The 55,071-nt window shown below is 70.6% G+C and carries 58 protein-coding genes (2 of these 58 only partly in view); 35 read left to right on the forward strand and 23 right to left on the reverse strand.

Annotation, left to right across the window (positions count from 1 at the left end):
* Positions 1-747, forward strand: the 3' portion of a protein-coding gene (locus tag DEJ30_RS12745) for a triose-phosphate isomerase family protein (RefSeq protein ID WP_110861967.1). Its footprint begins 15 nt before the window's first position; 747 of the gene's 762 nt are visible here — the last part of the coding sequence; its start codon lies off the left edge, out of view; its stop codon occupies positions 745-747.
* Here the strand turns inward: DEJ30_RS12745 and DEJ30_RS12750 are convergent.
* On the reverse strand, positions 740-1,582 hold the full coding sequence (locus tag DEJ30_RS12750; protein WP_110861969.1) for an NAD(P)H-binding protein: 843 nt from the start codon (positions 1,580-1,582) through the stop codon (positions 740-742). The two genes, DEJ30_RS12745 and DEJ30_RS12750, sit on opposite strands and share 8 nt — an antisense overlap.
* Positions 1,583-1,661: 79 nt before the next feature.
* Here DEJ30_RS12750 and DEJ30_RS12755 point away from each other — a divergent pair, with 79 nt between their 5' ends.
* A complete protein-coding gene (locus DEJ30_RS12755) occupies positions 1,662-2,414 on the forward strand; it encodes a TetR/AcrR family transcriptional regulator (protein WP_258369921.1) in 753 nt (250 codons plus the stop codon).
* Here DEJ30_RS12755 and DEJ30_RS12760 read toward each other — a convergent pair.
* On the reverse strand, positions 2,411-3,082 hold the full coding sequence (locus DEJ30_RS12760) for a response regulator transcription factor (RefSeq protein WP_110861974.1): 672 nt from the start codon (positions 3,080-3,082) through the stop codon (positions 2,411-2,413). The two genes, DEJ30_RS12755 and DEJ30_RS12760, sit on opposite strands and share 4 nt — an antisense overlap.
* Positions 3,079-4,290: a sensor histidine kinase gene (locus DEJ30_RS12765; RefSeq protein ID WP_258369922.1), complete on the reverse strand. Its 1,212-nt coding sequence runs from the start codon at positions 4,288-4,290 to the stop codon at positions 3,079-3,081. Before DEJ30_RS12765 ends, DEJ30_RS12760 begins: the two co-directional genes overlap by 4 nt.
* A gap of 344 nt (positions 4,291-4,634) precedes the next feature.
* Between DEJ30_RS12765 and DEJ30_RS12770 the strand changes: the two genes are divergently transcribed.
* Positions 4,635-5,516: a manganese catalase family protein gene (locus tag DEJ30_RS12770; RefSeq protein ID WP_071404423.1), complete on the forward strand. Its 882-nt coding sequence runs from the start codon at positions 4,635-4,637 to the stop codon at positions 5,514-5,516.
* Between the two features lie 82 nt (positions 5,517-5,598).
* Here DEJ30_RS12770 and DEJ30_RS12775 read toward each other — a convergent pair whose 3' ends face one another.
* From DEJ30_RS12775 to DEJ30_RS12785, 3 genes are all read right to left on the reverse strand, one after another.
* Positions 5,599-5,925 (reverse strand): hypothetical protein, encoded by a 327-nt coding sequence (locus DEJ30_RS12775; RefSeq protein WP_110861976.1) that lies wholly within the window; start codon positions 5,923-5,925, stop codon positions 5,599-5,601.
* A gap of 11 nt (positions 5,926-5,936) precedes the next feature.
* A complete protein-coding gene (locus DEJ30_RS12780; protein WP_027466972.1) occupies positions 5,937-6,380 on the reverse strand; it encodes an Hsp20/alpha crystallin family protein in 444 nt (147 codons plus the stop codon).
* Between the two features lie 109 nt (positions 6,381-6,489).
* A complete protein-coding gene (locus DEJ30_RS12785) occupies positions 6,490-7,233 on the reverse strand; it encodes an alpha/beta fold hydrolase (RefSeq protein WP_110861978.1) in 744 nt (247 codons plus the stop codon).
* A 50-nt stretch (positions 7,234-7,283) separates the two neighbouring features.
* Here DEJ30_RS12785 and DEJ30_RS12790 point away from each other — a divergent pair, with 50 nt between their 5' ends.
* From DEJ30_RS12790 to glgX, 5 genes are all read left to right on the forward strand, one after another.
* Positions 7,284-7,745, forward strand: a complete 462-nt coding sequence (locus DEJ30_RS12790) for a MarR family winged helix-turn-helix transcriptional regulator (protein ID WP_110861980.1) — start codon at positions 7,284-7,286, stop codon at positions 7,743-7,745.
* A gap of 70 nt (positions 7,746-7,815) precedes the next feature.
* The gene (locus tag DEJ30_RS12795; protein ID WP_071404431.1) at positions 7,816-7,998 is read left to right on the forward strand and encodes a hypothetical protein; all 183 of its coding nucleotides are present in this window, start codon (positions 7,816-7,818) and stop codon (positions 7,996-7,998) included.
* An 18-nt stretch (positions 7,999-8,016) separates the two neighbouring features.
* Positions 8,017-8,553: a MarR family winged helix-turn-helix transcriptional regulator gene (locus DEJ30_RS12800; RefSeq protein WP_110861982.1), complete on the forward strand. Its 537-nt coding sequence runs from the start codon at positions 8,017-8,019 to the stop codon at positions 8,551-8,553.
* Positions 8,554-8,688: 135 nt separating this feature from the next.
* Positions 8,689-9,303: a TetR/AcrR family transcriptional regulator gene (locus DEJ30_RS12805; protein ID WP_042538020.1), complete on the forward strand. Its 615-nt coding sequence runs from the start codon at positions 8,689-8,691 to the stop codon at positions 9,301-9,303.
* Between the two features lie 59 nt (positions 9,304-9,362).
* Positions 9,363-11,381 carry a glycogen debranching protein GlgX gene (gene glgX, locus DEJ30_RS12810; protein WP_110861984.1) on the forward strand — a complete coding sequence of 673 codons (2,019 nt, stop codon included), beginning with the start codon at positions 9,363-9,365 and terminating at the stop codon, positions 11,379-11,381.
* A gap of 159 nt (positions 11,382-11,540) precedes the next feature.
* Here glgX and ctaD read toward each other — a convergent pair whose 3' ends face one another.
* Positions 11,541-13,238 (reverse strand): cytochrome c oxidase subunit I, encoded by a 1,698-nt coding sequence (ctaD, locus tag DEJ30_RS12815; RefSeq protein ID WP_258369935.1) that lies wholly within the window; start codon positions 13,236-13,238, stop codon positions 11,541-11,543.
* Positions 13,239-13,424: 186 nt separating this feature from the next.
* On the opposite strand from ctaD, the gene DEJ30_RS12820 reads away from it, so the two are divergent.
* Entirely contained in the window at positions 13,425-13,715 is a 291-nt protein-coding gene (locus DEJ30_RS12820; RefSeq protein WP_181420131.1) for a hypothetical protein, read from the forward strand.
* Here the strand turns inward: DEJ30_RS12820 and DEJ30_RS12825 are convergent.
* The 3 genes from DEJ30_RS12825 to DEJ30_RS12835 form a co-directional block, all read right to left on the reverse strand.
* Complete coding sequence (locus DEJ30_RS12825) at positions 13,696-14,889, reverse strand: glutamate--cysteine ligase (protein ID WP_181420132.1); 1,194 nt, start codon at positions 14,887-14,889, stop codon at positions 13,696-13,698. The two genes, DEJ30_RS12820 and DEJ30_RS12825, sit on opposite strands and share 20 nt — an antisense overlap.
* 191 nt (positions 14,890-15,080) lie before the next feature.
* On the reverse strand, positions 15,081-16,196 hold the full coding sequence (locus tag DEJ30_RS12830) for a Gfo/Idh/MocA family protein (protein ID WP_110861990.1): 1,116 nt from the start codon (positions 16,194-16,196) through the stop codon (positions 15,081-15,083).
* Positions 16,193-16,993: a sugar phosphate isomerase/epimerase gene (locus DEJ30_RS12835; RefSeq protein WP_181420133.1), complete on the reverse strand. Its 801-nt coding sequence runs from the start codon at positions 16,991-16,993 to the stop codon at positions 16,193-16,195. Before DEJ30_RS12835 ends, DEJ30_RS12830 begins: the two co-directional genes overlap by 4 nt.
* Before the next feature lie 250 nt (positions 16,994-17,243).
* Between DEJ30_RS12835 and DEJ30_RS12840 the strand changes: the two genes are divergently transcribed.
* Complete coding sequence (locus DEJ30_RS12840; protein ID WP_110861994.1) at positions 17,244-18,542, forward strand: MFS transporter; 1,299 nt, start codon at positions 17,244-17,246, stop codon at positions 18,540-18,542.
* Positions 18,543-18,620: 78 nt separating this feature from the next.
* On the opposite strand, the gene DEJ30_RS12845 is transcribed toward DEJ30_RS12840, so the two are convergent.
* Complete coding sequence (locus DEJ30_RS12845) at positions 18,621-19,133, reverse strand: MarR family winged helix-turn-helix transcriptional regulator (RefSeq protein WP_110861996.1); 513 nt, start codon at positions 19,131-19,133, stop codon at positions 18,621-18,623.
* 151 nt (positions 19,134-19,284) lie between these two features.
* On the opposite strand from DEJ30_RS12845, the gene DEJ30_RS12850 reads away from it, so the two are divergent.
* The 4 genes from DEJ30_RS12850 to DEJ30_RS12865 all read left to right on the forward strand — a co-directional run bounded on the left by DEJ30_RS12850 (position 19,285) and on the right by DEJ30_RS12865 (position 22,617).
* Positions 19,285-19,596, forward strand: coding sequence for a hypothetical protein (locus DEJ30_RS12850; protein ID WP_110863626.1), 312 nt, complete (start codon positions 19,285-19,287; stop codon positions 19,594-19,596).
* 115 nt (positions 19,597-19,711) lie between these two features.
* Positions 19,712-21,034, forward strand: a complete 1,323-nt coding sequence (locus DEJ30_RS12855; RefSeq protein ID WP_110862000.1) for a carboxylesterase family protein — start codon at positions 19,712-19,714, stop codon at positions 21,032-21,034.
* Between the two features lie 78 nt (positions 21,035-21,112).
* The gene (locus DEJ30_RS12860; RefSeq protein WP_110862002.1) at positions 21,113-21,703 is read left to right on the forward strand and encodes a TetR/AcrR family transcriptional regulator; all 591 of its coding nucleotides are present in this window, start codon (positions 21,113-21,115) and stop codon (positions 21,701-21,703) included.
* A 473-nt stretch (positions 21,704-22,176) separates the two neighbouring features.
* Complete coding sequence (locus DEJ30_RS12865) at positions 22,177-22,617, forward strand: NUDIX hydrolase (protein WP_027466986.1); 441 nt, start codon at positions 22,177-22,179, stop codon at positions 22,615-22,617.
* Between the two features lie 9 nt (positions 22,618-22,626).
* Here DEJ30_RS12865 and DEJ30_RS12870 read toward each other — a convergent pair whose 3' ends face one another.
* Positions 22,627-22,995: a VOC family protein gene (locus DEJ30_RS12870; RefSeq protein WP_110862004.1), complete on the reverse strand. Its 369-nt coding sequence runs from the start codon at positions 22,993-22,995 to the stop codon at positions 22,627-22,629.
* Positions 22,996-23,049: 54 nt separating this feature from the next.
* Here DEJ30_RS12870 and DEJ30_RS12875 point away from each other — a divergent pair, with 54 nt between their 5' ends.
* Complete coding sequence (locus DEJ30_RS12875; RefSeq protein WP_110862007.1) at positions 23,050-23,691, forward strand: nucleoside/nucleotide kinase family protein; 642 nt, start codon at positions 23,050-23,052, stop codon at positions 23,689-23,691.
* Positions 23,692-23,732: 41 nt separating this feature from the next.
* Complete coding sequence (locus tag DEJ30_RS12880) at positions 23,733-24,566, forward strand: SDR family oxidoreductase (protein ID WP_110862076.1); 834 nt, start codon at positions 23,733-23,735, stop codon at positions 24,564-24,566.
* A 109-nt stretch (positions 24,567-24,675) separates the two neighbouring features.
* Here DEJ30_RS12880 and DEJ30_RS12885 read toward each other — a convergent pair whose 3' ends face one another.
* From DEJ30_RS12885 to DEJ30_RS12900, 4 genes are all read right to left on the reverse strand, one after another.
* Positions 24,676-25,956, reverse strand: a complete 1,281-nt coding sequence (locus DEJ30_RS12885; RefSeq protein WP_110862009.1) for a CynX/NimT family MFS transporter — start codon at positions 25,954-25,956, stop codon at positions 24,676-24,678.
* Positions 25,953-26,627 carry an HAD hydrolase-like protein gene (locus DEJ30_RS12890; RefSeq protein WP_110862011.1) on the reverse strand — a complete coding sequence of 225 codons (675 nt, stop codon included), beginning with the start codon at positions 26,625-26,627 and terminating at the stop codon, positions 25,953-25,955. The genes DEJ30_RS12885 and DEJ30_RS12890 overlap by 4 nt, the downstream gene beginning before the upstream one ends.
* A 183-nt stretch (positions 26,628-26,810) precedes the next feature.
* Complete coding sequence (gene nucS / locus DEJ30_RS12895; RefSeq protein ID WP_027466993.1) at positions 26,811-27,506, reverse strand: endonuclease NucS; 696 nt, start codon at positions 27,504-27,506, stop codon at positions 26,811-26,813.
* Positions 27,507-27,515: 9 nt separating this feature from the next.
* Positions 27,516-28,913 (reverse strand): MFS transporter, encoded by a 1,398-nt coding sequence (locus DEJ30_RS12900; protein ID WP_258369923.1) that lies wholly within the window; start codon positions 28,911-28,913, stop codon positions 27,516-27,518.
* Between the two features lie 115 nt (positions 28,914-29,028).
* Between DEJ30_RS12900 and DEJ30_RS12905 the strand changes: the two genes are divergently transcribed.
* From DEJ30_RS12905 to DEJ30_RS12925, 5 genes are all read left to right on the forward strand, one after another.
* The gene (locus DEJ30_RS12905; RefSeq protein WP_110862014.1) at positions 29,029-30,153 is read left to right on the forward strand and encodes a substrate-binding domain-containing protein; all 1,125 of its coding nucleotides are present in this window, start codon (positions 29,029-29,031) and stop codon (positions 30,151-30,153) included.
* A gap of 449 nt (positions 30,154-30,602) precedes the next feature.
* Positions 30,603-31,487: an SIR2 family protein gene (locus tag DEJ30_RS12910; protein WP_181420134.1), complete on the forward strand. Its 885-nt coding sequence runs from the start codon at positions 30,603-30,605 to the stop codon at positions 31,485-31,487.
* Complete coding sequence (locus DEJ30_RS12915) at positions 31,484-33,232, forward strand: ATP-binding protein (protein ID WP_110862018.1); 1,749 nt, start codon at positions 31,484-31,486, stop codon at positions 33,230-33,232. The genes DEJ30_RS12910 and DEJ30_RS12915 overlap by 4 nt, the downstream gene beginning before the upstream one ends.
* Before the next feature lie 273 nt (positions 33,233-33,505).
* Positions 33,506-33,781 (forward strand): hypothetical protein, encoded by a 276-nt coding sequence (locus tag DEJ30_RS12920; RefSeq protein WP_146238587.1) that lies wholly within the window; start codon positions 33,506-33,508, stop codon positions 33,779-33,781.
* Between the two features lie 67 nt (positions 33,782-33,848).
* A complete protein-coding gene (locus DEJ30_RS12925) occupies positions 33,849-34,574 on the forward strand; it encodes a hypothetical protein (protein ID WP_146238588.1) in 726 nt (241 codons plus the stop codon).
* A 97-nt stretch (positions 34,575-34,671) separates the two neighbouring features.
* Here the strand turns inward: DEJ30_RS12925 and DEJ30_RS12930 are convergent, their stop codons facing one another.
* From DEJ30_RS12930 to DEJ30_RS12940, 3 genes are all read right to left on the reverse strand, one after another.
* Complete coding sequence (locus tag DEJ30_RS12930) at positions 34,672-35,898, reverse strand: lipopolysaccharide biosynthesis protein (RefSeq protein ID WP_146238589.1); 1,227 nt, start codon at positions 35,896-35,898, stop codon at positions 34,672-34,674.
* On the reverse strand, positions 35,895-37,205 hold the full coding sequence (locus DEJ30_RS12935; RefSeq protein ID WP_110862026.1) for an MATE family efflux transporter: 1,311 nt from the start codon (positions 37,203-37,205) through the stop codon (positions 35,895-35,897). Before DEJ30_RS12935 ends, DEJ30_RS12930 begins: the two co-directional genes overlap by 4 nt.
* A 182-nt stretch (positions 37,206-37,387) precedes the next feature.
* Positions 37,388-38,725: a uracil-xanthine permease family protein gene (locus tag DEJ30_RS12940; RefSeq protein ID WP_110862028.1), complete on the reverse strand. Its 1,338-nt coding sequence runs from the start codon at positions 38,723-38,725 to the stop codon at positions 37,388-37,390.
* A gap of 81 nt (positions 38,726-38,806) precedes the next feature.
* On the opposite strand from DEJ30_RS12940, the gene DEJ30_RS12945 reads away from it, so the two are divergent.
* The 3 genes from DEJ30_RS12945 (at position 38,807) to DEJ30_RS12955 (ending at position 42,181) form a co-directional block, all read left to right on the forward strand.
* A complete protein-coding gene (locus DEJ30_RS12945) occupies positions 38,807-40,771 on the forward strand; it encodes a M13 family metallopeptidase (RefSeq protein WP_110862078.1) in 1,965 nt (654 codons plus the stop codon).
* Entirely contained in the window at positions 40,771-41,709 is a 939-nt protein-coding gene (locus DEJ30_RS12950) for a serine hydrolase (RefSeq protein ID WP_110862031.1), read from the forward strand. The genes DEJ30_RS12945 and DEJ30_RS12950 overlap by 1 nt, the downstream gene beginning before the upstream one ends.
* A 196-nt stretch (positions 41,710-41,905) precedes the next feature.
* Positions 41,906-42,181: a hypothetical protein gene (locus DEJ30_RS12955; protein WP_110862033.1), complete on the forward strand. Its 276-nt coding sequence runs from the start codon at positions 41,906-41,908 to the stop codon at positions 42,179-42,181.
* Between the two features lie 3 nt (positions 42,182-42,184).
* Here the strand turns inward: DEJ30_RS12955 and DEJ30_RS12960 are convergent, their stop codons facing one another.
* On the reverse strand, positions 42,185-42,583 hold the full coding sequence (locus DEJ30_RS12960) for an NUDIX domain-containing protein (RefSeq protein WP_110862035.1): 399 nt from the start codon (positions 42,581-42,583) through the stop codon (positions 42,185-42,187).
* A gap of 35 nt (positions 42,584-42,618) precedes the next feature.
* Complete coding sequence (locus tag DEJ30_RS12965) at positions 42,619-43,941, reverse strand: glutamyl-tRNA reductase (protein ID WP_027467024.1); 1,323 nt, start codon at positions 43,939-43,941, stop codon at positions 42,619-42,621.
* A 38-nt stretch (positions 43,942-43,979) separates the two neighbouring features.
* On the opposite strand from DEJ30_RS12965, the gene hemE reads away from it, so the two are divergent.
* The 11 genes from hemE to hemL all read left to right on the forward strand — a co-directional run bounded on the left by hemE (position 43,980) and on the right by hemL (position 53,821).
* Positions 43,980-45,116, forward strand: coding sequence for a uroporphyrinogen decarboxylase (gene hemE, locus DEJ30_RS12970; RefSeq protein WP_110862037.1), 1,137 nt, complete (start codon positions 43,980-43,982; stop codon positions 45,114-45,116).
* Positions 45,113-46,429, forward strand: coding sequence for an NAD(P)/FAD-dependent oxidoreductase (locus tag DEJ30_RS12975; RefSeq protein ID WP_258369926.1), 1,317 nt, complete (start codon positions 45,113-45,115; stop codon positions 46,427-46,429). The genes hemE and DEJ30_RS12975 overlap by 4 nt, the downstream gene beginning before the upstream one ends.
* Before the next feature lie 100 nt (positions 46,430-46,529).
* Positions 46,530-46,784 carry a hypothetical protein gene (locus DEJ30_RS12980; RefSeq protein ID WP_017887727.1) on the forward strand — a complete coding sequence of 85 codons (255 nt, stop codon included), beginning with the start codon at positions 46,530-46,532 and terminating at the stop codon, positions 46,782-46,784.
* Positions 46,781-47,239, forward strand: a complete 459-nt coding sequence (locus DEJ30_RS12985; RefSeq protein WP_110862040.1) for a phage holin family protein — start codon at positions 46,781-46,783, stop codon at positions 47,237-47,239. Before DEJ30_RS12980 ends, DEJ30_RS12985 begins: the two co-directional genes overlap by 4 nt.
* 32 nt (positions 47,240-47,271) lie before the next feature.
* Positions 47,272-47,502, forward strand: a complete 231-nt coding sequence (locus DEJ30_RS12990) for a DUF3618 domain-containing protein (RefSeq protein WP_027467026.1) — start codon at positions 47,272-47,274, stop codon at positions 47,500-47,502.
* Positions 47,503-47,570: 68 nt separating this feature from the next.
* Entirely contained in the window at positions 47,571-48,323 is a 753-nt protein-coding gene (hemQ, locus tag DEJ30_RS12995; protein ID WP_110862042.1) for a hydrogen peroxide-dependent heme synthase, read from the forward strand.
* Positions 48,320-49,552 (forward strand): ferrochelatase, encoded by a 1,233-nt coding sequence (locus tag DEJ30_RS13000; protein WP_110862044.1) that lies wholly within the window; start codon positions 48,320-48,322, stop codon positions 49,550-49,552. Before hemQ ends, DEJ30_RS13000 begins: the two co-directional genes overlap by 4 nt.
* Before the next feature lie 11 nt (positions 49,553-49,563).
* Positions 49,564-50,601: a hydroxymethylbilane synthase gene (gene hemC, locus DEJ30_RS13005; RefSeq protein ID WP_110862046.1), complete on the forward strand. Its 1,038-nt coding sequence runs from the start codon at positions 49,564-49,566 to the stop codon at positions 50,599-50,601.
* Between the two features lie 258 nt (positions 50,602-50,859).
* Entirely contained in the window at positions 50,860-51,441 is a 582-nt protein-coding gene (locus DEJ30_RS13010) for a uroporphyrinogen-III synthase (RefSeq protein WP_258369930.1), read from the forward strand.
* Complete coding sequence (gene hemB, locus DEJ30_RS13015) at positions 51,438-52,493, forward strand: porphobilinogen synthase (protein WP_258369932.1); 1,056 nt, start codon at positions 51,438-51,440, stop codon at positions 52,491-52,493. The genes DEJ30_RS13010 and hemB overlap by 4 nt, the downstream gene beginning before the upstream one ends.
* Positions 52,490-53,821, forward strand: a complete 1,332-nt coding sequence (hemL, locus tag DEJ30_RS13020) for a glutamate-1-semialdehyde 2,1-aminomutase (RefSeq protein WP_110862052.1) — start codon at positions 52,490-52,492, stop codon at positions 53,819-53,821. The genes hemB and hemL overlap by 4 nt, the downstream gene beginning before the upstream one ends.
* A 13-nt stretch (positions 53,822-53,834) precedes the next feature.
* Here the strand turns inward: hemL and DEJ30_RS18260 are convergent, their stop codons facing one another.
* Both DEJ30_RS18260 and DEJ30_RS13035 read right to left on the reverse strand, forming a co-directional pair.
* Positions 53,835-54,473: a hypothetical protein gene (locus DEJ30_RS18260; RefSeq protein ID WP_181420135.1), complete on the reverse strand. Its 639-nt coding sequence runs from the start codon at positions 54,471-54,473 to the stop codon at positions 53,835-53,837.
* Positions 54,474-54,572: 99 nt separating this feature from the next.
* A protein-coding gene (locus tag DEJ30_RS13035) for an ABC transporter ATP-binding protein (RefSeq protein ID WP_110862057.1) crosses the window boundary here: on the reverse strand, positions 54,573-55,071 show its 3' portion. It continues 299 nt past the right edge of the window; only the last 499 of its 798 coding nucleotides appear in the window; its start codon lies beyond the right edge, outside the window; its stop codon occupies positions 54,573-54,575.

Genomic DNA, 55,071 nt, shown 5'->3' on the forward strand with positions numbered 1-55,071 from the left:
GTGTCGCTGAAGACGTACTTCTCGCACGCCCGGACGCTGTCGTGGGCGGCTGAGGTCGCGGACATCGCCCGGCGACACCCCGCGGTGTGCTCGGGTGCTGCGTCGCTCTTCGTGGCGCCGACGTTCCCGGCGCTCGTCCCGGTGCGTGACCTGCTCGCCGGCACCGGTGTGCAGCTCGCCGCGCAGGACCTGTCGTGGGCCGATGCGGGCGCGTTCACCGGAGAAGTCTCCGGCGCCGAACTGCGGGAGATCGGTGTCGACCTGGTCGAGATCGGGCACGCCGAACGGCGCTCGCTGTTCCACGAGGACGACGCGACGATCGCGGGGAAGGTGCACGCGGCCTACCGCAACCACCTGCGTCCGCTGGTCTGCGTCGGGGAGCCGGACCGGGCCTCCGATCCGACGCAGGCCGTGGCGGCGGTGACCGCGCAGCTCGACCGGGCCGTCTCGACCGCCGTCGCGGACGGTCTCGCCCAACCCCTGACCGTCGCCTACGAACCGGTGTGGGCGATCGGCGCACCGGCACCCGCACCGGACGACCACATCGTCGCGGTGCTCGACGGGATCGAGCAGCACCTCGCCACCCGGCCCGAGCTGCACGGCAGCACCGTCCTCTACGGGGGCAGTGCCGGACCGGGCCTGCTCACCCGGGGGCAGGGCCGGATCGGCGGGCTGTTCCTCGGACGGTTCGCCCACGACCCCGCCGCGATCCGGGCGATCCTCGACGAGGTCGCGTCGCTCAGCTGAGCTGGTCGCGGACCGGGCGCGGGGCGCGACCGAGCAGCTCGCCGAGCAGCGGATCGGTGCCGGCGAACAGGCCCCGCTCGGCGGCCTGGTACATGCCGAGCAGGAACCCGACCATGTGCGGGTCCTGTCCCGCGGCCAGCGCACGGGCACGCCACTCGTCCTCGCCCAGGGCCTCGAACCCGATCGTCCGACCGGACACCTCGGACGCCTGCCGAGCCAGGTCGGCGAAGGTCGGCGCGTCCGGAGCGGTGAGCGTCACCGGCCCGTCGAACGGCTGGTCGGCGAGCAGGATCGCGGCGGCTGCCTCGGCGGCGTCCTCGCGGGCGGTCCACGACACCGGGCCGTCGACGGGGACGGACACCGTGCCGGTCTCCTGCCACGGGCCCGTCATCCAGGCGGCGCTGTGCGCGTAGAAGCCGTTCCGAAGGCTCGTCCACGGCAGCCCCGAGTCGCGGAGCAGGTCCTCGGTGGCGGCGTGGTGCGCTGCCGGTACGAAGGGCGAACCGTGCGCGGCGCCCTGGTGGCTCGTGTACAGGACCCGGCCGACGCCGGCGTCCACGGCTGCGTCGACGGCGGCACGGTGCAGCGCGACGGCGTCGGCGGCCGGGTCGCTCGACGAGACGAGCAGGAGCTGGTCGGCGCCCGCGAAGGCCGCCGGCAGGGTCTCCGGCTCGGCGTAGTCGCCTCGGCGGACCTCGACGCCACGGTCGGCGAACCGCTGGGCGCGGGCGGGGTCGCGGGCCACCACCGCCAGGTCGGACGGCGCGAGGTGCTCGAGCAGGTGGTCGGCGGTGGCGCCGTTGAGGGCTCCGGTGGCCCCGGTGATGACGATCATGACTTCTCCGTATCGGTGGAAACAGCATGTTGGTATCGCTGGTAACACAGTGATAGCACACATCCGTTATCGTTGTTCCGTGGTCGAGCAGGGAAGTCAGCGTGACGAGACGCGTTCGCGCATCGTCGAGGTCGCCGGCTCCATGCTGCGCGAACGCGGTGCCGCGGCGGTGACCACGCGGGCGGTCGCGGACGGCGCAGGCGTCCAGGCACCGACCATCTACCGGCTGTTCGGTGACAAGGACGGCCTGCTCGAAGCGGTCGCCGAGCACGCGATGGCGACGTTCTCGGCGATGAAGGCCGACGCCGTCCGAGCTGCTCGTGACGAGGCGACCGACCCCGTCGAGGACCTGCGCACCGGGTGGTCGATGACGATCGGCTTCGGGCTGGCGAACCCCGACCTGTTCGTGCTGTTGAGCGACCCGGAGCGCGGTCGTCGGTCGGCAGCCGCCCGCGCCGGCACCGCGCTGCTCGCCGAACGCATCCGGCGGGTGGCCGAGGCCGGACGACTGGCCGTGCCGGAGCGCCGCGCGGTCGAGCTCGTGCACGCGGCCGGTACCGGTGCGGTGCTCGCGATCCTGGCCGCTCCGGCGGACGAGCGGGACCCGTCACTCGCCGATGACGTCCTGGAGGCCGTGCTCGGGAGGATCCTCGTGCCGAGCGGGGCGACGACGGACGACGGCGGCGCGGCCCCGGTTGGTCAGGGCCGGGGGCGTGACGCCGTGACGAGCGCCGCGATCACACTCCGTGCCGCAGCGTCCCGGCTCGATCGACTGTCGGCAGCCGAGCGGACGATGCTCGCGGAGTGGCTCGACCGGATCGCCGCGGACTAGTCCTCGCGGGTGCCCGCCAGCCCGTGGTCGTGTGCGTAGACGACGAGCTGCACCCGGTCCCGCAGCGACAACTTGCCGAGGATGCTCGAGATCTGGGTCTTCACCGTCGACTCGGTGACGTACTCCTTGGTGGCGATCTCGGCGTTCGACAGGCCGCGGGACGCCCACCCGAACACGACGCGCTCCCGCTCGGTCAGGGTCGCGAACTCGGGCGGCTGCGGTGCCGGGGCCCGCGCGACGTCGGTGCCGAACAGCTGCGCGAGGTCGTTCGGTGCGATGACCGAGCTGCCCTCGTGCACGGCCCGCACCGCGGCGAACAGGAACGGCGGCGTGGTGTCCTTGAGCAGGAACCCGCTGGCGCCGAGCCGGATCGCGGTCGCCGCCGCCGGGTCGAGCCCGAAGGTGGTGAGCACGACGACGCGGGGCAGCGGGCCCGGGACGGCGCCGGAGTGGAGCTGCCGGACGGTCTCCACGCCGTCCATGCCGGCCATCCGCATGTCGAGCAGCACCACGTCGGGGCGCACCTCGGGGATGAGTGCGAGCGCTTCGGCGCCGTCGGAGGCCTCACCGACCACGCGCATGTCGTCCTGGGCGTCCAGCACCACCCGGAGTCCGGCGCGGAACAGCGCCTGGTCGTCGGTGAGCAGGATCCTGATCGGTTCGGTCATCGGACGGGTCCCCCTTGGACGTCGAACGGGATGCGGGCGCGTGCCGTGAACACGTCGTCCAGCACGGCGGCGTCGAACGACCCACCGAGGGCGCCGAGGCGCGAGTCCATGCCGTCGATCCCGCGGCCCGAGCCCGCGGTGCTGCCGTCGCCGGCGACGTTCTCGACCTCGAGCACCAGGTCGGCGTTCCGCCAGGTCTCCCGCACGACGACCGGGTTGCCGGGGGCACCGTGGCGCAGGGCGTTCGTGAGCATCTCCTGCAGCACACGGCGGGCGGCGGTGCCGGTGTCCGGGCGCAGGGCCAGCGGGACCCCGCGCACCGTGCGGTCGACGTCGACCCCGGCGTCGCGGATGCCCTGCACGATCTCCTCGAGTGAGCCCGGGCCGGTCGCCTCGGCAGAGCCGTCGATGTGCCCGAGGACCTGTCGGACCTCGACCAGGGAGCTCCGGGCGGTGCTCGCGATGGTGGCGCTGACCGCTCGGATGCGCGCCTCGTCGTCGAGGAACGGCACCGAGTCCGCCTGCGCGATGATGACCGCGAGCGAGTGGCCGACGACATCGTGCACGTCGCGGGCGATGTCGGCGCGGATGCGTTCGGACTCGGCGACGTCGATGGCGCGGGTGGCGGTGGCCTCGGCCTCGGTGGCGACGGCCTCGGCACGTGATGCTGCGGCCTCGGCGTCGGCACGGCGCTCCGACTCGCGGTCGCGGGAGCGGAAGGCCCGGACGGCGACCCCGCCCGCCCAGACCCCGAGCAGCGCGGTCACCGGGGCGGCCATCGCCAGGAAGGCCTGGTCGCGCGGGCCGTTGATGAGCACGAGGAACCGGAAGCCCGTCGACGCCAGGTAGACCGTCGCACCCGCTCCGGCGACGACCGCGAGCACGCCGGAGACGACGACCTCGGTGCGGGTGCCCACGACGGCGGCGGTGCCGATCACGACGAACAGCGCGAGGTCCACCAGCGACGGGCGCTCGCCGCCGCCGACCTGGATCACCCCGAGGACGACGACCATCGCCATCGCGGCGGACGGGGAGACGCGACGCAGGGCGATCGCCACCGAGGCCGACAGCACCGCGGCGAGGCTCGCGTGCTCGAGCTCGAGGTCGATGGGCAGCAGGAAGACGAACGCCGCCAGGACCGCCCAGGCCACGTCGATGACGATCGACCGGGTGGCGAGCGGCCGGAGGAACCTGCCCCGTTCGGTCACGAGAGCGATCCTCCCATGCCGCACCGCGGCGTCACGCGGGCGGGGTCATGGCCATGAGTGCGATGACGGTGGCGACCACGATCGCCGCGCAGAGCAGCAGGGTGGCGATCGTGTGCTTGGTCGAGGTCTGCATGTTCCCAGCCTGCGCAACCGGACGGCCGAGGGCATCGGGCGGTCGACCGAAGGGCCTCGTCCTGCCGGGTGAAGCCGGCGGTGGACCCGGAGCCGTGGAACCGGCCCATCCGGGACACCCTCTGCGTGATCCGGCCACCTTGGACGGCCGCTCAGTGCCCCCGGCGAACCATCGGCGGTGCAATCGCTCGATCGACACGAAGGAGCACGATTTGTACTTCCACAAGCAGGAACTCCAGTTCAAGGCAACGCCCGACAAGCCCGACGCGATCTACGCCCGCAAGCTGCAGGAGGTGCTCGGTGGCCAGTACGGAGAGATCTCCGTCGCCCTGCAGTACCAGTTCCAGGCGTGGAACATGCACATCCCCGGCAAGTACCGCGACATGGTGTTCGGCATCGGCGCCGAGGAGATGGGCCACGTCGAGATGCTCGCGACGATGATCGCCCAGCTGCTCGAGAAGTCCCCGCTCGGGATCACCGAGGACGCGCTGCAGGACGACCCGACGGTCGCCGCGATCGTCGGCGGCACGGACGTCCAGCACGCGATCGTCGCCGGTGCGGGCGCCCGTCCGGTGGACAGCAACGGCAACCCCTGGCAGGGCTCGTACATCACCGCCAGCGGCAACCTGCTGGCCGACTTCACGGCGAATGAGAACGCCGAGATGCAGGGTCGTGTGCAGGCCGCCCGGCTCTACCACATGACCGACGACCACGGCGTGCGGGACCTGCTGTCCTTCCTCATCGCCCGCGACACCATGCACCAGAACATGTGGGCGACCGCCGCGGCCGAGCTGCGCGAGAAGGGCGTCGAGGGCTTCCCCGTGCCGAGCAACTTCCCGCAGTCGAAGGAGAACCAGGAGGTCAACTACCAGTACCTCAACTTCTCCGACGGTGCCGAGGCGAAGAACGGCCCGTGGGCGAGCGGCCCCTCGTTCGACGGCAAGGGCGAGTACTCGTACCACGACGGCCCGACGACCTCGGTCCCGATGCCCCCGCCCACGCACCCCGACGTCCGGCTCTACGGCACCACCGAGCTGCCGAACGTCGTCGAGAAGACGGCCGGCCTGGTGCAGGACAAGCTGAACAAGGAGTAGTCCCGACGGTCGCCCACGCGACCGACGGAACGACGGGAGGCCCGGCGCACGACGTGCACCGGGCCTCCTGTCCGTCACATGGTCACCGCACCGACGGGGCGGACCCGCCCACGGTCATCAGTGCCCCCGTCTCGGGTTCTTCGTCGCGTGGTGCCTCGAAGATGCCCGAGTAGGAGCGGACCGCGCTCCACCCCGCGATCAGCAGGGCCGTGCCGAGGACCGCCGCGACCCACGGGGCCAGGAGCGACTGCTCGAAGAGCCGGGGCGCGGCGACCCAGGTCAGGAACGTGCCGGTCAGGCTGCCGGTGGCCCCGAGGAGCACCGCGGTGCGCCGGTCCAGGCTCGTCAGCGCGAGCGCCGCGGTGACGACGAGGACCGCGACCACAGCGTTCAGCAGGACGGACGTCATCGCTCAGCTCCTCACTCGGCGGCGGCGCCGGAACCGACCGCGAGCTGCTCGGACGCGCCACCGACGGTGACGGCGATCTTGCGCGGCTTCGCGGACTCCTTGACGGGGATCGTGACGCTCAGCACGCCGTTGTCGTACCCGGCGGTGATGCGCTCGGCGTCCAGGCCGTCGCCGAGCGTCAGCTGCCGGACGAACGTGCCGGGCTGGCGCTCACGCGTGAGCCACTGCGAGCCCTCGGGCGCGCCCAGGGTGCGCTCGGCGCGGATGGTCAGGACGGAGCCGTCCACGTCGATGTCGACGGAGCCCGGGTCGATGCCGGGCAGGTCGACGTCGAGGACGTAGTGGTCCCCGGTGCGGTACAGGTCCATCGGCATCGAGCGCGGGCCGGCGGCGGTGCCGAGGAGCGAACCCGCGAGGCGGTCGAGCTCGCGGAACGGGTCGAAGTTCATCGTCATCGAAATCAACTCCTTCGTGGTTCTCGTTGAGTCCCCTCGACTCAACTGCCACCGTTTTAGCACTCGACCCTGGTGAGTGCCAAAAGATCGCTCAGAGGACGCCGAGAACTCAGCCGAGCAGTGGCGCCAGGAACGGGTCGATGACCGCCCACGTCGCCCCGGGGGCCTCGAGATGGGGCAGGTGCCCGGCCGCCGGGACCTCGGCGAACACCGCACCCGGCACGGCCGCCGCCACCGCGCGACCGTACGCCGGGGTCACGACCGCGTCGCTCGCACCGAAGACCACGAGCGTCGGCACCCGTACGGCCCCGAGCCGCCGGAGCAGGGTCGGGTCGCTCATCGACAGGCCGGCGACGACCGCCATGGTCTGCCCGTTCGACCGCTGCACCGCCTGTTGTTCCTCGGTGACCGACGCCGGGTCCTGGTACCCCCGCTCGGGATCGTGCCAGGCGACCTCGGCCAGCCCGCGGGCATCGAGGGCGAAGAAGTCGGCGATCGGTTCGCCCTCGACCACCGCACCCACGCCGTCGATGTCGACGACGGCACCGACGACCCCGGCGAACCGGTCGTCGGCAGCTGCCTGCACGGCCATCTCGAGGGCGATCCAGCCGCCGATCGACGACCCCACGAGCACGACGTCCTGCTCCCCGGCGGCGAGGAGCTGCTCGAGGTACGCGGCCGCCAGGGCCGGGACGGAGTCGATCCCGTCCGGGCGCGGGGTGCCGTCCCACCCGGGGTGCGTGGGGGCGACGACGTGGAAGGCGGGCGCGAGGTGCGCGACGATCGGTGCGACGGTCCTGGGGCCACCGCCACCGTGCAGGACGAGCGCGGTGCGGGTGCGGGTGTCGGTCATGAATGCTCCGTATCAACATGTTTATGTACGAGTGTTGATACCGTAGCACCATGCCGACCGACCTCGAAGCCCTGGGCCACGCCGTCAAGCGGGCGCAGTACCGCAACCACCGCACGATGGACGCCGCCCTGCGCGACCTCGGCGTGACGCTCGTGCAGTGGGACGCCCTGCGCGCGATCGACCGGATGCCCCGCGCATCCGGGCACGACCTCGCCGTCGCGACGTTCCAGAGCGACCAGGCGTTCGGCACCCTCGCGAACCGCATGCTCGGCCGTGGGCTCATCACCCGGACCGCCGGCCGGGGCCGCCGGATCGAGCACACCGTCACCGAGGACGGTCGGCGGGTGCTCGAGGAGGGACACCGCATCGCCGAGGGGGTGCTCGACGGCCTGTTCGCACCGCTCGACGAGCCGCGACGGGCGGCACTCCTGCAGCTCCTGACGACCCTGACCGACGGTCCCGAACCGTTCGGCGCGCAAAACGTACACAGCGCGAATGGTTCGTTGAACTGACCGTTCACTTCGTGAAAGAGTTCAGGCGTCCGCAGGGGACACACGGCAAGCAAGAAGGGCGGGACAGGACATGCACAGCACGTACTCCGGGATGCCTCGGACGGCACGGATCGGTGGCAGCCACACGCGCGTCGGTCTCACCGACCCGGCGATCATCGACGCGTACGTCGAGCGTCGCATCCAGGACCCCTCGCTGCTCGCCGGTCGTTCCGAACCGTCCTACGCGGACTTCTTCACCACGCCTGCCGTTTAGCAAGGAGCGCATGACCCCATGCCGTTGACCGTCGTCCGTCGAGAGCACGTCCACCTCTACGCCCGCGAGCCCGAGTCCCGGGTCGCGAAGACCGCCGTCGACGCGCTGCTCCGTCTGCAGCACGCCGAGGACCAGCAGATCGAGTCCGCCCGCATCGAGAGCGGCCTGTCGAAGAACGAGTTCCTCGCCGTCCGGTACATGCTCCAGGCGCACCGGGACGGCCGGGCGATGGGCCCGAAGGACCTCGCCGTCATGCTCGCCGTCTCGAACGCCTCGGTCACCAAGATCGTCGACGGGCTCGTGCAGAAGGGGCTGCTGTCGCGCACGGCGCACCCCACGGACCGTCGTGCGCAGGTGCTCGCCCCGACCGACCAGGCCGCCGAGAAGATCGACGCCTCGTACGCGCGCTTCCACGCGGCCGTCGTCGAGGTGCTCGAGCAACTCCCCGACGCGGACAACGCCGTCCTCGCCGACTCGCTCACGAAGATCGTCGACGCGCTCGCCGCGGGCACGCCCGCGCCGGTCGACGAGTACACGGTCGACGACCAGGACTGACGCGAGCACGCCGGGCTGACGCGGCCCGGCGGGTGTGACGCGACCGGCGAGACCGACGGGAGGCCGGTGGTGCGCCCGCCACGGGCCTCCAGACCGGACGGTGGCGAGAAAACCTTCCAGCGGTAAGTTGGGTGCATGACCCACCCCGCGGACGACGCCGACGCGGCCCAGCCGCGCCGCGGCGGGTACCGCAAGGGCGCCGAGCGGCGCACGCAGATCCTCGACGAGATGATCCGCATGGTCGCGGAGCAGGGGGTCGACGCATCGTCGCTGCGCTCGGTGGCCGAGGCCCTCGGGATCACGCACGCGGCACTCCGCCACTACTTCCCGAGTCGCGACGAACTGCTGCTCGCCGTCTACCGGGAGCACGAGGTCCGCGAGCAGGGCGCGCCCGACCGGATGAAGTCGGCGATCGGCGACATGCGCGAGAGCGCGTCGCGCAACCGGGCCGTGCCGGGGCTGGTGCAGCTGTACACGACCCTCGCGGCCGACGCCGTGCAGGAGGGCCACCCGGCCACGCGCGACTTCATGCGCGAACGGTTCGCCCGCCTGCGGGCCGAACTCGCCGTACTGATCGAGGCGGACCAGGCGAGCGGCCGGATCCGCGCCGACCTGGACCCGGTCGACCTGGCGAGCCTGAGCATCGCGGCATCCGACGGGCTGCAGGTCCAGTGGCTGCTCGACCCGGACGCCGTCGACGGCGAGCGGGTGCTGCGGCTGCTCGAGCAGCTCGTCCCGCCGGTGCGCTGAGCGGCCAGGGGTACGCCCAGACCGCCGGTGGCACAGCGACCGGCCGGTAGAAGGGCAGCATGACCACTTCCACGCGCACCCCGCTCGGCGTCACGCTCGTCGACGGGGGCGCCAACGTCGCCCTGTTCTCGAGCACCGCCGAGCGGGTCGAGTTCTGCACCTTCGACGAGGACGGCACCGAGCACCGCACCGAGCTCCGCAACCGCACCGGCTACACCTTCCACGACGTCGTGCCCGGCGTGACCGTCGGCACCCGCTACGGCTTCCGCGTGCACGGTGCGTGGGACCCGGCGAACGGCCTGCGCCACAACGGCGCGAAGCTCCTGCTCGACCCCTACGCCACCGCCGTCGACGGCACCTACGAGTGGGGCCAGGCCCTGTTCGGCCACGACATGGAGGACCCCGAGCGTCTCGACGACACCGACTCGGCCAGCGCCATGCCGAAGTCGGTCGTCGCCGAGCGGTCCTTCGACTGGGACGGTGACGCCCTGCTGCGGACGCCGCTCGCCGACACCGTCGTGTACGAGGTGCACGTGAAGGGCTTCACGAAGCAGCACCCCGACGTCCCCGAGGAGATCCGCGGCACCTACGCCGGCATGGCCCACCCCGCGGCGATCAAGCACCTGACGGACCTGGGCGTCACCGCGGTCGAGCTGCTGCCGACGCACCAGTTCGTGCAGGACTCGACGCTCCTCGACAAGGGCCTCCGCAACTACTGGGGCTACAACAGCATCGGCTTCTTCGCGCCGCACGACGAGTACTCGTCCTCGGGCACCGGCGGGCAGCAGGTCGCCGAGTTCAAGGAGATGGTGAAGGCCCTGCACGCCGCGGGGCTCGAGGTCATCATGGACGTCGTCTACAACCACACCGCCGAGGGCAACCACATGGGCCCGACGCTGTCGTTCAAGGGGATCGACAACCAGTCGTACTACCGGCTGGTCGAGGGTGACGAGGCGAACTACTTCGACACCACCGGCACCGGCAACAGCCTGAACGTCGGGCACCCGGCGGCCCTCGGACTCATCATGGACTCGCTCCGCTACTGGGTCGAGGAGATGCACGTCGACGGCTTCCGGTTCGACCTGGCCACGACGCTCACCCGCCAGGACGGCGAGGCCGAGAAGCACTCCGCGTTCCTCGACATCATCCACCAGGACCCCGTGCTGCGCGAGGTCAAGATGATCGCCGAGCCGTGGGACACCGCCGGCTACCAGGTCGGCGGGTTCCCGGCCGACTGGTCCGAGTGGAACGGCAAGTACCGCGACGACCTGCGTGCCTTCTGGCGCGGCGACGAGGGCGCGCTCGGCGACGCCGTGCAGCGGGTCCTGGGCAGCCCCGACGTCTACGAGGGCTCACGGCGCTCCCCGCTGTGCTCGATCGACTTCGTGACCGCCCACGACGGTTTCACCCTGGCCGACCTGACGATGTACGCCGACAAGCACAACGAGGCGAACGGCGAGGACAACAACGACGGCGAGAGCGACAACACCTCGTTCAACGGCGGCATCGAGGGCCCGACCGACGACGGTGCGGTGAACGACTACCGCGACCGGCAGCGCCGCAACTTCCTCGGCACCCTGCTGCTCTCCGCCGGCGTGCCGATGATCCTGGGTGGCGACGAGCTCGCCCGGTCGCAGGGCGGCAACAACAACGCGTACTGCCAGGACGACGAGATCTCCTGGTTCGACTGGGCCGCCGCCGACCAGGACCTGCTCGCCTTCACGACGGCGGCCATCGCGTTCCGTCGGCAGCACCAGGCGCTGCGTCCGGAGTGGTTCCGCACCGCGCCGGGTGACTCGGAGTCGACGGTGACCGTGCTCCGTGCCGACGCCGCCGGGTTCGAGGACGGCGACTGGGCGGACGGCGGCAACCGGGCCGTGACGCTCGTGCTGCACCAGGGCGACGACACCGTGGCCGTGCTGTTGAACGCGTCGGACACCACGGTGGAGTTCACGCTGCCGGAGCGTCCGGGTGGGGGCAGCTGGGCCCTCGGGCTGTCGAGCGACCCCGACCAGGCCGTGGTGGGCGACGTGGCGACGCTGCTCGTGCGCGACGCGTCCTTCACCGCGCTGGTCTGACTCGCGCCGGGTTCGCGCGGCTCGCGGGGTTCGCGGGGCTCGCGCGGCTCGCGCGGGGGCTCCGCGTCCCGATGTTCGCGTCGTGATCCTCGCTTGATGAGCAGGAATGGTCGGGTCCCCGTTCGGGACCCGACCATTGCTGCTCAGCAAGTGCCGCCGTCAGAACTTCTGGTCGGTCTCCTTCGGGTGCCGGGTCTTGCCCGTCGCCTGGTCGTGGGTGGCCGCGTCCGGCGCGTCCATCGCCGGACCCACCCCGACCGGGACACCGGCCTCGGGGTGGTTCAGGTCGAACGCCGGCGACTCCGACCGGATCCGCGGTACCGACGTGAAGTTGTGCCGGGGCGGCGGGCAGCTGGTCGCCCACTCGAGTGACCGGCCGTAGCCCCACGGGTCGTTGACGAGCACCTTCTGGCCCTTCCGCATCGTCTGCACGATGTTCAGGAAGAACGGGATCATCGACGCCGCCGTCAGGACAGCACCGACCGTCGAGACCTGGTGCAGCCAGGTGATGTCGTCCTCCGGCAGGTAGCTCGCGTACCGGCGGGGCATGGCGATCACACCGAGCCAGTGCTGGATCAGGAACGTCATGTGGAACCCGATGAAGAGCATCCAGAACTGCACCTTGCCGAGTCGCTCGTCGAGCATCTTGCCGGTGAACTTCGGCCACCAGAAGAAGAACCCCGAGAACATCGCGAAGACGACGGTCCCGAAGACCACGTAGTGGAAGTGCGCCACGACGAAGTAGGTGTCGTGGACGTGGAAGTCGAGCGGCGGCGACGCCAGGATCACGCCGGTCAGCCCGCCGAACGTGAAGGTCACGAGGAACCCGATCGCCCACAGGATCGGCGTCTCGAAGGTCACCGACCCGCGCCACATCGTGCCCACCCAGTTGAAGATCTTCACGCCGGTGGGCACGGCGATCAGCATCGTCATGAGCGAGAACCACGGCAGCAGGACGCCACCCGTCGCGAACATGTGGTGCGCCCACACCGACACGGACAGCGCCGCGATCGAGATCGTGGCGTACACGAGCGTCTTGTAGCCGAAGATCGGCTTCCGGCTGAAGGCCGGGAACACCTCGGACACGATGCCGAAGAACGGCAGGGCGATCACGTAGACCTCGGGGTGGCCGAAGAACCAGAACAGGTGCTGCCACAGCAGGGGCCCACCGTTGGCCGGGTTGAAGATCTGCGCGTCGAAGACCCGGTCGAGCAGCAGGCCGAACAGCGCCACCGCCAGCACCGGGAACGCCATCAGCACGAGGATCGACGTGATCAGCACGTTCCACGTGAAGATCGGCATCCGGAACATCGTCATGCCCGGGGCACGCATGGTGATGACGGTCGTGATGAAGTTCACGGCGCCGAGGATCGTGCTGAAGCCGGTCATGCTCAGGCCGGCGACCCAGAGGTGCCCGCCGATGCCCGGTTCGAAGGTGGTGTCCGACAGCGGTGCGTAGGCCGTCCACCCGAACGCAGCGGCTCCGCCCGGTGTCAGGAACCCGCCCATCGTCACCAGGCTGCCCATCGCGTAGAGCCAGTACGAGAACGCGTTGAGCCGGGGGAACGCGACGTCGGGGGCACCGATCTGCAGCGGCATGATCGCGTTCGCGAAACCGGAGAACAGCGGGGTCGCGAACAGCAGCAGCATGACGGTGCCGTGCATCGTGAGCAGCTGGTTGTACTCCTCGCGGGTCTCGAGCACGTCGAGCGCCGGTGTGAAGAGCTCCGTCCGCATCACCACCGCCATCACCCCCGCCAGGCAGAAGTACCCGAACGACGTCACCAGGTACAGGTTGCCGATCGTCTTGTGGTCGGTGGTGGTGTGCCAGTGCACGAATCGCGCGCCGAGCTTCACCGGACGTCCGGGGCCGACGTCCGCCGGGTGTTCGCCGAGGACGGGCGGGTTCTCGAGGTCGGTCACGGGGTGCTCCCATCGGATCGTTCGGAAAGCGCGAGGCTGATCTGACCGTGAGGTGCGGTCGCGTTGATTCTGTCCATCGGGTGCGCAACGTGTCCGAAGGAACGGGTGGAAGGCAGCGAGATGTGGATACGGGTCGTGTTGCCCCGCGAGGTCCTGGCGCGGAGCCTGCCGGGTGTGCTGCGCCGGGCGTGGATCGCGGGCTTCTCCACCCGCGTCCTGCCGGTGCGTCCGGCAGGCTGTGACGACCCGGAGTGGACGCCTGTCGAGTTCCTGCTCGACGTCGAGTCCGCGAACACCGGCTGGGCCGAGGCGTTCGAGATCGAGTTCACGACCGCGATGACGCCCCGGTGTCGACGAGCGATCCGGGGGCACGGTTGCCACCTGGAGCCCATCAGCCGACCGCACCGCTGAGGCCCGTGCTCGCCGGGTGGCCCCCGATCACCGAACCGGTGTCCGCACCGGGCCACAGGCCGGCCGCGACGCGGCCGGTCCGTGCGTGGAGGTTCGTCATCGCGGCAGCGAGTGCGACCTGCCCGAGATCACCGGTCGCCGCGTAGGCCGCACGTTGCCTCGACGCGCCGGTGCCACGCGCGAACAGGTCGGCCAGGCCGCGTTCGACGAGCTGGTCGTCGCCGTTCGCGACGAGCGCCGGCAGCACGTGGGCGAGCAGGAGCGTGACGACCTCGCGTGCGGGTGCGGCGCGGCCCGTCAACGGGTCGACCAGTTCACCGTCCAGGCCCTCGAGCGCTGCGCGCCAGTTCGCGAGCCGGACGGTGCAGGCGGGGGTGTCGCGCTCGAGCGACCCCGAACGCCACTCCTCGGCAGCGGTGTCGACCATCGCCCGGACGAGTCCTGCGATCGTCACGGTCACCCCGGGGTCCAGGGGGACGTCGGCGACGCGGACCTCGACGGTCGGGTGTGCGCGGGACAGGCGCGCGTCGAGGTAGAGCATCCCCTCGTCGAGCAGGGCGCCGGTGCGGAGCATGCCCTCGGTGACGGCGCGGTAGCGCTCCTCGGAGCCGAACCGCTCCATCGGCCCGGCCGACGGCCACTGGCTCCAGGCGATCGATCGGAAACTCGCATGACCGGTGTCCACCCCGGCGTGGAAGGGGGAGTTCGCGCTCAGGGCGATGAGGACCGGCGTCCACGTCCGGATCCGGTCGAGCACCGCGACGCCCTCGGCGGGGGAGTCGATCGCGACGTGGACGTGCAGGCCGCAGGTCAGCCCCTGCCGGGGGATGGATCCGTAACGCTCGAGCATCCGGTGGTACCGGGCGCCGTCGCTCACGTGCGGGGTCACCGGAGTCGGTGACGTCGCGAGCGGGGCCGCGTGCGCACCGAAGCCGTTCGCGACCTGTTCGACGAGTGCCCGGTTGTCGAGCACCTGCCCGCCGAGCGCGGCGAGCGAGGTGTGCGGGCGGGTGGTGACCTCGATCATCTCGCGCTGCATCTCGCCCACGACGCCGCCGGGGTCCGGCACCCGCGTCGCCCTCGCACCGGCCAGCACACCGTCGGCGACCGGCACGGGCACGCCCGTCGATCGGTCGATGAGGAGCAGCTCCTCCTCCACACCCATGGTTCTCATCACCCGAGTGAAGAAGCCCCCGACTTCGGGCCGTTCCAGATGGCCGACGAGCGCGGATCCGTTGGCCGAACTGCGCGGTCCGGTCCACGGAGCGCAGGGTCGAGCGATCACACACCCTGGTGAGCAGCAATGGTCGGGTCCCCGTTCGGGACCCGACCATTGTTGTTCACGACGTGGTGCTCGCGGCGCTCCTAGGCGTTCGCGCCCGCGGTCAGCACGGCTGCCGCGGGGTCGAAGTCCTCGGGCAGCGGCGGGATCGCGTCCACGGCGGACGTGATGTCGACGGCGGAACCCGACTCGGCCGCGTCACGGATGCCGAGCAGCACGTCGAGCACGTGCAGCGCGACGGCGCCGGAGGCACGCTCGGGGCGGTCCTCGGCGATGGCGCGGGCGAGCTCGACGACACCGGTGCCACGACCCCAGGTGGAGCCGACCGCCTCGAGCGTCTCGGGCTCGTCCTGCCCGTAGCGCCAGAGCTGCGACGAGCCCTCGAAGGTGTTCGGGTCCGGCAGCGAGATCGTGCCGAGCGTGCCGTTGATCTCGACGAAGCCCATGCGCGGCAGGGCGTGCTGGAACGAGAACGTCGACTGGGCGGACTGCCCGCCGGCGAACTCGATCAGGGCCGCGTGGTGCGTCGGGACCTCGACCGGGAACGTCTCGCCGGCGCGGGGGCCGGACGCGATCGTGCGACGGTCGAGCGACTTCGACGAGACGGCCTGCACGCGCGATGCGGTGCCGAACGCGTGCACCAGGGTCGTCACGTAGTACGGGCCCATGTCGAACAGGGGTCCGGCACCGGTGGCGAACAGGAAGTCCGGGTTCGGGTGCCACGCCTCGGGTCCGGGGACGTGGAACAGCGTCGTCGCGGACAGCGGCTCGCCGATGTCACCGCGGGCGATGGCCCGGAGCGCCGTCTGGATGCCCGCGCCGAGCACGGTGTCCGGAGCGGTCGCGACGCGCAGGCCCTTGGCCTTCGCCGACTCGAGCACCGCGGCGGCCGACGCGTGGTCGGTCGCGATCGGCTTCTCGCTCCAGACGTGCTTGCCGGCGTCGATGATCTGCTGGTCGACCTCGGCGTGTGCGGCCGGGATCGTCAGGTTGATCACGATCGAGACGTCGTCACGGGCGAGGAGCTCCTCGACCGTGCCGGACGCGGCCACGCCGTAGGACGCCGCCTGCGCCGCAGCGCGGTCGAGCAGCACGTCGGCGACGAAGCGGACCTCGACATCGGCGAACTTGGTCAGGTTCTCCAGGTACTGGGTGGAGATGTTGCCGGCACCGATGATGCCGATCCCGACACGGCTCACTTGTCGTTGTCCTTGAGCCAGGTGAGGGACTCGGTGATGCCCTCGAAGACGTCGCCCGAGTAGGCGTCGAACTCGACGACGCGGATGGCCTGCGGCGCCGCGGCGAGGATGCCCGCCACGTCGACGTCGCCCTGGCCGGCCGGCGTCTGGTTCTCGAAGGCGCGCTGCAGTGCCTCCGGCACGATGAGGGCGCTCTCGGACGAGGGCAGCGCAGTGAGGATGTCACCGTCGACCTTGCCGTCCTTGACGTGGATCGCGACGACGCGGTCGCCCAGGCCCTTGAGGACGGCGGGGGCGTCGGCGCCACCGACGGTCGCCCAGAAGGTGTCGACCTCGAGGACGGTCTCCGGCGACAGCTGCGACACGAACAGGTCGTAGACGGTGCGGCCGTCGACCTTGTTCGTGAACTCCCACTGGTGGTTGTGGTACCCGAACTGCAGGCCGCGGCCGGCGGCCTCGGCGGTCAGCTCGTTGACGCGCTCGGCGATCTTCGCGACGTCGTCGGCGGTCTGCCAGCGGTCGGTCGGGATGAAGGGGTCGATGACGGTGCGGATGCCGAGGCGCTCGGCGGCGTCCCAGATCGGCGCGGTGTCCTCGGCGTCGATCACGGCGACGTGGCCGGACGGAGCCTTGAGGCCGGTGGCCGCGAACGCACGCTCGAGGTCGGTGGCGCGCTCGACGAACGCGTAGGGCTCGACGTTCTCGTACCCGATCTCGGCGACCCGGGCGATGGCCTTGTCGAGGTCTTCGGCGATGGCGTCGCGCAGTGAGTACAGCTGCACAGAAGTGGTGGGCATTGCAGAGGCTCCTTCGATCCTGTCTGGGTGTCGCGGCCCGTCGAGGAGCGATGCTCCGCGGCGAGATCGATGACGACGCTACCCCAAAAACCACCCGGTGTGTAGTTTTTGCTGCCCCGTGTGACGCGGCCCGTCCACCCCGCGCGGCGCCGACCGTGACGCCCCTGCTGTTGCAGACAACACGTGTCGATGTATGCTCGCGTCGGAAAAACCTTGTCAGGCAAGGTTTTCATCGACTCAAGGAGGCGTCATGAGCACCACCGAACCCGGCAGCCCGGCACTGCTCGACCCGGAAGAGGGCATCACCCAACCCGTCAGCACGGTGAAGGTGGGCATCGGCTACCAGATCGCCCTGTTCCTCGGGCAGTTCGGCCTCTTCGTCGCGCTCATGGCGCCCGTCTACGTGAGCATGCAGCTCAAGGCGCAGGCCCTGGTCGGCGACGACGCCGCGAACGTCATCGGCTCGGTGCTGCCGATCGGCGCGTTCGGTGCACTCATCATGAACCCCCTGGCGGGCGCCCTGTCCGACCGCACCCGCACGCGCTGGGGCCGTCGTCGCCCCTGGCTGCTCAGCGGTGTCGTGGTCTTCGCGATCGCCCTCGCCTGGATCGCCTACTCGCCCGACGTCCTCAACCTGACGCTGGCCTGGCTGCTCGCCCAGCTCGCCGCGAACGCCACGCTCGCCACGCTGCTCGCGAGCTTCGCCGACAACGTGCCGCAGCTGCAGCGCGGCCGGTCCTCGAGCATCATCGCGCTCGCGCAGAACATCGCCGTGCTCGCCGGCACCTACTTGTCGGTCTTCTTCGTCGCGAACCTGCCCGTGCTGTTCATCGCGCCGGGCATCCTGGCGATCATCCTGGTCGCCGTGTACGCCGTCGTGGCCCGTGACGACCTGCCGACCTACAAGCTCAAGAAGTTCACGTTCCTGAACCTCATCGCGTCGTTCTGGACGAACCCGGTCAAGAACCCGGACTTCGCGTTCGCGTGGTGGTCGCGCTTCCTCATCATCTTCGCGACCTTCATGTTCACGACGTACCGCCTGCTCTACATGGAGCAGCACCTCGGCATCGAGAGCGCGAAGGAGGCGACCGCCGCCGTCGCCTTCGGCGTGCTGCTCTACACGATCGCGCTGCTGGTCAGTGCGGCGCTGTCCGGCTGGGCCTCGGACAAGCTCGGTCGCCGCAAGGTGTTCGTCGGTGGTTCCACGGCGATGTTCGCGGTGGGACTCATCGTGCTGGCGCACGCCGACACGGTCAACGGCTTCTACGTCGCCGAGGTCATCATGGGCTTCGCGTACGGCATCTACTCCGCGATCGACACCGCACTCGTCGTCGACGTGCTGCCGAACGCGGACCGTCCCGGCAAGGACCTCGGCGTCATCAACATCGCCAACGCCCTGCCGCAGTCGCTCGCGCCGGCCGTCGCCCTGTTCTTCCTGAAGATCGGGTCCGGGGACGCCGCTGACAACTACACGCTCATGTGCTGGGCCGCCGGCGCGATCGCCATCATCGGCGCACTCGTCGTGATCCCCATCAAGCGGGTGCGGTAGTACACAGCGGACTGGAGGCCCGTGGCGACCCCGCCACGGGCCTCCAGTCCGTCGCAGGGACCGACCGCCGGGCCGGCGTCAGGGGGTGCCGGGGGAGGGCAGCTCCTGACGGAGCGCCTCGGCGAGGCGGGAGGCGAACCGGCGGACCGCCGTCGCCTCGTCGACGCTCAGCGCGTCGATGGTCTCGATCAGCGGAGCGTGGATGTGCCCGTACGCACGCGCGAGGTCCTGCTCGGCGGAGCCGGTCGCCGTGATGATGACGCCGCGGCGGTCCTCGGGGTTCGCCCGCCGTTCCGCACGCCCGTCACGCACCAGGCGGTCGATGAGCTTCGTCATCCCCGCGGTGGAGAGCCGCAACGCCCGGGCGAGCTGTGTGGGGTTGACCGTCCGTCCATCGCGGCGCGCGAGCACCAGGTGTCGCAGGGCGAGGGCATCGATGGGGAGCATCCCCAGGGTGCGGAGCGCCTGCTCGTCGGCCTCGTGGACGCTGTCGCTCAGGGCCTGCAGGCTCGCGATCGCGGCGGCGCCCTCGGCGGTGCGCGGCTGCCGGTCGAACAGATCGGATCCGCGCTGCTGGTCGTCTTCGCTCATGGTCGCCCCTGCGTCCTGTCGTTTGGTGGACAAACCCCATGTTCCCCGACTTCCCTGGGAACCCAAACTGGGGAAGTAATCAGCCAGGCGAGACAACTGTTGCGGTCATGACGCCATCGATGTCCGGTGGCGGAGATCAGAAGGAGTGACCATGTCGAACACGGCAGGAAATCCCGCACGACACGACTCGGTCGTCCGTGCCACCTGGAACGAGACCAAGTCCGCACTCAAGACCACCGAGTTCTACGCCTGGCTCGTCGTGTCCATCGCGATCCTCGTTGCGTCGGCCGTCGTGGACAACGCGGACGAGGGCCACACCGGCTTCGGTGCCGACCAGGCCTGGCTGTACGTCGCGATCGTGACGGCCGCCTACGTCGTCAGCCGCGGCATCGCGAAGTCCGGCGTGCGCAAGCCCGACTGGAACGACGACGACCGACGCGACGTCAACGGTCGTTCGAACTGACGCCGAGCACCACGTGCACCCGGCTCCCGAGCCGGAGTGAGGCCGTCCCGATCGCATCGGGGCGGCCTTTCGTCACGTCCGCTCGTGTCGTCGCCGCACCGATACCGTGAACCCCATGCTCGACGCCACGCCCGCCTCGTTCGACACCCCCGCCGGCCGCATCGTCGGGACGGTCGACGGCGACGTGGTGCGGGTGCTCGGGATCCCGTACGCGCAGGCCGAACGGTTCGCCCCGCCGCAGCCGATGCCACCGTTCGCGGGCGAGCTGCACGCGTCCACCCCGTCGCCGGTCGCACCGCAGCCGCACGAGGAGTTCGTCGACCTGCTGCTCAACCCGATCCAGGGCATCGAGGTCGACGAGCACTGCCAGCGGCTCTCGATCACGCTGCCCGCCGACGTCCGTCCGGGCGAACAGCTGCCGGTGATGGTCTGGATCCACGGCGGCTCGTACGTCATCGGCGGCGGGGACCTGCCGATCTACGACGCCCGCGACCTGGTGACCGAGCAGCGCGTGATCGTGGTGTCGGTCACGTTCCGGCTCGGCGTGCTCGGGTTCCTCGGTGACGGCGAGACGATCCCGGCCAACCTCGGGCTCCTCGACCTGGTCGAGTCGCTCCGCTGGGTGCGCGCGAACATCGCTTCGTTCGGCGGCGACCCCGACCTGGTCACCGTCTTCGGGCAGTCGGCCGGCGGGGACGCGGCCGCGCACCTGATGATCAGTGCCGGCGCCGGAGGACTCTTCCGCCGCGCGATCATCCAGAGCGCTCCGCTCGGGCTGTCCCGCCGTCGGGCACGGATGAACCGCGCGATGGTCCGGGCGGTCGGCACCGTGCACGCCGACACCCCGCTCGAGGACCTGCTCGATCGTCAGGCGCTCGGTACCCGGGCCGCCGCGCCGTACGGACTCTCCGCCGGCATGCCGTTCGGCACCCAGTACGGGTTCGCGCCGCTGCCCGCCGAGCGTGACCTCGACGCCGCGTGGAGCCGGGTCGCGCCCGACGTCGACGTCCTGATCGGGTCCGGTTCGGACGAGGCGGGCATGTACGTGCCGCTCGTGCCCGGCCTGCGTCGGGTCACCCGGTCGCGGGTGCTGCGGTCGGCCCTGCGGTGGTGGGTCGTCCGTCCGCTGTCCGACGTCATCTACGGCCGCGATGCCCGACGGTTCACCGAACGGCACCGACGCGCCGGCGGGCGCGCGACCTCGTACCGACTGCACCGCGGTGTCACGAGCGCCCCGACCGGAGCCGTGCACATGAGTGACCTGCCGCTGCTGCTGGGTGGGCGCGAGGCCTGGGCCGGCACCCGGTTCGTCCCCGAACGCGACTGGCCAGAGGTCGAGCGCCGCGGCCGGGCCTTCCGCGCGATCTGGGCCGACTTCGCCCGCACCGGCGAGGTCCGGGCGCCCGACGACGAGACCCTGACGTTCGACCGCGGCTGACCCCGGAGCCGGCGATGGTGGCCGCGCCCCCTGAACTGGCGGTCGCGGGCTGCTGACCGGCCCCGCACAATCGTCAGCATGCCCACGACCGACGTCGACCTCCGCGCACGCATCGTCGCCGGGGCGATCAGTGCCTACCGAGCCGGGGACTTCCACCGCGTCGGGCCCGACGAGGTCGCCGAGCACGCCGGGGTCACGGCCGACGAGTTCCGTCGGGCGTACCCGATGTGGGAACTCCTGGTGGTCGCGGTCATGGACAAGTGGAACAACGGCAGCCGGCGCCAGCTCTGGCCCATCGCGGAGCGGGACGGCACGGTCGCCTACCTGCGAGCCCGGCTCGCTGCGGGCGTCGAGGACCCGGCCCTCGTGCGACTCCGGGTCGCCGTGCTCAGCGCCGCCTCGAACCCCGACCATCCCGCAGCCGGATGGTTCCGCAACCAGTACACGCGGGCGTTCGAGGACGTCACGCTCGCCCTGGTCCGTGACGTCGTCGCCGGCCGGGAGCCCCGCGGCGCATCGCCCCGGCACGCAGCCGAGCAGCTCATGGCGCTGTACGAGGGGCTCCAGCTCCAGTCCGTGATCCGCGACGACGGGGAACCGCTCAGCGCCTTCGACCGGGCGGTCGCCCGGATGCGCGTTGGCTGGGCAGCGGCACGCGTCGACGCCTGATCCGGGTCGGGCGAGCACGGCGGGTCCGTTGGCACCATGCGGGTCCGGGGCCTTGAGCGGCGAGCGGTCACGACTCCCCGCGCGTGCAGCGTCGCGCGGTCGCGTTGCGGCGTCTGGCGGTGCCGCAAGCAACGGTTTGTGGCCGCTCGGCGGGCAGCCATCGGGGTGTCCTGACCGCGCGCCGGCGTGGACGTCCCGACGGCACGCCGGACGGCCGGGGAGGCCCGTGGCGGCGGCGACTCGCGCCTCCCGGCCCGCGGGGTGGTCGCGACACACCGCACGGGCTGCGTCGCGTGGTCACGTTCCGTTGTTTGCGGGCGGCGGGGCCGACTGTCCGTGACCGCTCGGCGTGCGGGCCGCGGGGGGTCGTGACCGGTCGGCGGGCTGGTGAGCGTCCGCACCACCCCGGTCCACGGCCTGGAGGCCCGGCGCGGCTGGCAGACGTCGGTGCACCCACCTGGCATGGTCGGCCCATGGAGTACACGGACTACGACACCCGGCTCGCCGCCTACGGCGTGATCACGGACGGTGACCGCGTGCTCCTGGCGAAGCTGCGCCACCCCGACGCGGGCACGTGGACGCTGCCGGGCGGCGGGGTCGAGTTCGACGAGACCGTCGAGCAGGCCGTCGTGCGCGAGATCCGTGAGGAGACCGGGTACGAGGCCCAGGCCGGTGCTCTGCTCGGGGTCCGGCACCACATCGTCCCCGCGGAACGCCGCATCCACGCCAACGGCCGGCCGATGAAGGCCGTGCAGGTGGTGTTCCGGGCGACCATCACCGGGGGAGCACTGCGTCACGAGCTCGACGGCTCGACCGACGAGTCGCGGTGGATCCCCGTCGCCGAGCTCCCGCACCACCGCCACGGCCTGCTCGTGCCGATCGCCCTCGGCTGGGCGGGTGCCCTGTCCCGCTGACCGCTGGCGTCACTCCTCGATGACGCTGAGGACGTTGCCCGACGGGTCGGTGAACCAGGCGATGAGCGGCCCGCCCCTCCGGTTCACGCCCCGGTCGTCGGTCATCCCCTCGTACTGCAGGAACACGACGCCCTTCGCGGTGAGCTCGTCGACCGCGGCGTCGATGTCCGGCACCGGGAAGTTCAGCACGGTGAAGGCCGCGGGTTCGTGACCGGGGCCCTTCGGGTAGACGAGCACCTGGTGTCCGCCGCCGAGCTGCAGGAAGAGCATGCCGTGGTCCTCGGTGACCTCGACCCCCAGGACGTCCTCGTAGAACGCCTTCGCCTCGGGCACGTCACGCACCGAGAACCCGCTGAACGCCTTCGTCGCATCGACCATGCGGCAAGTGAACCACCGCGGTCCGGCGTCGGTGCGCTCTGCGAGGATGAAGTCGTGAGCGACTCCGGCACGACCGTCGACCAGGCCGTCGAGCGCGCCCTCGAACTGGCCAGCTCGAACCGCCGCACGGTGCTCGGGATCGCCGGAGCACCGGGTGCCGGCAAGTCCACGCTCGCCCGCCGCATCGTCACCGCAGTCGACGACCGCCTCGGTGCCGGTACGGCGGTGCAGGTCCCGATGGACGGCTTCCACCTGTCGAACGCGGCGCTCGACGCTCTCGGCCGGCACGACCGCAAGGGCGCGGCGGACACCTTCGACGCCGACGGGTACGTCGCGCTCGTCCGCCGACTCGTCACCGCCGACGAGGACGTGGTGTGGGCGCCGGACTTCGACCGTCGCGTGGACGAACCCGTCGCCGGCAGCATCGCGGTGCCCCGCGCAGCCCGACTCGTGGTGTCCGAGGGCAACTACCTGCTCGACGACACCGCACCGTGGTCGGCGCTGCCGGCGCTCTTCACCGAGACCTGGTTCTGCGCCGTCGCCGACGACGTGCGGCTCGACCGTCTGGTCGGCCGCCACATGCGGCACGGCCGCGACCACGACGCCGCCCGCACGTGGGCGGTGGAGGTGGACGGCGTGAACGCCGCGAGGGTCGCGCCCACGGTGAGCCGGGCCTCCAGGACGGTGTGGACGTGACCAACGACGACAACCACGCGACACCGAAACGAGGAGCGACCATGACCATCGCCATCACCGGCGCGACCGGCAACATCGGGGGCGCCGTGAGCGCGGCGCTCGCCGCGGACGCCGTGCCGTTCCGGATGCTCGTGCGCGACGCCTCGCGTGCGCCGGAGCTGCCCGGCACCGAGGTCGCCGTCGCGACCTTCGCCGATGCCGACGCGAGCCGGAACGCGCTGCAGGGCGTCGAGGTGCTGCTCATGGTCTCGGCGGCCGAGGCCCAGGACCGCCTCGACCAGCACCGGGCGTTCGTCGCCGCGGCGGCGGACGCGGGCGTGCGGCACGTCGTCTACACGTCGTTCCTCGGCGCGGCTCCCGACGCGACCTTCACGCTCGGACGCGACCACTGGGCGACGGAGCAGGCGATCCGCGAGAGCGGGATGGCGTTCACGTTCCTGCGCGACAGCTTCTACCTGGACTTCGTCGAGGACCTGGTCGGCGAGGACGGCGTGATCCGCGGCCCGGCCGGCGACGGTGCCATGGCCGCGGTGGCCCGTGCCGACGTCGCCCGCGTCGCGACCGCCGTGCTCCACGACCCGGACGCCCACCGCGACCAGACGTACGAGCTGACCGGCCCCGAGGCGATCACCCTCGCCCAGGCGGCGGCGATCGTGTCCGAGGTCCGCGGTCGCACGGTCAGCTACCACCCGGAGACCCTCGACGAGGCGTACGCATCACGTGCGCGGTGGAACCCGGAGCCGTGGCAGGCCGACGCCTGGGTGAGCACCTACACGGCCATCGCCGAGGGGGCGCTCGCGCACGTGTCCGGCGACGTCGAACGCATCACCGGGCGTGCGGCGATGTCCCTGCGCGAGGTGCTCGCCGCGGGCTGAGCCGCACGCGCGTGGCCGGCGCCGTGCTTCGTGGGCAGAAGGTGTCGGGTCGGCCGTGGGCACCCGACCGTTCCTGCTCACGAAGCGGCGCACGTGTCGACGTCCTCGGTCAGGACACCCGTCGCGCGGCGAACGTCCCGACGACACCGAGGGTGAGCACCGCGACGAGCACGACGAGCAGCGGTGCCGTCCAGGTCCCCGTCGCACCGTGCAGCGCACCGGCGACGAGCGGCCCGGCCGAGCCGAGCAGGTACCCGCCGCCCTGCACGAACGCGGACATCCTGCGGGCGTCGGCATCGCTCGAGACGATCCGCACGATCACGATGAAGATCACGGTGATCCCGCCACCCTGGGCAGCGCCACCGAGCACCGACCACAGCAACCAGAGCTGCGGGGCGAACAGCAGCCCCAGCGGCATCGCCAGCCACAGGGTGCCGACCAGGGCGATGATCGCCGCCGGACGCCACCGGGTCGCGAGCAGCGGGACACCGAGCGCCCCGACGACTGCCAGGATCTGGAACACCGACGAGCTCGCGCCCGACGACGCCTTCGAGAAGCCGATCTCGTCGTGCAGCAGCGTCGGGATCCACGCGGTGAGGGCGTAGTACGAGAACGCCTGGCCGCCGAACGCGAGCGTCAGGCCCCAGGTGATGAGCCGTCGTGCCGGCCGGATGGGCTCGGCGGCGGCGACCCGTGCGGCCGCGGCGGCGCGGGCCGTCCGGATCGCCCCGGTGTCGAGCACCTGGTCGATCGGGCCGGTGACGGGCAGCGGCTCGTCCCGCTCGGACGGGAGCGGGCGGCGCCAGGCCGCGCGAGCACCGACCGCGTAGGTCCAGGCAGCGGCGGCGATGAGTGCGAAGACCGCCCAGATCGCGATGGCGACCGGCCAGCCCCACAGGGCTGCCAGGGGAGCGGTGCCGAGCGACGTGATCATCGACCCGACGTTGAGCGCCGACGTGTAGACGCCGGTGACCAGGCCGACGCGCTCCGGCGAGGTGTCCCGCCGGATGACCACCGGGATCACCACGTTGCCGATCGTGATGCCGATGCCGATGACGGCGGTGCCGATCAGCAGCGCCGCCGACGAGGGCATCGAGCGCAGGACGGTGCCGGCGAGCACGATGACGAGCGACAGGGACACCGCGCGCTCGGGGTCGGCCTTCGCGATGACCCAGCTGGCGAACGGCGTCGCGAGGGCGAAGCACAGCACCGGGATCGTCGTCAGCAGCCCGGCGATCGTCGCGGTCAGGCCGAGGTCGGCGCGGACGTCCCCGATGACCGGTGCGGTCGCGACGATCGGGCCGCGGAAGTTCAGTGCGATCAGGACGATGGCCGCCGGCAGCAGCCAGGCGGCACCGCGGAGCCCCCGCCGGACGACGTCGCCGCTCATACGGACGGCGTCGCGGACGGCAGCAGGATCGGCAGCAGGTCGAGCGGGGTGGCGGCGCGGGCGATGGTGCCCTCGGCCTCGTCGGGGGAGCCGTAGCCCCACTCCGCGAAGACGACCGGGACGCCGTGCGCGGTGGCGCCCTCGACGTCGTGCTTCCGGTCGCCGATCAGCACCGGGCGGGTGATGTCGAAGCCGTGGGCATCGAGTCGTCGCAGTGCCTCTTCGACGACGTCGGCCTTGCTCGACCGCACCTCGTCGTCGCTGGCACCCGTGATGATGTCGATGTCCCCGGTGAGCCCGTAGTGCTCGAGGATGTAGGTCGCCGGCGTCTCCGGCTTGCTCGTCGCCGTCGAGATCGGCAGCCCCGCCTGGTGCAGGGTGCGCAGCACGACGTCGATGTCCGGGAACATCTCGGAGTCGAGCGCCCCGTGCGAGAAGTAGTGCTCGCGGTAGACGGCGAGGGTGTGGTCGGCGAGCTCCTCGTCCATGCCCATCGCGACCCGGAACGTGTCCATGATCGGCGGACCGACGAACGACATCAGGGTGTCGTGGTCCGGCACCGGGACGCCGACGGTGCGGAAGGTGTGCGTCAGGCTCTCGAGGATGCCCGGCGCGGAGTCGCTGATGGTGCCGTCGAGGTCGAACAGGATGGCGGAGAACGGGCTGGTCATGTCCTGTCCACCCTAGCCGGGCCGGGGCGGCGACCATCCGGGATCCGTCGGCGGTGGGGCGGGGGTGCGCCGTGCCTCCAGGCCGGTCCTTCCGTTCGGAACCAGGTTCCGGACACAGAACCGTGGACAAGCGCGGTGTGGCGTCCGGAACCTGGTTCCGGGGGAGGGGGAGACGTGGTCCGCTCAGAACAGGCGGGTGTGCCCGCCCTCGATGCCGCGCATCGCGTCGTAGTCGAGCACGAGGACGCGGATGCCGCGGTCCTCGGCGAGGGTGCGCGCCTGTGGTGCCACGGTCTGCGCCGCCAGTACGCCCTGCACCGGACGCAGGTGCGGGTCGCGGTTCATGAGCTCGAGGTACCGGGTGAGCTGCTCGACCGCGTCGATGTTGGCGTTGCGCTTCATCTCGACGGCGACGCTCGCTCCCGCGTCGTCGCGGGCCAGGATGTCGACCGGCCCGATCGCCGTCATGTACTCGCGGCGCACCAGGGTGTGGCCGTCTCCGAGCAGCTCGATCTGCTCGGCCAGGAGTTGCTGCAGGTGCGCCTCGACGCCGTCCTTCACCAGGCCCGGGTCGACGCCCAGGTCGTGGGTCTCGTCGGACACGACCTCGTACAGCGAGACGATGAGCTTGTCCTGCGTCTTCTTCTGCGTGACCGTCCACACCTGCGTGATGCCGGCGCTCGACTGCTCGTCGTCCGGCTCGGTGATCTCGATCGAGCAGGGCGGGCTCATCCAGTTCAGCGGCTTGTAGCTGCCGCCGTCGGAGTGCACGAGCAGGGAGCCGTCCGCCTTGAGCATGAGCAGGCGGGTCGCGAGCGGCAGGTGGGCGGAGAGCCGGCCCGCGTAGTCGACGGAGCACCGGGCGATGACGAGACGCACCCCGGAAGCCTAACCGGCGTCGTGGCTCCGGGCCGACGGCACGTCGGTGCGGGCACCGCCACCGTCGACGTCGTCGCTGCTGTCGCGGGTGCTGGCAGCGTCGGTTGCGGTGGCAGCGCTGGCAGCGGTGGCAGCGCTGTCGGCCTGGAGGCGCGGCTCGCCTCCGCCGTCCACGTCGCCCGTGCTGCGGGCCGGGCGGGCGGCGGCGCCGGTCTCACGAGCGGCGCCCGACGCGAGTCCGGCCGCGATGATGAACACGAAGACGATCAGCAGCCCCTCGAGCAGGCCGATCTCCTCGCCGAGGAACCCGATCAGGGGCGGCCCGGCCAGGAACGCCACGTAGCCGATCGTCGCGACGGCGCTGACCCTGGCGGCGGCGGTGCGCGGGTCGTCGGCAGCGGCGGACATGCCCATCGGGAAACCGAGGCTGGCACCGAGACCCCAGAGCACGACGCCCACGATCGCGAGCGGCACGTTGTCGATGAAGATGAGCATGCCGAGGCCGACCACGGCGACGGCGGCGCTGATGCGCAGGATCGGCACGCGGCCGAACTTGTCGATCAGCGGGCTGCCGGCGACGCGACCGGCGGTCATCGCGGCGAGGAACACCGTCAGCACGGCAGCACCGCCCGCGTTGTCGAGCCCGTGCCCATCGATCATCGCGAGGGGCAGCCAGTCGTTCGCGGACCCCTCGGCCAGCGCCATGCCGAGCACGATCACGCCGATGAGCAGCGTCGAGGGCTGTGCCCAGACCTGCCAGCGGGTGAGCGGGGTCGCGATCGGGCTGGTGTCGGTCGACACCGGCTGCTCGAAGCGGTGCTCGTCCTGGAACTTCGTGACGGCGACGAGCATGGCGGCGCTCGTGATGACGACGAGCACGATGAAGTGCCACGAGACCGGGATCTCGAACCGCTCGGCCAGCGCACCGAGGCCCGCGCCGGCGAGCGTGCCGAGGCTGAACGCGGCGTGGAACAGCGGCATGATGGTGCGCCCGCCGGCCTTCTCGGCGGCGGCGCCGGAGACGTTCATCGACACGTCGCACAGTCCGTTGCCGAAGCCGAACGCGATGAGCGCGATCCAGATGGCGGCGAAGCCCCACCCGAGCGTGACCGCGACTCCCGCGAAGACCATGCCGACCGCCAGGCACGCCGCAGCCACCTGCACGCCCCGGCGAGCACCGAGCTTGGCGACGATGTGGCCGGCGAAGGTCAGACCGCCGATGGAGCCGACGGCCATGCCGAGCACGAGCAGACCCATCTCGAACGTGCTCGCCCCGAGGGAGTCGCGGACGCTCGGGATCCGGCCCAGCCACGTCGCGATGTCCAGCCCGGACAGGGTGAACACGACGAACACCGCGATGATCCAGGCCTTGGTGGTCGGGACGGTTCGGGTGGACGGCGTCGTCATGGTGGTTCCCATCGTGCTGCGGCGCGCTCGGTGCTGCGCGTTCTGGTGCGTGTCGGTGCTGGTCTTACGGCTGTCGAATCGATTCGACTGCTCGTTCCGGCTACGCTAACGGGCGATGGACGAACCGGCAACAGGACCCGGCGCGTCGCCTTCCCGTGGCGGCGTCACCCGCTCGTCGCGCCCGACGCTCGCGGCGGTCGCCCGTGCTGCCGGTGTCGCGCCGTCAACGGCGTCGCTCGCCTTCAGCGGTCTCGGCCCGGTGTCCGAGGATGCCAAGGCCCGCGTGCTCGCCGCCGCCGCCGACCTCGGTTACGGCGGCCCCGACCCCCGTGCCCGATCGCTGCGCCGCGGTCGTTCCGGCGTCATCGGCGTCGTGATGGACGAGCGCCTGAGCGACGCGTTCCGTGACCCGGTCAACGTCCTGACGCTGGACGGCATCGCCGAGGTCGCGGGTGCTGCAGGTGCCTCGCTGCTGCTCGTGCGGAGTCCGCTCGACGACGAGCAGGGCGCCGGCCCGCTGGTCGACGCCCCGATGGACGCCGTCGTGCTCGTCGGGTGCAACGTGCGGATCGACCCCGCCGTCGCGGTGCTGCGGCGTCGGCAGATCCCGGTCGTCGCGATCGAGGCGGACGAGATCGAGGGTGCCGTCCCCGTCCAGCTCGACAACCGCGATGCCTCACGCCGCGCTGCCGCCTACCTGCAGGACCTCGGGCACTCCGCCGTCACCGTCGTGACCCTGCCCCTCGACGCCGCACGCCGACGCGGCCCGATCGACGCTGCTCGCCAGGCCGAGGGCATCGCCTTCACCACGCTCGAACGACTGCGTGGTGTGCGAGAGATCTACCCGGACGCCGTCGCGATCGAGACCGCCGGGAGCTCGGTGGAAGAGGGGCGTCTCGCCGGCACCGAGCTCTTCGCCCCGGACGGCCCCCGCCCCACCGCCGTCATCGCGCAGAGTGACCTGATCGCCGTCGGGGTGATCTCGGCCGCACTCGACGCCGGACTCCGTGTCCCCGAGGGCGTCAGCGTCGTCGGCTTCGACGGCATCACTGTGGACGACAGCCTGCTCCACCGCACCCCGATCCGACAACTGACCACCCTGGTGCAGCCGTTCGTGCAGAAGGGCCAAGCCGCAGCCCGTGCCGCTCTGGCCATGCTCGAGGGGGCGGAGCCGCAGCCGGCGTCGTTCACGTCGGAGTTGCGGGTGGGGGACACGACGGGGCCGCCGCCTTCGGCCTGAACCGAGTTCAATCGCGTCACCGACGATCGGAATGGATTCGCTACTTTGACGACGCCAGATGCCGAGGTGCTGGTGCTGGTGCTGGTGCTTACACGCTCGCGCTGGCCGGGCGGGGTGATGAAGCAGTGCCCGAGGCAGAGATTGACTTGCTAGCCGCGCTGGCTTGTATCCACAGGGCGAATCAAAGCGCGCCGAGAAGAAACCAATCCCTACGCTGAGCTAAGGTCACAACACAGCGTCGTGTTGCAGCTCGCACCGCGGACTTGGCGGGCAGGGGAGATTCATTGACGACCACCGACGAAGATGACATCTATACGTACGTGCAAGATCTGTTTCGGCCCGGGCTAGTAATCGTTGTCGGGTCGGGTGCATCTAGCGCGTACGGACTGCCCGGGATGGGAGCATTGGCGGCGCACCTACGCGCGACGGTACCGGCTCCGGTGAGTAGGATGTCCGACGATTCAGAACGTGAATGGGAGCGGATTGCAGCGCGTCTCGAATCTGGCAGCGATCTCGAATCCGCCCTTGCAGGTGGGACCTTACCCGATGAATTAGTCGACCTGATTGCCGCTCAAATAGCCGACTGCATCGGGGCGAGCGAAGGGGCTGCTCTGGCACAGATATTGAACTCTAGCCGCGAATCTGCTTTCGGCCGTATGCTTAAATTTGCCTTGAGAGTGGAACCCGCGCTGAACGTCGTCACCACCAACTACGATCGACTTATCGAAGTGCACGCTGCGCGCAGTAACCTGCCTATAGACACAATGCACTACGGTCACACGGTGGGGCGGCTCGATCCAGAACGCAGTCAGGATGAGCTCCTGTATCGTCGAACCGTTGCCGGACGCGGGGTCAAGTCTATTACTAGCCTCCGTCCACACGTTCGACTGTCGAAGCCACACGGAAGCCTCGACTGGTTCAGTCAAGGGAACGAACATTTCCGCAGTGATCTGCGGCTTGAGGGGTCTCGGCGTATTATCGCGCCAGGAGGCAACAAATACCGTCTCGGCTATGACGCGCCGTTTGATAGCCAACGCGAGCGTGCTAACAGTGCAATCGACGCGGCAAAATCGCTTTTGTTTATTGGCTATGGTTTCAACGACGACCACTTGCAGACTCACCTGGCTCCTGTTCTTCCGCGCGTGCCTGTCGCAATAGTCAGTCGTGGCTTGACTCCCGCTGCTAGTAGGCACCTCAGTCTGACCTCGTCGGGTCTCGCGATTGAATCCGACGAACGAGGAGGGTGCAAGGTGACAAGAAGTGCGACGATGTCATATTTGGACGCTCCGCTTTGGAAGTTAGAAACTCTTGTAGAAAAGGTGCTCGGCCTATGACAAACGACTGGACTCTAGATTTTCTCGAAGACGAAGCGCTTGGGCGAGCATTTCGAATCGATACAGCAAGCGTTTGGGCCGAAGCTGTTGACCATGTGCGACTGACTCGGATTGCAGTAGGAAGCCTCATCGCCTTTCAGGGGCCGAGTGCTTCCGAGTTCTTGATCGGTGTCCTGGATCGAGTGACACGCGATCTCCAGGACGAAGCGCTCGTTGATGATGCTGACCAGGATGGGGTGATCCCAGTTGAGGTCCGGCAGCGCGATCTACTTCGGGTGGTTTTGCTCGGAACGTATCGAACCGTTGACGGGGCGAAGAAGAACACCTTCAAGCGTGGAGCTGACAGCTATCCAATGGTTGAATCGCTTTGCTGGGTCCTGGAGGGTGAGAATCTTCAGAAGCTCATGGGATTGCTCACGCAACAGTTGGAGCCGGAAAAGCAACTCCAACTTGGTACTTTTGTAGCGGATCGTTCCGCTAAGGCGGTCGCCGACGGGGATCGACTGTTCCAGCGGCATGCGGCACTTCTCGGTAGCACCGGATCTGGTAAGAGCTGGTCGGTCGCTCTGATTCTTGAGCGCGCGAATACTTTGCCCTTCCCGAACCTCATTGTCTTCGACATGCATGGCGAGTACGCACCGCTCACTGAAGGCGAGGAAGCGGTGGCGCTAGGGCTCCGGATCGCTGGCCCGGGTGATCTCGGTAAGGCAGGCGCGGAAGGTGACGGTGCATTGTTCTTGCCCTGGTGGCTGCTAAATCAGGAAGAGACTCAGGCTCTTTTGCTGGACAGATCTGAATTCAATGCTCCGAATCAGGCTGCAAGGTTGATTCACCACATTAGAGAACTTAAGCAGGAACGTCTAGTCGCCGCTAATAAGACTGAACTGGCTGCTCGCTTTACTGTTGACAGTCCTTTGCCCTTTTCGCTGGACGATCTCATCGATCGACTGGATCAAGACGACAAGGGTACGGTCCCAGGTGCCAATGCCAAGGACAAGGCGGGGCCCTTCAATGGGAAGCTTACTCGATTAGTGGAACGAATGCGGGCTCGCACCCAAGACCGCCGCTATGGGTTCATGTTTTCCCCTCCAGCCGAGGCGTCTGAATACGATTGGCTTAGCCAGCTGGCCAAAAAGCTTCTCGGTACCGGCCGTGGTATCAAGGTCATCGACTTCAGCGAGGTCCCGAGCGACGTGTTGCCGATCGTAGTAGGCGTTCTAGCACGGGTGCTGTATGAAATCCATTTCTGGACGGCTGAGGAAAAGCGGACTCCCGTAACCCTCGTTTGTGACGAAGCACACTTGTACTTGCCGGTTGGCCCTGCTGATATCGCTGCGCAACGAGCGCTGGATTCATTCGAGCGCATTGCGAAGGAGGGGTGCAAGTACGGAATATCACTCTTGGTTGTGAGTCAGCGACCATCAGATGTTAGTCACACCGTTCTCTCGCAGTGCAACAACTTCATCGTCTTGCGACTGACAAACGACCAGGACCAAGCTGTCATTCGCCGGTTGATGCCTGACAGCATGGAGGGGCTCACGGCGGCGCTTCCCCTCCTCGACGTCGGCGAGGCGCTCCTGCTCGGTGATGCGCTCGTGCTTCCTACGCGGATCAGGCTGGACCCGCCGAAGGTGAAGCCCATAAGTGCTACCAAAAACTTCTGGACAGATTGGGCGAACCTGGCAGTAGAAGATGATGACATTGAAGCGGCGGTGGAAGCGATGCGTAGACAGTCCCGTGGCTGATCAATCGGAGGGAGAATGCGGTGTTCGTGATCAGCTGTAGAGGCGAGGCGGACGTCACCTCTGATCTTTATCCGATTGCTTAGTCCGCGGTGCTTCGCTGATGCGCGTGCGCGAATGGGAACCGGCGACCGAATCCAGGGTGACCTGCCGCGAGCGTCCAGCGGCGAGCGGCGAGCGGCGAGCAGCGACGCCGCAGACACGAGTACGTGCTCCAACGCCTGGCCGAGCATCGATGCCAGCGTCGCCAGGGTGAAGGCGGCAGCGTGGACAGCGGTGTCGTGTTCCGATGACGTCACCTGCGCCGAGATCATCGATGTCGCCGGATCCGGCGCGATCGACGACGCGTTCCAGGGCGGCGCAGTCGGACACCCGCGGCACGGACACGTGCACGAACTCCACCTGACCGCTCCCGGATGTGCGGTGTTGATCGACGCGGAGGTCGTCATCGACGCCGTCGAGCAGGAGGTCACGCGCGTCCTCGGAACCGACGGAGCGCAGCAGCTGCGAAGCCAGCTCGAGCTGCTGACGCGCACCATCGGGACTCCGTGAGCTGACCGCCCAGGAGCATCAGGGCGGCCACCGGATCCTCGGAGTCGGAGCCACCTCGGTCCAGTACGTGAGCGCCTGCACGAGTACCTACACCGACGCCTCCAGGAGGATCGACAACGGGTTCTCCGGCGGCGGCACCGGAGTGCTCGGCCCTGTCAGTGCCTACGCACGCGACACACCTGCTGCTCGTGCGGATTACAAACTAGACGGTGATATACAGGAGGGCCTTGCTGCCCCGCGAACGGAGTTCTCCATGTCACGATTGCCCACCATCATCACCACCTCCACACTGACGGGTGCGTTGCTCGCAGGGGTGTTCGCCGGTCCAGCGCAGGCCGCTCCGGCCTCGCCGGACTGGACGGTTGACGGGATCACGATCACCGGGATTCCAGCCCTGTCCGCGAAGTCAGCGCCGACGAGGTCCGACGTGTTGGACTACGTCGCGACTCACCAGACTGCGGTCACCTCGGATGCCGAGTCGGGTGAGCTCATCGCAGTCGCACCCGTTGGCGCGGCGACCGGTCGCATCAGCGAACGCAACACGTGCAAGAGCGGGGATGCCTACTGGGCGGCTGCGGCGACCCCGTACACGAACAACTGCTTCTACGGTTCTGCCGGCAAGTGGACCTTCTCATCGAAGGGTACGAAGTCGTACCGCTTCCGGACCGGGAACTACTCTGCACGCGGCGCGTGGTTGATCGACGGAACGACGAAGTGGGGTGTCCGTCAGGCACCCGGGTCGGTGAACACCCTCACTGGTACCGCTTGGGTGAAGGGGGCTCAGATCTACTGAGCGCCAGTCGTTTCGCGGACGGCCCCGTTCCCCTGTCGGGGCTGGCGCCGCGTTGAACGAGGGGTGCGGTAGCGCTTGCGGACGACTCTTGAAGCTCTCAGCGCCGCCGCACCCCGATCCCCACCACAGCAACCAGGTTCACGGCACTCCCCACCAAGAATCCCGTGGTCCCGCCCGCGACACCGGCGACGGGCCCGAGCACCGCCATGAGCCCAGCCCCGACGACGAACCCGGCAACTGAGGCAAGGGCGACCTGACGTGAGCGTCCTGCGGCGAGCAGCAGCGCCGCCGGCACGAGTCCGACGGTGAACACCCACACCGCGACCACCAGGTACCGCAGGTCCGCGACGGCAGCTGCGCCCTCGGCGGGGTAGACGATCGGCAGGAACCACCCGGCGAGCAGGGCGACCAGACCGAAGACGACGGCGGAGGCAGCAGCGAACCCGACGACGAGCAGCAGGGCCCCGCGGGAGCGCAGCGATCCACCATCGGTCCGGTGCGCGAACGCCGGAACGAGTACCTGCCCCAACGCCTGCCCGAGCATCGACGCCGGCGTCGCCAAGGTGAACGCGGCCGCGTAGACACCGGCGTCGTGCGCCGACGACGTCACCTGCGCCGAGATCATCGTCAACTGCAGCAATCCGTTCGAGGTCACCACCGCCAGCACGTTCCACGCCGCGAACCCGAGCACCCCGGCGGCGGGTTCGTGCGAAGCCGGTGAGAAGCCGTTGCCCCGGGGCCAGCACGCGATCGCGAACACCGTGTACCCGATGGCCTGGGGCAGCAGCACGAAGGGCTCGAGCCGCGCGACACACGCCACCACGAGCAACCCGAGCGCCAGCACGCTCGTCACGGAGTCCCAGAGTGCGACCCGGGGTGCCCGGTCGTAGCCGAGCTGCGCGCCGCGGGCGTAGCAGTAGAGGCCGTAGCCGACGACGACCGCCGCACCGCCGAGCACCATCCCGGGCCCGTTGCCCCAGGCCAGCGCGATCGGCACGGTGACCGCCGCGAGCACCACGCTCGAGACCAGCATGGACACCCCGAGCAGCCGGTTCACCGCGGCGTCGGAGCGACGGCCCCGCAGCGCGATCGCCAGGAACCGTGACGCGGTGTTGCCCGCGGCGTTCGGCCAGAGCAGGGCGACGAACACCGAGAGCGACAGCAGCGCCGTGGTCTGCCCGAGGGTCTCCGTGCCGAACACCCGACCGACGACGACGGTCACGAGCAGCTTCGCGACGCCCTGCACTCCGATGCCGACCGTGGCGAGCACGGCCGACGAAGCCACCGAAGACGACGGAGCCGCAGAAGCAGCAGGCTCGCTCACCGCGCCAACGCCTGTTCCACCCAGCCGCGCCGGTGAGCCCGCACACCGAGCGTCACCGCCCGGACCCCGATGTACCCGAGGGCGAAGGCCGCCCACAACCCCGCGAGCGTCCCGCCGGCCCACCACAGCAGCGGCAGGTACACGACGAGGTTCAGGCCTCCGGCGATGGCCAGGTACCGTGCGTCCCCGGCGCCGATCAGCACCCCGTCGAGCACGAAGACGTACCCGGCGACGGGCATCCCGACGGCGATGAGCACCAGCACGACGGGCAGGGCGTCCCGCACCGCCTGGGAGTCCGAGAACACCGGCCCGAGCACTCCGCTCACGGCCAGGGTCAGCACCCCGAGCAGCACACCGCCGGCGATCCCGAGCAGCACGAGCCGTCGCGTCACCAGTCGCACCCGCTCCGGGTCCCGCCCGCCGAGCCCGTGCCCGACCAGTGCCTGCCCGGCGATCGCCAGGGCATCGAGCGCGAACGCCAGCGTCGAGAAGACGGTCAGCCCGACCTGCGTCGTCGCCAGCCCGGTGGTCCCCAGCCCGGCAGCGGCCCCGACGGTCGCGAGCATCGCGATCCGCAGCGACGCGGTCCGCAGGAACAGCCAGGCGCCCGACCGCAGTGCACGGGCGACGCCCGAGGCGCCGGGTCGCAGCGGCGCCCCCGACGACCGCGCGGCCCGCACCGCGATGCGCACGTACACGACGGCCATCGCCCACTGCACGATGACGGTGCCGGCGGCGGATCCCTCGACACCCCAGCCGGCGCCGTAGATCAGGACCGCGTTGAGCAGACCGTTCGCGACGAACCCGATGGTCGCGACGACGAGCGGGGTCTTCGTGTCCTGCAGCCCACGCAGCAGTCCGGTCGAGGCGGTCACGACCAGGATGCCGGGCAGCCCGATCAGCGAGATGGTCAGGTACGCGGTCGCCGCGGCCGACACCTCGGCCGAGGCGCCGAACAGGTCGACGAGCGGTCCGGCGAGCGGCCACCCGACCAGCGCCAGCAGCACCCCCAGCACGAGTGCGAGCCACATCCCGTCGATGCCAGCGTGCACGGCTCCGCGTCGGTCGCCACCACCGAGCGCGCGCGCCACGGCCGGGGTCGTCGAGTACGCCAGGAACACCAGCAGCCCGGTCACCGTCGACAGCACGGCGCTCGCGAGCCCGACGGCCGCCAGCGGCGTCGCACCGAGGTGCCCGACGAGCGCGGTGTCGGTCAGCAGGAACAGCGGCTCGACCACGAGTGCGCCGAGCGCCGGCACCGCCAGCCGCACGATGTCGCGGTCGACCGCGCGCCGCTCAGCGGTCACCGCAGGTCGCGTCGGTCGTTGCACCGACCCATTCTGTCGGCGATGCCGACCCGTCGTGGTCGCCAGGCGGGGTGGGCACGACCCCGTGACGGACTGGAGGCTCGTGACGGCGCCGCCACGGGCCTCCAGTCCGGTGGTCCCACGTCGTCAGGCCGGACGCGCGTTCCGGCCGACCACTTGCGTCAGTCGGCGCGCGGTTCCGCGGGGACGGCGCCGTTGGCGGCGTGCGCGGGGTCGGAGACCTCGGTCGACGGCTCGTCGGTGCCACGGGCCCGGCCGATGACGTCCATCACGTGGTAGACGACGATCGCTGCGATGGTGCCGACGATGATGCCGCCGAAGCTCGCCTGGCCGAAGCGGAACGTGAAGTCGGCGATGCCGATGATCAGGGCGATGCCGGCCGTCAGCTGGTTCTTCGGCTTCGAGAAGTCGACGCGGTTCTCGACCCAGATCCGGATGCCGATGACGCCGATCAGGCCGTAGAGCGCGGTGGTGGCGCCGCCGAGCACGCCGGCCGGAACCGAGGAGATGACCACGCCGATCTTCGGCGACAGGCCGAGCAGGACGGCCGCGATGGCGGCGACCCAGTAGGCGGCGGTGGAGAAGACGCGGGTGGCGGCCATCACGCCGATGTTCTCGCCGTAGGTGGTGGTGGCGGAGCCGCCGCCGACGCCCGCGAGCACGGTCGAGATGCCGTCGGCGAAGAGCGCGCGACCGGTGAGCGGCGTGAGGTCACGGCCGGTCAGCTGTCCGACGCCCTTGACGTGCCCGACGTTCTCGGCGACCAGCGCCAGGACGACCGGCACGAACGCCAGGTAGATCGCGAGCTGCGACGGGTCGAACGCGGGCGCGGTGAAGTCCGGCAGACCGATCCACTTCGCCTCACCGACCTTCGAGAAGTCGACCTGGCCGCCGATGAGCGCGGCCACGTACCCGACGAGCACACCGATGACGATCGACAGCCGGCCGATCAGGCCCTTGAACAGGACGGTGACCAGGATGATCGCCGCGAGGGTGATGAGTGCGATGACCGGGGACGCCGTGAAGTTGTCGCGGGCGGCCGGTGCCAGGTTGAAACCGATCAGGGCGACGATCGCGCCGGAGACCACCGGGGGCATCAGGCGGTCGATCCAGCCGGCGCCGGCCAGGTGCACGACGAGGCCGACGATCGCGAGCAGCGCGCCGACGACGATGATGCCGGACAGGGCGAGCGGGATGCCGCCGATCTCGGTGGCAGCGCCGATCGGGGCGATGAACGCGAACGACGACCCGAGGTAGCTCGGCAGGCGGTTGCCCGTGATGAGCAGGAACAGGATCGTGCCGATGCCGCTGAACAGCAGCGTCGTCGACGGCGGGAACCCGGTGATCAGCGGCACCAGGAACGTGGCGCCGAACATCGCGACGACGTGCTGCACGCCGAGGCCGATCGTCCGGGGCCAGGTGAGTCGTTCGTCCGGTGTCACGATCGTCGTCGCGGAGACGGTCTTGCCGTCCCCGTGCAGCTTCCACGGAAGTCCCATGCGATGACCGTACCGGCAGCCGTGCGCCGGTGACGACCCGGATCGGCCTGCCCCATGGGGACGGTGGCTATCGTGGACGACATGACCGACGTCGCACGTGCCTCCGGCATCCACACTGACGAACTCGACCCCGCGGTGCGCCCCCAGGACGACCTGTACCGCCACGTGAACGGGACCTGGATCGAGGCGACGCCGATCCCCGACGACAAGGCCCGGTACGGCTCGTTCACGGTGCTGGCCGAAGCCGCCGAGATCGCCGTGCGCGACATCATCGAGCGCTCGCAGCAGGCCGCCCCCGGCACCGAGGAGCGCAAGGTCGGCGACCTCTTCACCTCGTTCACCGACGAAGCGCGGCTCGAGGAGCTCGGCACCGCACCGATCGAGCACCTGCTCGCCGAGATCACCGAGATCCAGTCCGTGCGCGAGGTCATCGCCGCCGTCGGCCGCTTCGAGCGCCTCGGCCTGCCGAGCTTCCTGCAGCTCTTCGTCGACAACGACCCGGGCGACCCCGAGTCCTACGTCGTGTTCCTGGAGCAGTCCGGCCTCGGGCTGCCCGACGAGTCGTACTACCGCGAAGAGCGCTTCGCCGACATCCGCGAGAAGTACCGCGAGTTCGTCGCGGCGATGTTCCCACTCGCCGGCCTCGACGACGGCGGTGCCCGTACCGAGCACGTCATCGCGCTCGAGACGGCGCTCGCCGCCCAGCACTGGGACAACGTCACCACGCGTGACAGCCAGAAGACCTACAACAAGCTGCCCTGGGCCGAGGTCGCGGCGCTCGCGAAGGGCGTCGACCTGCAGATCTGGTGGCAGGCCATCGAGGCACCGGCCGGCGCCTTCGAGACCGTCGTGGTCCGTGAGCCCTCGTTCATCACCGGCCTGGCCGACCTGCTGAACGACCAGCCGCTCGAGGTCTGGAAGGACTGGCTGCGCTGGCAGGTCATCCGTGGCTCCGCCGCGTACCTGACGAGCGCGTTCTCGGCCACGAACTTCTCGTTCTACGGCACCGCACTCACCGGTGCGCCCAAGCAGCGCGAGCGCTGGAAGCGCGGCGTCTCGCTGGTCGAGGGCGCGATGGGCGAGGCCGTCGGCCGCATCTACGTGCAGGAGCACTTCGACGAGACCTCGAAGGCCGAGATGGACGACCTCGTCGCCAACCTGGTCGAGGCGTACCGGCAGAGCATCACCGCGCTCGACTGGATGACCGACGAGACCCGCGCCCGTGCGCTCGACAAGCTCGACAAGTTCACGCCGAAGATCGGATACCCGGTGAAGTGGCGCGACTACTCGGCGCTGCCCGTCCGTGCCGACGACCTGGTCGCGAACGTCCGCGCGGTCGCCTCGTTCCAGGTCGACCGCGAGCTCGGCAAGATCGGCAAGCCGATCGACCGCGACGAGTGGTTCATGACCCCGCAGACGATCAACGCGTACTACAACCCCGGCTTCAACGAGATCGTGTTCCCGGCCGCGATCCTGCAGTTCCCGTTCTTCGACGCGAACCGCGACGCCGCCGCGAACTACGGCGCGATCGGTGCCGTCATCGGGCACGAGATCGGCCACGGCTTCGACGACCAGGGCTCGCAGTACGACGGCGACGGCAAGCTCGAGAACTGGTGGACCGAGGCAGACCGTGCCGCGTTCGAGGAGCGCACGAAGGCCCTCATCGCCCAGTACGACGCCCTGGTGCCGACCGAGGTGCCCGACGGGCACGTGAACGGCGCCCTGACGATCGGCGAGAACATCGGTGACCTCGGTGGCCTGTCGATCGCGTGGAAGGCGTACCTGCTCTCGCTCGACGGCCAGGAGCCCCCGGTCGTCGACGGCCTCACCGGTGCCGAACGCTTCTTCCTGAGCTGGGCACAGGCCTGGCGCATGGCGATCCGCCCGGAAGAAGCGGCTCGTCTGCTGTCGATCGACCCGCACTCGCTAAACGAGTTCCGCTGCAACCAGGTCGTGCGGAACATCGACGTCTGGTACGACACCTTCGGCGTGACCGAGCAGGACGCGATGTACCTCGACCCCGCCGAGCGCGTCGCCATCTGGTGATGACGGAGCCGGACGCGGCCCGGTCGTCGCGCCGCCGGCGACCGGACGACCGCCCAGCAGGTGGCGGCCGCGGTCGCGGGCGGCACAGCGGCCGGTCCGACGACCGCTTCACCGCCACCACCGAGGCCCTCGGTGCCCTCGCGCTCGAGGGTGCCGGGGTCAGCGCCTCGGTGATCGACACCTCGAGCGGCAAGGCCCTGCTCGCGATCGACGACACCCTGGTGCAGCCGGTCGCGAGCCTGGGCCGTGTCCTGCTGCTCATCGAGGTCGCCGCCCAGCTCGAGGACGGCCGCCTGCACGGTGACCGCCTGCAGCGCATGGCCCGCGACACCGCGACCGGTGCCGGCCTGTGGCAGTTCCTGCAGGAGCCCACGATGCAGGTGCCCGACCTGGCGACGCTGGTCGGGGCCAACGCCGACGCCTGGGCCATGAACGCACTGCTGTCGACCGTGGGGATCGACGCCGTCCGTGAGCGCGCGGAGTCCCTGGGCATCGAGCGCACCGCGTTGATCGACCGCGTGCGGGACCGCCGCGGACCGGACGACGCCCCCGACGCCTCCGTCGCACCGACCGGGGAGCTGTCGTGGGTGATGCGCGGACTGGCGCTCGGCGAGGTCGTCGACGAAGCGGTGTCGAACCGGGTGCTCGGCTGGCTGTCCCTGGCGAGTGACCTGAACCTGGTCGCCGGCTCCTTCGGGCTCGACCCCCTGGCGCACCGGGCGCTCGACCACGGGCTGCAGGTCGTCGCGGTCACCGGGTCGAGCACCGGCGTGCGGGCCGAGGCGGGGATCCTGCGGGGGCCCGGGTCGTCGGTCAGCTACGCGGTGACGGTGACGTTCGACGACGCCTCGTTGCAGCGGCGGTTGGCCGTCGTCGAGGCGCTGCGGACCATGGGCACCGAGGTGCTCGAGGCCGTGCACGCCCCGGCTCGTCGCTGAGGGCGCTCGCCGCCGCCCGTGCCGAGTCTCGGCCCGGCGGACCGATCACTGGCGGAGCGACGGCGAAACTGTCCGCGGGGTCGAGACTCAGGGAGCGTGCTGCCCCTCCGGCACCGGACGCCGCATCCGGTTCGGTCGGCGTCCAGGGACCACGGGCACACTCCGAGACAAGCAACCCGAGCAGCGGAGGTCGGACATGACGGGCAAGCACGAACAGGCACGAGGCGACGAGGGTCGCGCGGACGGGGTCGAGCCCCGCGCCGGAGCCTTCACGGACAGCGAGATCCCGGGCGAGGAGCCCGTCGAGTCGACGGAGCCCGTCGGCGAGTTCGTCTCGAGCGACATCCCTGGCGAGACGCGTCCGACCGGAGCCGGACCCGACGGCGAGTACGTCGACTCGGAGATCCCCGGAGAGGCCGAGCCGGCCCAGAACGGCGAGGTCGGGGAGTACACCGACACCGACAAGGCCTGACGGTCAGTCGATGAGCTCCGCCGCCACCAGGCGGCGGAGCGTCTCCACGCCCGCAGGCGGGCAGCGGTCCGCGTCGGCCGAGGTGACCCACTCCACCTCGTCCACCTCGGCCGAGGCGACGGGCGTGGCGGAGTCCAGCGGGCCTCCCGGCCGGACCAGGAACAGCGTCATCGCGACCATGGTCCCCGGAGCCTGCCCGTGGGCGGGCTCGAGCACGACGCCGAACGGATCGACGTCGGCGGCGGTGAGCCGCAGGCCGGTCTCCTCGTACGCCTCGCGCACGGCGGCCTCGACGTCGGTCTCGTGCGGCTCCGCCTTGCCGCCGGGCAGGTAGAGCACGTCGCGCGCCCTGGCGCGCACCATCAGGACACGTCGGTCACGCACCAGCAGCAGCGCACTCACGCGCAGCGTGGGTGGTTGAGGAGCGGCCTGGAGGCTCAGCTCGCGTCCGCCTGGTCGTCGCGATCCGAGGCGGTCGGGTCCAGTGCCGTGCGGTCGGCGAGCGGGACGACGGGCGACGGCAGCTCCGGCTCGGCCGCGGGCCGGACGCCGTACAGGGAGTCGATCGCCCCGACGAACTCCTCGCCGCGACCGGCGCGACCGAGCTCACGGGCGCGGACCGAGGGACGGTGCAACAGGACGCCGACCAGGTGCCGGAGCGCCCGCTCGGTGTGCTCGACGGACTCGCCGTCGGCGTCCGCGCGGCGCTTGGCCCGCTCGATCTCGTCGTCGAGGATGTCGAACACGTGCTTGCGGAACGCCACGAGCGCCGGGGTCGTCGACTGCTCCATCGCCTGGGCGCGGAACCGGGACACGGCGTCGTCGACCATCGCGCGGGCCTCGGACTCGGCGTTCAGCTCGGAGATCGGGGCGTGGATGCTGATCGTCTCGAGGTCGAGCAGTTCGACCCCGTCGACTCCGGCGGCTGCGGGGTCGACGTTGCGGGGGAGCCCGAGGTCGATGACGATGCGACGGACCCCGTCGTCGAGGTCGGCCGGTGCGACGACCGGGACCTCGCTCGAGGTGCAGGTGATCAGGACGTCGCTCTCGCCGATGGCCTGGCGCAGGTCGCGGGCGGCGACGAGGTCGTGCTTGGCGGCGAACCAGGGCGCCCGGCCCGAGGGCGAGAACACCTGGATGTTCGTGGCGCCGCGGTCACGCAGGGCGGCGATGGTGGTGGCCGCGTAGCTGCCGGTACCGACGAGCAGCACGCGGGTGCGGGCCCAGTCGGTGACCCGCGACGAGGCGAGTTCGAGGCCGAGGCGCACGAGCGACCGTCCGGCGGCGCCGATGCGGGTGCGGGTCTTGACGCCACGAGAGGTGTGCGCGGCCTCTTGGAACAGGCGCTCGAGGTCCGAGGTGGTGGTGCCGTTCGACCGCGCGTCCTCGAGCGAGCGACGGACCTGGCCGGAGATCTCGGTCTCGCCGACGACGACGGACTCCAGTCCGCTCGACACGGCGAACAGGTGCTGCACGACGTCCTTGCCGTCCAGCACGTTGACGGAGTCGAGGACCTCGGTGGCGTCCAGGTCGCTCGCGGCGGCCACGGCCTGCACGGTGGCGGAGACGGCGGAGTCGCTCTCGTCGCCTGCGATGTCGAGGTACGCCTCGAAGCGGTTGCAGGTGGCGAGCACCACGGCACCGTCCAGGACGCCGGCATCCGTGACGAGTCGGCTGGCTGCCGCGGGTGCACCGATGCTCAGTCGCTCCAGGAGATCGAAGCTGGCGTTGCGATGCGACGCCGTGAGACAGATGAGCACGTAGTCAATGGTAACGCGCTCGATGGGAGAATCATCCGGTGACCGAAGCGACGACCACATCCCTCCCCGACTCCCACCCCCTGGCATCAGGGCGGACGAGTGGTTCCCGCCTGGTACGGGCCCTGCGGGGTGACCGTCCGGAGACGCTCCCGGTGTGGTTCATGCGCCAGGCCGGACGGTCCCTGCCGGAGTACCGGGAGCTCCGGGTCGGCACAGCCATGCTCGACGCGTGCCTCGACCCGGAGATGGCGTCGGAGATCACCCTGCAGCCGGTGCGCCGGCACGGGGTCGACGCGGGCATCTTCTTCAGCGACATCGTCGTGCCGATCAAGCTCGCCGGCGTGGACGTCGAGATCGTCCCCGGTCGTGGCCCGGTGCTCTCGTCGCCGATCCGCACCCCCGCCGACGTCGACGCCCTCGAGCAGCTCGACCCCGCGGCCCTCGCCCCCATCGAGCAGGCCGTCCGACGCACGGTCGAGCAGCTCGGTGACACCCCGCTGATCGGCTTCGCGGGGGCGCCGTTCACCCTCGCCGCCTACCTGGTCGAGGGTGGCCCGTCCAAGGACCACATCCGCGCCCGCACGCTCATGCACGCCGACCCCGAGACCTGGTCGCGGCTGCTCGCCTGGGCCGCCGAGGTGTCCGGGGTGTTCCTCCGGGCACAGGTGCTCGCCGGGGCCTCGGCCGCGCAGCTCTTCGACTCGTGGGTCGGGTCGCTCTCCCGCGCCGACTACGTCCGGTCCGTCGCACCGCACTCCGCCCAGGCGATGTCGCACGTCGCCGAGCTCGGGGTGCCGCGCATCCACTTCGGCGTCGGCAGCGGTGAGGTCCTGGCCGACATGACGACCTTCGGCACGGACTCCGTGGGCGTCGACGCGGTCGGGGTCGACTGGCGCCTGCCGCTCGACCAGGCCGTCCAGCGCGTCGGCACCGGGGTCAGCGTGCAGGGCAACATCGACCCGGCGATGCTCTCGGCGCCGTGGGGTGTCCTCGCAGCGCACGTCCGCGACGTCGTCCGTCGGGGCGGTGCCGCACGGGCCCACGTCGTGAACCTCGGCCACGGCGTCCCGCCCGAGACCGACCCGGACGTCCTGACCCGGGTGGTCGAGCTGGTCCACTCGCTCGGCGACGGCCGCGCGGACGGCGGCGCAGCGCAGGACGGAGCCGGCGCGTGACCGACGTCGTCGTGGTCGGCGGTGGGGTCGCCGGGCTCGTCACCGCCCGTGACCTCGCCAAGGGCGGCGCCCACGTGGTGCTCGTCGAGTCCTCGGGCGAGCTCGGCGGCATGATCCGTCGGCACACCGTCGGCGGGATCGACCTGGACATGGCGGCCGACTCGTTCGCCACCCGCACGGACGCCGTCGGCCGCCTGGCGATCGAGCTCGGGCTCGGCAACGACGTCGTCGCCCCCGACCCCCGCGGTGCCTGGCTGATGACCCGCGACGGCCGGACCTCCCCGATCCCGGCGACCGGGCTCCTCGGCATCCCGAGCACCCCGATGGCCGCGGACGTGCTGGCCGTGGTCGGGCAGAAGGGCGGCCTGCGCGCCCAGATGGACTCGCTGCTGCCGGCACCGGTGGGCGCCAAGGCCTCCTCGCTCGGCGAACTCGTCCGTCGGCGCATGGGGGAGCGGGTGCTCGACGACCTCGTGGTGCCGATCGCCGGTGGCGTGCACTCCACCCACCCCGACCAGCTCGACCCCGATCGGGTGGCTCCGGGCCTGCGCGCCGCACTGCTGCGCGAGGGCTCACTCGCCCGGGCTGTCCTGTCGCTGCGGGCACGCGCGGCCGCCGGCACCCCGGTGCAGGGGATCCGCGGTGGGACGGTGCGCCTGGTGGACGAGCTCGTCGCCGACATGGAGACCTACGGGGTGGACGTCCGGCTGCACACCCGGGCGACCCGCATCGAGGCGCACGCGGTCGAGATCGTCAGCGCCGACGGCACGACCGAACGGCTGCCCGCCCAGCACACCCTGTCCTCCGTCGCCGACCCGGAGCGCACCGCCACCCCCGATCGGACGGGCATCCAGCTCGTCACGCTCGTCGTCGACCAGCCGGAGCTCGACGCCGCCCCGCGTGGCACCGGGATGCTCGTGCACCCGGACGCCCAGGCGGTGTCGGCGAAGGCCCTCACGCACGCGACGGTGAAGTGGCCGTGGCTGGCCGACGCGGCGGACGGACGCCACGTCCTGCGGCTCAGCTACGCGACCACCGCGACGGACCCTGCGGGCGTCGCCACGAGCCTCCCGGTCGACCCGACCGACCCCGTCGGCAGCCGCGCGCTGCAGGACGCGTCCACGCTGCTCGGTGTGCCGATCACGGCCGATCGCGTCAGCGGCGCCGGACGCGTCGGCTGGTACGGGCCGGACCTGACCGCGGCCGGGCTGGCCGAGGGCGTCGTCGGGATCGGTGAGGCCTCCACCGGACGCGGCCTGGCGGGGATCATCGCCGCTGCTCGGAAGGCAGCCGACGAGATCCTCGGTTCCTGAGCGGACCGCGCAGCCCCTGAGGGCTACTGTTGGTCAGACCGCCGGACGTATTCCGTTCGGTGCATGACCACCGCACAACCAATGCACGGAGGAATCGCACATGCGCGGAAAGCTCCTGTTCGTCGCCGGCGCCGCACTCGGGTACGTCCTGGGATCGCGAGCCGGACGGGCGCGGTACGAGCAGATCAAGACCGTCAGCGGCAAGGTCTGGAACAGCAACGGCGTCCAGAAGGGCGTGCACGTCGCCGAGGACTTCATCGCCGACAAGACGCCGGACGTCGCCGAGTTCATCGGTGAGACGACCAAGAAGGCCGTCCGCAAGGTCGGCCAGAAGAAGGACACCACCACCTCATGACCGACACCCGCGATCGCAAGTCGCGTTCGCTGTTCGGCCTGGTCGGTGACGTCCCGAAGCTCGTCAAGGGCCTGGTCAAGGGCGAGATCGACCTGCTCAAGGCCGAGATGCTCGCGAAGGCGAAGATCTTCGGCCTCGCAGCCGGTCTGCTGGTCGGTGCCCTCGTCGTCGTGCTCTACGCGATCGGCGTCCTGCTGACCGCAGCCGTGATGGGCCTCGCGACCGTGATGCCGGCGTGGCTGGCCGCACTGGTGGTGGCCGTGGTGATGCTGATCATCGCCGCGATCCTCGGCCTGATCGGCTGGAAGCGGCTGAAGAAGGGCCTGCCGGTCACGCCGAAGCGCACGATCGCGAGCGTCAAGGACGACATCAACGCGGTCAAGGGCCTCGGCAAGAAGCCGACCCCGCCGACCCAGTACGGCAGCCGCACCCCGGACGTCGACGGCCGACCCTGAGGCCCGACATCCGCACCACCGACGGAGGAACCGTGACCGACCCGCACGACGATCTCGCTGCTCGCGTCGCCGCGACCCGCGCCCAGCTGTTCGACACCCTCGACGCGATCGAGGACAAGCTCAACGTCCCGAAGCAGATCGGGATCGCGGCGTCGAAGTTCAAGCGCGGCCTCGACGAGAAGCCGGTGCCCTACCTGGCCGGTCTCGCAGCCGGTGTGGCGGTGGTCGGGGGTATCGTCGTGATGGTGCTCCGACGGCGGTAGACCGCCCGAGCGCGGTCCACCGGATGCGGGGCGGCCAACACCCTGGCAACCGATAGGACAATGGATCCATGAGCTCCGACGCGCCCGCGCACGCGAACGACCACCCCCACACCGAACCCGCCGAGACCGGTCTCCCGGACTCCGGGATCGACCCGAACCTGCTGACGGCCTACGCCCTCTGGGCAGTGTTCCGCCGGCCCCTCGGTCCGGTCCACCGCGTCGGAGACGACGCCGTGGCCGAACTCGACACCGTGATCGCCAGCGCCGCCGAGCGCGGGGTGACGATCCGTGGCTTCTACGACGTCTCGGCCTTCCGTGCCGACGCCGACGTCATGGTCTGGCTGCACGGTGACGACGCGCAGGTCATCCAGGCCGTGCTGCGCGAGATCCGTCGCACCGGCCTCTTCCAGGACGCCGAGCCGGTCTGGCACGTGATGGCCATGCACCGCGAGGCCGAGTTCAACAAGCGGCACACCCCCGCGTTCCTGCGTGGCAAGGACCCCGAGGCGTGGATCACGGTGTACCCGTTCGTCCGCTCCTACGAGTGGTACCTGCTGCCGGAAGAGGAGCGTTCGAAGATGCTCCGCGACCACGGCATCGCCGGTGCGAAGTACCGCCGCGTGCTCACGAACACCATCGCGACCTTCGCCCTGAGCGACTACGAGTGGATCCTGCCGCTCGAGAGCCCGGACCTCGTCGACCTGGTCGACCTGATGCGCGATCTCCGCTACACCGAAGCGCGCATGCACGTGCGCGAAGAGGTCCCCTTCTTCACGGGTCGTCGCGTGACGACCGCCGAACTCCCGGAGGTGCTGTCATGACCGACACCAGCATGATCACGAACGGCCAGGTCCTCGCCGCCACCCCCGCGGCGGCATCCGGTCCCGAGCACGTCGAGACCCCGACCGCCTACGACGCGATCCTGCTCGCCGGCTTCGGTGGCCCCGAGGGCCAGGACGACGTCATCCCCTTCCTGCGCAACGTCACGCGTGGCCGCGGGATCCCGGACGAGCGTCTGGAAGAGGTGGCGCACCACTACCGCCACTTCGGCGGCGTGAGCCCGATCAACGCGCAGAACCGTGCGCTCAAGGCAGCGCTCGAGGCCGAGCTGGCGTCGCGCGGCATCGACATGCCGGTCCTCTGGGGCAACCGCAACTGGGAGCCCTACCTGGAAGAAGCGTTCACCGAGGCGGCTGACAAGGGCTACACCAAGCTGGTCGCCATCGCCACGAGCGCGTACTCGTCGTTCTCGAGCTGCCGGCAGTACCGCGAGGACTACGCCCGCGTGCTGAACGAGACCGGCCTGATCGACACGATCCAGATCGACAAGGTCCGCCAGTTCTTCGACCACCCGGGCTTCGTCCGCCCGTTCATCGACGGCGTCCGCGACGGCATGGCCCGCGCGATCGCCGAGAACGACGGCCTCGACGTCGCGACCGAGCTGCAGGTGCTCTTCTCGACGCACTCGATCCCCTCGGCCGACGCCGCCCGCTCCGGCCCCGACTACCGCGGGTTCGACGAGCACGGCGCGTACGAGGCGCAGCACCTGGCGGTCGGCGAGGTCGTCCTCGACCAGGCCTGGGCCGAGCTCCTCGAGCAGCCCGAGCACGCCCACCTGCAGGGCACGTCGAAGCCCGCCTGGAAGCTCGTCTACCAGTCGCGCTCCGGCCCCCCGACGCAGCCGTGGCTCGAGCCCGACATCAACGACTACATGAACGAGGACCTCAAGGGCGGCCCGACGCGTGCCGTGCTGATCGTCCCGCTCGGTTTCGTCAGCGACCACATGGAGGTCATGTGGGACCTCGACGAGGAAGCCACCGAGACCGCCGGTGAGCTCGGCTTCTGGTCGCTCCGTACGCAGACCCCCGGCATCGACCCGGCCTACGTGTCCGGGCTCGTCGACCTGGTGCTCGAGCGGGTCAACGGCACCCCGAAGGCCGAGCGTCCGCACATGACCGACATCGGTCCCTGGTACGACGTGTGCCGTCCCGGGTGCTGCGAGAACGTGCGAGCGGGGTTCAAGCCCGCCGCCGCGGGCGTCGCCCCGTGACCGATGCACCCGTGAGCGACCCCGACACGACGTCGCCCGACGGCCCGACCCCGATCCGGCTCGGCACGCGTGCCAGTCGGCTCGCGGTCGCGCAGTCGCAGGACGTCGCCGACCGTCTGGCGAAGGCCGCCGGTCGGCCCGTCGAGCTCGTCACCGTCACGAGCGAGGGCGACACGAACCGTGCTTCCCTGGCGTCGCTCGGCGGCACCGGCGTCTTCGCCAGCGCCCTGCGTGAAGCGCTCGTCGCCGGCGAGGTCGACGTGCTCGTGCACTCTCTGAAGGACCTGCCGACCGCGCCGTACCCGGGCCTGACGATCGGTGCCGTGCCGAAGCGTGCGGACGCCCGTGACGTCCTCGTCGCACGGAACGGCGCCACCGTCGACACCCTGCCCGAGGGCGCGAAGGTCGGCACCGGTTCGCCCCGCCGTGCCGCGCAGCTCCGTGCGACGCGTCCGGACCTCGACGTCGTCGACATCCGCGGCAACATCGACACCCGCCTCGGTCGGGTGGACGACGACCTCGACGCCGTGGTGCTCGCCGCCGCCGGCCTGGGTCGCATCGACCGTCTGTCGGCCGCGACGGAGCTGCTCGACCTCGGCTTCTGGCCGAGTGCTCCCGGTCAGGGTGCGCTCGCGGTCGAGATCCGTTCGGACGAGACCGACCGTGGGCTGCTCGCCGCACTCCGCAAGATCGAGCACGCCCCGACCCGCCTGACGGTCACGGCCGAGCGCGAGGTGCTCGCCAAGCTCGAGGCCGGCTGCTCCGCCCCGATCGGTGCGACGGCCGTCGTGGACGCCGAGCTCCTGCTCGTGTCCGCGACCGTCTACCGCCCCGACGGCACCGAGTACCGCACCGCATCGCACGCGGCCGTGCTCGACGGGTCGGCGCAGGACCGTCTCGACGAAGCCCTCGAGGTCGGCGGCCGGGTGGCGACCGAGCTGCTCGAGAACGGTGCTGCGGACCTGGCCGACCTGGCGACCACCGTCGCCGAGGACACCACGGACGGCCCGCACACCGCGGGCCCCGGCCTCGCGACGCCGGCCGAGTAGGCGGTCACCACGGAACCCTCCACCACCGCGACGGACGAGGCGCGACCCCCGGTCGTCCTCGTCCCGCGTGGCGGTGCGTGGGGGGACCGGGTCGCCGCAGCGGCCAGGGCCCGTGGGCTCGCCCCCGTCGTCGTCCCCCTCATCACGAAGGCTCCGCCGTCCGACCCCACCGCGCTCGACGCTGCGGTCCGCCGTCTGGTCGCCTCCGGTGCGGCCGGGAGGAACTGGTCACCGATCCTCGTCGGCGACCGAACCCCTGTGGCTGGTTACGCATGGGTGGTGATGACCAGTGCGACGGCCGTGACGGTCCTGTCGGAACGCGTGGCGGGCCTCCCGGCCGGGGTGCGCGTCGCCGCGGTCGGCGAGCCGACCGCCCGTGCCGCGCGCGCTGCGGGCTGGGTCGTCGACCTGGTGCCCACCGAGACGTCCGCAGCCGGTCTGGTAACGGCGTTCCCCGACACCGACGGCACCGTGCTGTTCCCCCGTTCCGAGATCGCGGCACCGACGCTCGTCGACGGCCTCCGTGCCCGCGGCATCGACGTGGACGACGTGGTCGCGTACCGTACCGTGGGGACCGGCGACGAGCCGATCACCCTCGAGACGGCGCCCGCTGCGGTGCTCGTGACGAGCGGCAGCGTCGCCCGCGAGATCGCCCGCCGGATGACCCCGCTCGACCCACGCACCATCGTGGCCTGCATCGGCCCCGGGACCGCCGCCGACGCGCGCGCGGCCGGACTGCCCGTGCACGCCGTCGGACGGTCCCGGTCCGCAGAAGCCCTGCTCGACGCCGTCGTCGAGGCACTGAACCCAACCACCCCCCACCAGGAAGGTCACCCGTGACTGGACGCTTCCCCCAGGTCCGCCCCCGTCGGCTCCGCGCCACCCCCGCGATGCGACGACTCGTGGCCGAGACCCGGCTCCACCCCGCCGAGCTCGTGCTGCCGATGTTCATCCGCGAAGGCGCGACCGACGCGGTGGACATCTCGAGCATGCCGGGCGTGCAGCAGCACTCCCTCGACTCGTTCCGCCGCGCGCTCGTCGGGGCGGCAGAGCAGGGCGTCGGCGGGGTCAACCTGTTCGGCGTCCCGACCACGAAGGACGCCGAGGGCTCGGGCGCCACCGACCCGGACGGCATCCTCAACGTGGCGATCCGCGTCGCTCGGCAGGAGGTGGGGGATGCCCTCGTGGTGCAGTCCGACCTGTGCCTCGACGAGTTCACCGACCACGGACACTGCGGTGTGCTGGCCGCCGACGGCTCCGTCGACAACGACGCCACCCTGCTGCGCTACCGCGACATGGCGGTCGCGCAGGCCGAGGCCGGCGCCGAGCTCGTCTGCATGAGCGGCATGATGGACGGCCAGATCGCCGCCGCACGTGACGCGCTCGACGGTGCCGGGCACAGCGGCACCGCGCTGCTCGCCTACGCCGCCAAGTACGCCTCGGCGTTCTACGGTCCCTTCCGCGAGGCCGTTTCGTCGTCGCTCGTCGGCGACCGCCGGACGTACCAGATCGATGCCGCGAACGGTCGGCAGGGACTCCGCGAGGTCGAGCTCGACGTCGACGAGGGCGCAGACATCGTGATGGTGAAGCCCGCGATGAGCTACCTCGACGTGCTCGCCGAGACCGCGGCCACCTCGCCGGTCCCGGTCTGGGCGTACCAGATCTCCGGCGAGTACGCGATGATCACCGCAGCAGCGCAGAACGGGTGGATCGACCGCGACGCCGCCGCGATGGAGTCGCTCGTCGGCATCAAGCGCGCCGGTGCCGACGCGATCCTGACCTACTTCGCCGTCGACATCGCGCGGAAGCTCAACGAGGAAGCGGGCCTCCGCACTTCGGGCAGCACCGCGGACGTCGCCGGCATCGCCTCGACCGGGAAGGCCCCCGAATGACCACGAACGACCAGCTCTTCGGCCGAGCCAAGAACGCGATCCCCGGGGGCGTGAACTCACCGGTCCGCGCCTACGGGTCGGTCGGCGGCACCCCGCGGTTCCTGGTGTCCGCCAAGGGCGCCTACGTCACCGACGCGGAGGGTCGCGAGTACGTCGACCTCGTCGCGTCGTGGGGCCCCGCGATCCTCGGGCACGCCCACCCCGGCACGGTCGAGGCCGTGCAGCAGGCCGCCGCGCGCGGACTGTCGTTCGGGGCGTCGACCCCGGGTGAGACCGAGCTGGCCGAACTCGTGAAGCAGCGGGTGTCGGTGGACGGCGACGGGCCCATCGAGAAGCTCCGCATGGTGTCCACCGGCACCGAGGCCACGATGACCGCGATCCGGCTGGCACGCGGCTACACCGGCCGCGACCTGCTCGTGAAGTTCGCCGGGCACTACCACGGGCACTCGGACTCCCTGCTGGCCGAGGCCGGCTCGGGCGTCGCGACCCTGGCCATGCCGGGCAGTGCGGGCATCACCGCCGAGACCGCCGCGCAGACCCTCGTGCTGCCGTACAACGACCTCGACGCCGTCCGCCGGGCGTTCGACGAGCACTCCGAGCGCATCGCCGCCGTCATCGTCGAGTCCGCCGCCGCGAACATGGGCGTCCTGGCACCGGAGCGCGGCTTCAACCGTGCCCTGGCGCAGATCACCCGGTCGCACGGGGCGCTGCTCATCGTCGACGAGGTCCTGACCGGGTTCCGCGTCGGTGCTGCCGGCTGGTGGGGCCTCGAGGCGTCCAAGGTCGTGCCCGACGGCGCCGGGTGGAAGCCCGACCTCATCACGTTCGGCAAGGTCATCGGCGGTGGCATGCCCCTCGCCGCACTCGGCGGTCGGCGTGAGGTCATGGACTTCCTCGCCCCGCTCGGGCCGGTGTACCAGGCGGGCACCCTGTCGGGGAACCCGTTGGCCGTCGCCGCCGGCATCGCGACGCTGCGCGCCGCGACGCCGTCCGTGTACGAGTCGCTGAACCGCACGGCTGCGGTCATCTCCGCGGCCACGTCGGACGCCCTGTCGGCCGAGGGCGTCGCCCACACCGTGCAGCGCGCCGGCAACCTGTTCTCGTTCGCGTTCACCGAGCAGGCACCGCGGAACTACGACGACGTGCGGGCGCAGGACGTGTTCCGCTACGCGCCGTTCTTCCACGCGATGCTCGACGCCGGGGTGACCCTGCCGCCGAGCGTGTTCGAGGCCTGGTTCGTGACGGCCGCCCACGACGACCGAGCGGTCGGACGGATCCTCGACGCCCTGCCCGCGGCCGCGAAGGCTGCTGCCGCCGCGACCGCGTGACGGGCGTCGGGGCTCAGGAGCAGTCGGCCTTGGTGAAGGTCGTGTCCACGGTCTTCGACGAGCCCTCGAACGCGTAGGTGTACCGCATGTCGACGTCCTCGTCGAGGAGCTTCTTCGTCTCGCTGGTCGAGCAGAGGTTCGGCCCGACGGCGTCGCGGATGACCCCCTCGTTGATCGAGGCCGGGTCGACGTCCGCCGACACCGTGTAGTCGTAGTGGATCGCGGCGCCCTCGGCCTCGATCCCGGTCCACGTCGTGACGGAGTCGACCTGCTTGGGCAGGTCGCTCTGCTCGCGGATCTGCTCGACGGCCTTCGAGACCTTCTCTTCGGTGGAGTCGCTGAAGGCCGCGTTGAGGCCCTGGCGGACGAGGAACGCCACCACCACGGCCACGACGACGCCGAGCACCGAGATCAGGACGCGCTTGCCGCGGGACGACGACTTGGGCGGGGGTGCGTAGGGTGCGGCGCCGGCCGGGGCCTGGTACGGCTCGCCTGCGGGCTGCTGCGGGTACTGCTGGCCGGCGGGCTGCTGCGGGTACTGCTGGCCTGCGGGCTGCTGCGGGTACTGCTGGCCGTTCGGCTGGCCGGCGTTGGGCTGCCCGTCGTTCGGTTGCGGCTCGGACCCCGGGTAGGGCGGCGGCGTGTTCGTCATGGTTCCCCCTGGTGACGGTCCGCGGCGTGACACCGTGGTGCGGTGCCGGGTCCCTCCCCGACACGGGCCGCGGACACTGAACGGCCATTCAAGCACGCGTCAGGCGGATCGGCGCGCGGCCCAGCGCCCTTCCGACCGCAGGATCGCGAGCGGGAAGTCGAACGCGTGCGACACCGCCGACGACGTGATGACCTGGTCCGAGGTGCCCTGGGCCACGACGGCACCGTCGCGGAGCAGCATCGCGTGCGACGTCGAGGCCGGCAGGTCCTCCAGGTGGTGGGTGACCATGACGCTGCCCAGCTCGGGGTGTCGGTGCCGCAGCGCATCGACGGTCTCCAGCAGGTGCTCTCGTGCGGCGACGTCGAGGCCGGTCGCCGGCTCGTCGAGCAGCAGCAGCTGGGGTTCGGACATCAGGGCACGGGCGATGAGGGCGCGTCCCCGCTCGCCCTGCGACAGCACCGGCCAGCGGGCGTCCCGTCGTGCCGTGAGCCCGACGTCGGCGATGTGCTGCTCGGCCAGCGCGACCTGCTCGGCCGAGGGCTCCCACCGCATCATGAGGTCCGTCGTGCCGGTCAGCCCGGTGAGCACCGTCTCGAGC

The organism is Curtobacterium sp. MCPF17_003, from assembly GCF_003224385.1.
In the GTDB taxonomy this organism is placed as follows: Bacteria; Actinomycetota; Actinomycetes; order Actinomycetales; family Microbacteriaceae; genus Curtobacterium; species Curtobacterium flaccumfaciens.

Excerpts from the sequence above, each read along its gene's own strand:
- DEJ30_RS12750 (WP_110861969.1), bottom strand. The coding sequence starts at position 1,582 with ATGATCGTCATCACCGGGGCCACCGGAGCCCTCAACGGCGCCACCGCC.
- DEJ30_RS12760 (WP_110861974.1), bottom strand. The coding sequence starts at position 3,082 with ATGACCGAACCGATCAGGATCCTGCTCACCGACGACCAGGCGCTGTTC.
- DEJ30_RS12775 (WP_110861976.1), bottom strand. The coding sequence starts at position 5,925 with ATGACGTCCGTCCTGCTGAACGCTGTGGTCGCGGTCCTCGTCGTCACC.
- DEJ30_RS12780 (WP_027466972.1), bottom strand. The coding sequence starts at position 6,380 with ATGACGATGAACTTCGACCCGTTCCGCGAGCTCGACCGCCTCGCGGGT.
- DEJ30_RS12785 (WP_110861978.1), bottom strand. The coding sequence starts at position 7,233 with ATGACCGACACCCGCACCCGCACCGCGCTCGTCCTGCACGGTGGCGGT.
- DEJ30_RS12790 (WP_110861980.1), top strand. The coding sequence starts at position 7,284 with ATGCCGACCGACCTCGAAGCCCTGGGCCACGCCGTCAAGCGGGCGCAG.
- DEJ30_RS12795 (WP_071404431.1), top strand. The coding sequence starts at position 7,816 with ATGCACAGCACGTACTCCGGGATGCCTCGGACGGCACGGATCGGTGGC.
- DEJ30_RS12800 (WP_110861982.1), top strand. The coding sequence starts at position 8,017 with ATGCCGTTGACCGTCGTCCGTCGAGAGCACGTCCACCTCTACGCCCGC.
- DEJ30_RS12805 (WP_042538020.1), top strand. The coding sequence starts at position 8,689 with ATGACCCACCCCGCGGACGACGCCGACGCGGCCCAGCCGCGCCGCGGC.
- glgX (WP_110861984.1), top strand. The coding sequence starts at position 9,363 with ATGACCACTTCCACGCGCACCCCGCTCGGCGTCACGCTCGTCGACGGG.
- DEJ30_RS12820 (WP_181420131.1), top strand. The coding sequence starts at position 13,425 with ATGTGGATACGGGTCGTGTTGCCCCGCGAGGTCCTGGCGCGGAGCCTG.
- DEJ30_RS12825 (WP_181420132.1), bottom strand. The coding sequence starts at position 14,889 with ATGAGAACCATGGGTGTGGAGGAGGAGCTGCTCCTCATCGACCGATCG.
- DEJ30_RS12835 (WP_181420133.1), bottom strand. The coding sequence starts at position 16,993 with ATGCCCACCACTTCTGTGCAGCTGTACTCACTGCGCGACGCCATCGCC.
- DEJ30_RS12840 (WP_110861994.1), top strand. The coding sequence starts at position 17,244 with ATGAGCACCACCGAACCCGGCAGCCCGGCACTGCTCGACCCGGAAGAG.
- DEJ30_RS12845 (WP_110861996.1), bottom strand. The coding sequence starts at position 19,133 with ATGAGCGAAGACGACCAGCAGCGCGGATCCGATCTGTTCGACCGGCAG.
- DEJ30_RS12850 (WP_110863626.1), top strand. The coding sequence starts at position 19,285 with ATGTCGAACACGGCAGGAAATCCCGCACGACACGACTCGGTCGTCCGT.
- DEJ30_RS12855 (WP_110862000.1), top strand. The coding sequence starts at position 19,712 with ATGCTCGACGCCACGCCCGCCTCGTTCGACACCCCCGCCGGCCGCATC.
- DEJ30_RS12860 (WP_110862002.1), top strand. The coding sequence starts at position 21,113 with ATGCCCACGACCGACGTCGACCTCCGCGCACGCATCGTCGCCGGGGCG.
- DEJ30_RS12865 (WP_027466986.1), top strand. The coding sequence starts at position 22,177 with ATGGAGTACACGGACTACGACACCCGGCTCGCCGCCTACGGCGTGATC.
- DEJ30_RS12870 (WP_110862004.1), bottom strand. The coding sequence starts at position 22,995 with ATGGTCGATGCGACGAAGGCGTTCAGCGGGTTCTCGGTGCGTGACGTG.
- DEJ30_RS12880 (WP_110862076.1), top strand. The coding sequence starts at position 23,733 with ATGACCATCGCCATCACCGGCGCGACCGGCAACATCGGGGGCGCCGTG.
- DEJ30_RS12885 (WP_110862009.1), bottom strand. The coding sequence starts at position 25,956 with ATGAGCGGCGACGTCGTCCGGCGGGGGCTCCGCGGTGCCGCCTGGCTG.
- DEJ30_RS12890 (WP_110862011.1), bottom strand. The coding sequence starts at position 26,627 with ATGACCAGCCCGTTCTCCGCCATCCTGTTCGACCTCGACGGCACCATC.
- DEJ30_RS12900 (WP_258369923.1), bottom strand. The coding sequence starts at position 28,913 with ATGACGACGCCGTCCACCCGAACCGTCCCGACCACCAAGGCCTGGATC.
- DEJ30_RS12905 (WP_110862014.1), top strand. The coding sequence starts at position 29,029 with ATGGACGAACCGGCAACAGGACCCGGCGCGTCGCCTTCCCGTGGCGGC.
- DEJ30_RS12910 (WP_181420134.1), top strand. The coding sequence starts at position 30,603 with ATGTCCGACGATTCAGAACGTGAATGGGAGCGGATTGCAGCGCGTCTC.
- DEJ30_RS12915 (WP_110862018.1), top strand. The coding sequence starts at position 31,484 with ATGACAAACGACTGGACTCTAGATTTTCTCGAAGACGAAGCGCTTGGG.
- DEJ30_RS12940 (WP_110862028.1), bottom strand. The coding sequence starts at position 38,725 with ATGGGACTTCCGTGGAAGCTGCACGGGGACGGCAAGACCGTCTCCGCG.
- DEJ30_RS12945 (WP_110862078.1), top strand. The coding sequence starts at position 38,807 with ATGACCGACGTCGCACGTGCCTCCGGCATCCACACTGACGAACTCGAC.
- DEJ30_RS12950 (WP_110862031.1), top strand. The coding sequence starts at position 40,771 with ATGACGGAGCCGGACGCGGCCCGGTCGTCGCGCCGCCGGCGACCGGAC.
- DEJ30_RS12955 (WP_110862033.1), top strand. The coding sequence starts at position 41,906 with ATGACGGGCAAGCACGAACAGGCACGAGGCGACGAGGGTCGCGCGGAC.
- DEJ30_RS12980 (WP_017887727.1), top strand. The coding sequence starts at position 46,530 with ATGCGCGGAAAGCTCCTGTTCGTCGCCGGCGCCGCACTCGGGTACGTC.
- DEJ30_RS12985 (WP_110862040.1), top strand. The coding sequence starts at position 46,781 with ATGACCGACACCCGCGATCGCAAGTCGCGTTCGCTGTTCGGCCTGGTC.
- hemQ (WP_110862042.1), top strand. The coding sequence starts at position 47,571 with ATGAGCTCCGACGCGCCCGCGCACGCGAACGACCACCCCCACACCGAA.
- DEJ30_RS13000 (WP_110862044.1), top strand. The coding sequence starts at position 48,320 with ATGACCGACACCAGCATGATCACGAACGGCCAGGTCCTCGCCGCCACC.
- hemL (WP_110862052.1), top strand. The coding sequence starts at position 52,490 with ATGACCACGAACGACCAGCTCTTCGGCCGAGCCAAGAACGCGATCCCC.
- DEJ30_RS18260 (WP_181420135.1), bottom strand. The coding sequence starts at position 54,473 with ATGACGAACACGCCGCCGCCCTACCCGGGGTCCGAGCCGCAACCGAAC.